Origin of the sequence: Waterburya agarophytonicola KI4 (genome assembly GCF_020640915.1) — a bacterium.
Lineage (GTDB): Bacteria > Cyanobacteriota > Cyanobacteriia > Cyanobacteriales > Xenococcaceae > Waterburya > Waterburya agarophytonicola.
Map to the genome: position 1 here is coordinate 1 of NZ_JADWDC010000039.1, position 45,029 is coordinate 45,029.

Here is a 45,029-nt window from a genome sequence, read left to right on the forward strand (position 1 = left end):
CCGCAAGGGGGTAGTATGTCTATTACCCCTATTTAATGATTAGAGGGAATGTTGAGGATTTGTTTATTGACTTATTATTATATAATTGAAAAATTCTATTGATTTAACTAGAATTTTTCTTTCTAATAATTTACAAAGAAAATATTTACTTATATTAAAGGAATAAGCCAATCCTATTCGGGTGCTTTTATGCCACTATGAGGAATGCTTTAGATCGTCTTTTCATCAAGGATCTATAGGGCTACTGTATGATGACATTTGATAAGCCAAGCGAATATTATCAAGATTTATCAAGGTTAAGAAAAATTCCTCTAGTATTAGTAGTAGATGACGACCCCGATAATTTGTTTTTTATCGCTTGCATAATTGATGCTCTTAACTTGAAATGTATTTGCGCTCAAACAGGCGGGAGTGCCATAGAATTGGCAATAAACCATCAGCCAGATCTTATTTTGTTGGATATGGTAATGCCTGAAATCGATGGTATGGAAATTACTCGTCGGCTCAAAAACAACTCATTTAGCTATAATATTCCCATTTTGGCAGTGACAGGGTTGACCTTTCCCAAACACAAAGAGGCCATGAAAAAAGCAGGATGCGATGACTACATTTCTAAACCTTGCTCCATTGACGAACTAGAACTCAAGATTAGCTATTTTTTGAATCTTTGTTTGATTTGAATTCTAAAATGGCGATCGCTCCTGAGATATTGTTTTCAATCGTAGTATCACTCAGAAAATCGGTCACTTCAACATTCATTACTTCCTCAATAATATTTTTAATTTGAGGATTAATCGCTTCATCAATTACCCTTCTAACTTGTTGAGCTAGATGCAAGCGATCGTTATTTTTAAGCAGTTTTTCTGGGGGAGTTATCGCCCCTTCTAAAATTACGATCAAAGTGCGATCAAATAGCTTATAAGAAATATTATCTAGTTGATGTTCTAACCGATCTCGATATATATTTTTGATTTCCTCAGACAGTAGATATTCAACTTTATTAAATTTATTTTTATTGCTCATTTTTATTGTAAAAGACTAAGAGAAGAAATTAACTTATCCAAAAAATAACTAGGAAGCAGCAATTGAGCCTTTCAAGCTCATTCATTTTTTTTGATTATAGTTAAGCCCTACTCATTTATTTTTTTGAGTTTTGAAGTTTTTTCTGGACTGAGTATTTCTGGATCTTTGTTTAAGATCAGAATCATTCCAGTGCGTCCTGTTTCTAATGTTGCATCGCTTAGTATATCTATCACCTCAACTTTAACAATTTCTTCAATTAATTGTTTCAATTCTGGCTGAATAGCATTATCTAAATTAGAGCGAACTTTTTGAGCTAGATCTTCTTTCCCCTTATCTAGCAATATTTGCTCGGCACTAGTAATTGAATCTTCAATAATTATTGCCACTTTACCACTAAAAAGTTGGCAAGTAACCTTAGAAGGTTGATGCCCCAAATGGGAACGATAAAATGCTTGAACTTTTTGAGAAAGTTCTCTTTCTAATTGTCCGCGAGTAACTAAATTATCTGTCATTGTTGCTATGCTAAAAATCTAAACTATTATTCATAAGCTGAGTTAAACCTTTGACTTTTCTCTCACGGGCGGACTCAAGTCACAAAGCAAGGGTGTAAATTTTCTAGTTTGATTCGATAAAGTTTTGCTAAAGTATATCGAGATACATCGATCGCCAGTACGATCAAAGCAATTAATAAATCTCTTCAATTTTTTAAAACAAACATCTTGCAAAAAAGAAAATATCAACTGTTATTTATTATCTGCTAACCATACCGATAAAATTAGTTTATTTGTCTCTGTCAAAAGGTATAAGTACTTGACTTATCTATCTTTAGATTGAGTTCTCAATCTATACAGAGAATGATGCGTAACTAAAGTTGATCGCGATAGTGTTGTAAATAAGCTAAAAGAAAAGGAAAAAAAATTTATGAATACTTTATTACAAGTCGCCACTAACGAACCCCACTTCCCTTTCGCAGCAACAGCAGTCCTTGGTTTGGGTTTTGTCGCCGCAGTTACTATTGGTTCGATCGCCTGGTATAATTCCAAACGCCCTGCGGGTTGGGAAGGAAAAGAGCGTCCTGATATTGTTCCCAATGTTGATAAGTAAGAATTACATTTTACTTTAGATTGGAATCGCTAACTTATTAATATATTAAAGGTAAAAACATGGAAAACAAAAATCCCAATGATGCTAACTACGATCGCGGTATAACTTCAGCCGAAACTGCTGCCAGAATGGAAAGAGAAGGGGAAAATTTCAAGGAAAATCTTGAAGATGGTCAAACAGTAGACAGAGAAGGATTGGCAAATAACTACGCAGTCGAGCCTGAAATGTATTATGAAGAGCCAGGCGATCGACAAGAAATTAAGGAAGCAGAAAAAGCCGAACGTGCCGAAGAATTGAAAGATGTCAATACTCCTGGTGGTAAAGGTGTAGGCATAATTTAGAGTCTGATTAGTTTGCGATCTACTAAATAGATCGAGACTTTCTAAAAATTAAAGAAAATACTTGAGCTTCAAAATATTGGATTTTGAAGCTATATTTTTTTTTATTTATAGTTTCAAAGCTGCCTAAATAACTCCAAACATTCATCAGCTAAAATGCCACCAATGACTTCTATATTTTGAAAGCCTTTTTCTACCACAGTTTTACAAGGTATGTCTATTTGTTTTGTTCCCAAATCAATCAATTGTTTGGTAGATGCACCAAAAACTATCTGAGATACTCCTGCCCAGACACAAGCAGCAGCGCACATAGGACAAGGTTCGCAGGTAGTATATAGGGTATAACCTTTTAAAGTTTCTAACGAATAACCATATTTTTTCGTAAACTGTCGCAAAACATTTATTTCTCCATGTGCTGCAACATCGTTATTCGTCTGGGTGGTATTGTACCCACGAATTATAACTTCATTATCTTTGACAATTACAGCACCGTAGGGTAGATCGCCTTTTTGGGCTTCCAACAATGCTTCTTTCATAAAGTATTGGTGATTCATCATTTTTACAAGTTATTAGTTGTTAGTTACAAAATTTTTTTATTTCTGGAAGATTTTCTTTTTCTTTTGATTATCCAATAGATAGCAATAGAAATAATACTTATTAATACCATAATAGAAATTGGTTTGAGATATATTCCCACTCGTTCGTAGTTAGCACCAAATATATAACCAGCCCCAGTCAGTAAGCTAACCCAAAAAACGCTACCTATAGTTGAATAAAATAAGAAAGGACCTAAAGGCATTTTACTAATACCTGCGGGTAAAGAAATATAAGTACGAATACCAGGTACTAGACGACCAATTCCTGTAGCTATGTAGCCTCGGCGATCAAACCAATCTCTGGCTTTTTCAACATCTTCCCCAGAAAGAGTTAGCCATTTCCCATAGCGTTCTGCAATTCTTTTAGTTCGTTTTAAACCCCAAAATTTACCTAAAAAATACCAGGGAATTGCTCCTACAACAGAGCCTATAGTTCCAGCAATAACTACTAGAAAAAAATTCATTTTTCCTTGAGTTACAGTAAAGCCCGCTAGAGGCATAATCAACTCAGAAGGAATGGGAGGAATTATATTTTCTAATGCCATCAACAAGGCAATGCCAATATAGCCGAGAGAATTAATAGTATTAACAATAGATTCCAGCATTATTATTTATTGATAGTTATTTAATTATTCATTTGACCGATCAAAAACCAGTCAAACTATGGTCGCCAGGAGCATTATAAACATTCCAATTATCGATTTGATTATTCAATAAAATAGCTTTTGCACCATTGATTTCTGCTTCTGTACCTTCAACTAAAACTACATAACTACCTTTCGATAAAAGCTCGTGATAATATACTGCTTGTTCTTCGGGTATTCCCCAACCAATCAAAGCACCAATTAAACTACCCCCCGCAGCACCAATACCACTGCCCAAAAGAGCATTTCCCAGCAACACGGCAGCTTCTGTGGCGATGCCAACACCAGGAATAGCCAGAACGCTTAGACTACCAATCAAACCGAGTATACCACCTGTCGTTCCACCCAAAACTGCTCCTGTGGACAAACCCTCCTTGGCTCTTGATTCGCTAGATTGAACTTCAACATCAGCTAGATCATCGCTTTCTGGATTTTGAGCGATCGCAGATATTCTGTCCATATCAAATCCAGCGTCTTTAAGCTCTATTAATGCCATTTCTGCATCCTGGCGAGTAGGAAATGTACCAACAGCGCGTCTAAGATTATTATCTGTCATGGAAAATATCGATTTTTTGATTGCACCTTTTATTTTCCGACAGTTTATTTAAAAATACATCCCACTATGGATGTAAAAAGGATCTAAAAAGCAATCATCAATATTTTCTTGGAGTCATTCAGCCTCCTTGTCTGTCTTCCCCCCAATCATCTTTTTCGATCTTTTTATTTAACAAAGAAATACCTAAAGCGATCGCCGTAACTCTCAAAAATCACCCTGTAGTTAACGCTAGCTATACTGCTGATGCAATTAGCTATAATTCGGAAATTAACGTTGCTGTGGCTGTAGCAATGCCCGATTTACAAGAAAAACTAAGCAAAGATATTGCAGACATCTCTTGGCAAGAATTATTACCCCATGCAAAACGAGATGCAATAATAATAGTAGAACCAGGGTTGGATTTATCTGAGGTAGCAGTAGCGATCGCCCAAGACAATACTGCTTCCGTTCAAAATTGGATTGCCAACAAATCCATCGCCAAACCAACAGCAGATCGATTGAGTCAGTGGAATGATAATCCGCAAACACAATTTATAGCCTTAATCGTACAACCCTTTGTCGTAGTGCAAGAGTCTCACTAAATATTAGTTAAATCTTTAGTGAGACTCTTAAATCTGGTTGCGTTGCAATCCCATCTTAATCCAGTCGATACAATTGTCCGCACTATCAAATACCTTTGGTGCTGCGATATTGACTAGCTTTCGGGGAGAATAATGATCGTAAAAACATTTACCTGCTTCTTCATGAAGGATAATCAGGTTGTTGCGATAAGTATAACGGCGATCGAAATAGCCCGATCCTTCTAGGGTGAACTGACGATCTAAATGTTGTTTGGCGATCGCAATAATCTTAGGTAACTTAGAAGAATAAGATTGGGCAGGATTTTTGGCTTGATGTAGGTGGCTAGTGTAGCCTTGTTCTGATAGCAGAGAATAAGAATAGATATCATCGCCATCAATGCAGCCAGAAACAAAAGGAATAATCAAACATTCCTGGTAAGTTACAGATTTTTCGTATAGAAACCGATTCATGCCCTGCTATCGCTTGTGTGAGAGATGGTCATAGTTTGTCGGTAGTTAGTTTGCCGACATCTAGAAAATATCCTACCACTGTAAGGCAAAGTATTGGATTACCTCGCCTTACATAACTTAAAAAAATCGACCAATTCCTTCGATAAAGCAGGTATTAATTAGAGTGTTAAAGATTGAGCGTTAGTTTCAATCAAAAGTGCCAAATCTTTGAGGAAAGCAGCAGCTTGTGCGCCATAAATAATCCGATGATCGGAAGTAATATTAACCTTCATTTGACGTTTAACTCCCATCATGCCAGAATCATCGGCAACTAATTGAGGCTTAGAGCCACCCACTGCCAAGATAGAGCCTTGTCCTTGGGGTAAAATAGCATCAAAATTATCTACACCAAACATACCCAAGTTAGAAAGAGTAAAAGTACCAGTGCTGTATTCTTCAGGCTTGAGTTGCTTCGATCTAGAGCGATTGACCAAATCTTTCCAACTGCGAGATAGAGAATAAATATCCATGCTATCGGCATTACGCAATACAGGGGTAATTAAGCCTCCATCGGGCATTGCTACAGCCACAGCAACGTTAATTTCCGAATTATAGCTAATTGCATCAGCAGTATAGCTAGCGTTAACTACAGGGTGATTTTTGAGAGTTACGGCGATCGCTTTAGCTAACAAAGCTGTCATCGTCACGCCTTTGGGCTTAATTTGCTTGTAGAGTTTGTCTAAGGAATCAGTAGTAATGGTATAAGCTACGTGGAAAGTTGGCACTTGCAAACTTGCCATCATGTTTTGTACCACTGCTTTTTGCAGAGTATTGAGGGGTACAGTTTCTCCAGGAGTAACACTGATAGGTGCGGTTGCAGGGGTAGCAATAGGAGTAATTGTGGGTGTAGGAGTAGAAGCAATTGAAGCAGTCATGGGAGTGGCGACAGGAGCAGTTACTGCCTTACCCGATGCTTGTTCTACGTCTCCCGCAGTAATACGTCCATAAGGGCCACTTCCTTGAAGAGATTTCAAGTCAACACCTAATTGTTTGGCTAGTTTTTTCGCTCTGGGAGAAGCAATAGTTCTACCCGATCCGTTACTGCTAGCCTTAGTAGTGCTTGCTGTGGTTGCTGCCACTGCTGCGGGGGCAGTAACTGCTACGGGGGCTACTTCTTGAGGTTTGCTTGCACCTCCTTTAAGAGATTCTGCTTGTTTTTTCGCTTCGTCAATTTCTGCTTCGGTTTCTGCTATCAAGGCGATCGCACTACCCACAGGAGCTTCTTCTCCCGCTTCGACCATAATAACTGCCAGATACCCTTCGTTAAATGATTCTACATCCATGTCGGCTTTGTCCGACTCTACCACTAAAACCGTTTCCCCTTTCTCTACTTTGTCCCCAGGAGATTTAGTCCACTCTACAATCTTACCTTCGGTCATGGTGGAACTGAGGGCGGGCATAAAAATATCGTGAATCATGGTATGCGATCTTTTCTCTTGTAGTTAGTTACGTATAATTAGGGCGTGTCATCAATTAGATAAAAAGTACTTTTTTCGACCTTTCAACGACCTAGTTCGTCAAAAAATAACCTCCGTAGCTCTGCTATGCAGAACATTTTTTTCCTTCTATATCGTTAAAATGCCTTCAAAAGCATCATTCTCTCCAATTGATGATACGCCCTAGAATTCAAGGAAATTTTAGAGTAGCATTTCCTCTCTCAGAGCCATATTTTTGCCCCGATTACAATCTAAGATGATAGCATTTATCGGTCTTGGATGATTTAAGTAGGCGATCGCTTTTCTCGACTCGGTTCTATCGTTGTGCTAGTTTAGGAGTTCTACCTAGCAATCCTGTCATTAGTTTGAGGGCGAATATTTTGAGTGGTTTGAGATAGCTCATCATCCACAATCCCAGACGACGCAGGGCAACTACAGGCAACCAATTATTAGAAAAAATTCGGTCTAACAAATCAGTAAACCCTAAAATGGCTAGATTTTCAATTTTGCGCCAGGCTTCATAACCCTTGAGTACTTTAAGGGAGCCGATATCTTGCCCTTTTTGTTGGGCGGTTTGCAATATTTGAGCCAGACTAGCTGCATCGCGAATACCTAAGTTCAACCCTTGTCCCCCAACGGGGTGGCAACAATGGGCTGCGTCACCAATTAGAGCCAAACGGGGTTTAATATAGCGATCGCACTGCATTAATTGCACAGGAAATACCATTCTTTGGCTGACTAATTCTAAATCTCCCAGGCTTCCTCCCGTATAGGTTTGTAGTTTAGCTAAAAATTCAGATTCATCCAATTCAGCCAGGGCTTTTGCTTCTGCGTGGGGGTGAGTCCAAACAATCTGACAGCGATTTCCTGGTAAGGGTAAAACTCCCATGGGGCCGCTAGGCCAAAAACGTTCAAAAGCAGTATCATTCTCCAAAGCAGTATGTTTGATGGTAAAAGCCACGCAAGACTGCCAATACTTCCAACCCCTTGTCTTAATCCCAGCAAGATGGCGAATGTGCGATCGCGCTCCATCTGCGCCAATTACTAATTTGGTCTTAATTAACCGCTGTTGCCCATTAACCTTTACTTCCACCGTAGAGCTAGCTTTTTCTGTAGTTACATTAGTGACTTCGACTGGGCAAAGCCAATTAATATTGTCACAATCTGTCAAGTGGTTCTGTAAAATAGTTAAGACTATGTTGTGTTGTGCCACATAGCCTAAATGTTCTCCTGGCAAGTCTTGATTGTCGAACTTTACCTGCTGAGAATAATCCGCATCGGACAAGCTAATATTACTGTATTTACCAATATGGGGAAATATCCGATCCCAGATGCCGATACCCTCGTAAATACGGCTGGATAAAGGAGAAAAAGCATAAGCTTGAGTTTTAGCTGCTGCTACTTCTAGGGGGCGGGCTTCAATAATGATAATGTTTAAATCAGAATTTTTTAGTGCTGCTGCTAAAGTCGCACCGACAATACCACCACCAACTATTACTAAATCACAATCAAGATTCAAAGATTGGCTGGAATTAACTTCTGGTTGCTGCTTAACTAACATTAGAGAGATTTTATAACAGGAATTATATATGGGTATATATACTATCTCTATCATTGTGACGCGATCGACATTTTCGAGCAAGGTTTGGGTTCGATAAGTAGCTCAACTTTTATTTTTAATCAAAACAAAATGAATTCATCTTTAACACCAAAATCTTTGTTTCGCCGTTTTATTAGTATTCTGGCTAATTTAAAGTTAGCGATCGCTTTATTACTGGCGATCGCTGTGATTAGTATTACAGGTACGGTAATCGAACAGGCAGAAACTCTAACTTTTTATCAACAAAACTATCCCGAATCTCCTGCTCTCTACGGTTTTTTAACTTGGAAAGTTATTGTCGCCTGGGGGTTCAACCATGTCTATAGTACTTGGTGGTATCTTTCGCTCTTGATTCTCTTTGGATCGAGTTTGACAGCCTGCACTTTTACTCGTCAACTACCAGCATTAAAAGCTGCTCGTAAATGGAAATACTATCAAAAACCCAAACAGTTTGAAAAGCTAGCTCTCAGTGCAGAATTAGAACGAGGTTCGATAAAATCTCTGGTCGATTTATTAAAACAGAAAAAATATAAAGTATGGCAACAGGATAACGCTTTATATGCCCGCAAGGGAATTATCGGTAGAATTGGGCCAATTGTCGTTCATCTTGGGATGCTAATTGTCTTAGTCGGGGGAATGTGGGGCATTTTTACAGGATTTTTTGCCCAAGAAATGATTGCTAGTGGCAACACTTTCAAAATTCAAAACATTATCGAATCAGGCCCTTTCTCAAGCCCTCAAATACCCGATGATTGGTCGGTTAAGGTCAATCGCTTTTGGATTGATTACACCAATAATGGCGATATCGATCAGTTTTATTCCGATCTTTCCGTAATAGATGATGGAGGTGCAGAATTAAAACGAGAAACTATTTATGTCAATCATCCCCTGCGTTATGATGGCGTAACTCTCTATCAAACCAACTGGAGTATTGCTGCGGTGCGGGTACAGTTAAACAATAGTCCTGTATTTCAAATCCCCGTAGCCAAATTAGATACTTTGAATGCAGGAAATATTTGGGGTACTTGGATTCCCACTAAGCCCGACATGAGTTCTGGGGTGTCGATGTTGATCAAGGATTTACAGGGTACGGCTTTAATATATAACCAACAGGGTGAATTGACTAGTGCGATTCGGATCTCTCAAAGCGTAGAAATTGATGGCATCAAGATTAAATTACTAGATATCATTGGTAGTACGGGTTTGCAAATCAAAGCCGATCCTGGCGTACCCATTGTGTACACGGGTTTTGCTTTATTAATGATTGGAGTGGTGATGAGCTATTTTTCCCATTCTCAAGTATGGGCATTAGAACAAAATAACAGTTTCTATTTTGGTGCAAAAACCAATCGCGCCCAAGTAAGCTTTGAAAGAGAAATGCTAGGAGTTATTGAAGATTTATCAGCCAGAGAATCTACCAATATCGCCGAACCCAGTACCTCTTTAGTATAAAAATAGTGTTAGATTTACTGCTAATTGTAGCTTTGGGATTTTTGGGCAGCTTTGGTCATTGTATTGGGATGTGTAGCCCTTTGACCATCGCTTTTGCCCTATCTCAACAAGACAAAAACCCAGAAGAATTTAATGGGTGGCGGTTTCATCTATTGCTCAATCTCGGCAGAATTATTAGTTATGGCTTAGTCGGGGCTGCTTTGGGGGGCTTAGGCTCTGCTTTTGTCGCTAGCGGTCAATTAGCTGGCATAGGTAGCAGTTTGAGGCAATTTATGGCAATTTTTACTGGAATATTGCTAATCTGGTTTGGTATCGGACAAATTAAACCCAACTGGCTACCTCGCTTGCCTTTCCTCAATCCTTTACAAGGTATGGTTCACAATCGATTGAGTTCGGGTATGAATCGACTGGCATCGAAGCAACAATGGTGGACGCCAGCATTACTAGGGAGCATTTGGGGCTTGATTCCCTGTGGCTTTTTATACGCAGCACAATTGAAAGCAGTAGAAACAGGGGAATTATTTGGCGGTGCGATAACTATGCTTGGTTTTGGTTTGGGGACAGCACCAATGATGCTAGGGGTAGGAGTGTCTGCTTCTAAGATTAGTGCGGACAGACGGGGTCAATTATTTCGTTTGGGAGGATGGGTAACATTAACCATTGGTATCCTAACCCTGTGGCGAACAGATGCGATGGTGGACTATACAGGACATGGTGGATTGATTCTGTTGATGTTGGCTTTAATTGCTCGCCCGTTAAGTATCGTATGGGCTGCACCCTTGCAATATCGCCGTGCCATTGGAGTAGGTGCGTTTGCTCTATCTTTGGCTCATACCGCTCATATGCTAGACCATTCCTTAAACTGGAATCTAGACGCGATCGCCTTTATGTTACCCCAGCATCGTTTGGGGATCTCAGGGGGTATTTTAAGCTTATTTTTGCTGTTTCCTGCTGCCCTCACCAGTAGCGATCGCGCGATGAAAAATCTCGGTCAACGCTGGCGCAAAATCCATCTTTTAACTGTACCTGCTTTAATTTTTGGGATTGGTCATGTCGTTCTTTCTGGAACTCACTATTTAGGAGATTTGGAGTTGAGTTTTGAAAGTAAATTGAGGACGGGTTTAATTATTTTATTGGGTGTTATTGTTTTGGCAATGCGATCGTTCAATACTTCTAAAATTAAGCATGGTGGGCATAAGTAAAGATTCTTATTTCTTAAGATGCCCACCCTACTGTTTAATCTATATTAATCCTATCGGGATTTTAAGAAGCCATTGCCACTTCTACCATTTGTTGCAATTCACCACTTTGATAGAGTTCGATCGCAATATCCGAACCACCGACAAACTCTCCATCAATATAGATTTGGGGTATTGTTGGCCAATTGGAATATTCTTTAATGCCTTGACGAATTTCAGGATCGGCTAAAATATCTAGGGTTTCAAAGGGTACGCCAAGAGTGTTGAGAATTTGTACCACATTGTTAGAAAAACCACATTGGGGCATTAATTTTGACCCTTTCATGAATACCATGATTTTGTTTTCTTGGAGTAAGCTTTCGATTCTTGCTTTTACTTCGGGTGTCATAATCTTTGTTTGCCTAATTTTGCTAAATTTACTTAGGAATATAATCAATCTAAATTTTACTAAACATCAAATGTTTAATGTTCGATCGCAAATCTCATGCAGTTTGACCAGTAGCTTGCCATGCTTCGGGGGTAAAAGTCTTGAGAGATAGAGCGTGGATGGTTTCTGATGCCAGCTCATCTTGCAATACACCATAGACCATTTGATGCTGCTTGACTTTGTTTTTTCCCGCAAAATCTGGAGAAACGATTATTGCTTCAAAATGCTGTCCGTCGCCAACAACCTTGACTTCCGCATTGGCTAAACGCTCTTGAATTATTGTTTGTACTTGTTCGGGACTAATCACGATCTGTTCTGTTTGACTGACTAAAAGTTAATAATGAGTATGAATTACTATTGTTACTCAAATCCTAACTGCTTTGAACAACAAAATACCTTATGGTTGAGAATCTCCAGGAATAGGTGCAGAATCTGGCACTTGTGGGATGGGAGTTACGGGAGCATTAGGATCTGTTGGTGGCGTTTGGGGTGCAGGATTATTAGACGGCTCATTAGAAGCTGGGGGTAAATTAACAGGAGGATTATCACCTTTACCTGGAGGAGTAAAGGGAACATCGACAAAGCCGATCTCTAATAGCTGCTCGTAAGCTTTTTTACCCAAACCACTACCAGGACTTTGAGAGGTAACAATTTGTACCAGTAGAGGAATAGATAGTTCGGGTTTATCTTGAGCGCGATGGACTAATGCTAGTTGATAAGTTGCATTATCTCTTTCGATACCTGTTTCCAGAGCTTTTTTACGGTGAGATTCCGCAGCACCATTATCTAAACCCGTAAAACTGTTAAATAGTTGGAGATAAAAATTAGATAGTTGATTATATACTTGTCGCGCGCTTTGCAATTTCTCCGCTGCAAGATCGTATTGTTGATTGTCAACAGCTTTATCTGCTTCGTCCATCAATCTCTTACCTCCTTCAATACTAAAAATACTACTTGTTGAAGGTTGGGCTGTTGTCGAAGCTTCTGATTCGGTTGTTTCTTGGGCATTGATCGAAATAACAGGGAAGCTGAATAAAAATAAACTCAGGAATAATAAGTAACGCACAGTAGAGTTAAAAATATTTAGTTTGGGCATAAGCTCTATTTGATTGAGTTGTTTTGCTATTTATACAACAAAACTATTAAGCTTCGGGTATCTTATCACTAGGATTATTACTTGACTAGCTTGGGCATAGATAGGGTAAACGTTGTACCGTGATTTAACTTTGATTTGACCCTGATTTCACCCTGATGGGCGTTAATAATTTGCTGACAGAGATATAATCCTAAGCCTTTCCCCGCTCGTCTATGATTGCCTTGATGATATCTTTGAAAGATTGCCTGGCGATCTTGTTCGGATATACCGATACCCGAATCTTCAACGGTAACTAATACTCGATCTTCAGTTTGAGTTAGAGAAATCTTCACCGTACCTTGATCGGTGAATTTAATGGCATTGCTGAGTAAATTAGTAATCACTCGACGCAATTCCAAGTGATCGCCTTTTATCGATACATTGTCTGATAAAATGGCTAATTCTAGACTAATTTTCTTATCTATTGCCAAACCTTGAAGCTCAGTAACTACATCTTCGATCAGTTTTTGCAGATCCACGGCAATAAAACTGAGAGCTTTTTCTCCTAGTTCGTATTGATGGGTTTCTAAGAGGGTGTTGAGCATTTCCAACATATTGTCGTTGCTACTGATGATATTAGAAATTGCTTCTTTTTGTTCTAAATTAATCTCGCCAAAAACTTCCTGGTTCATTAAATCTAGCATTCTGTTGGCAGCTACCAAAGGAGTACGCAGATCGTGAGTCAGGCAAGATACAAAGTTTTCTCTTTGGTCGATGGTTTCCTTGAGACGTAACATTGATCGCACTCTAGCTTGTAATTCCTCTAGTTGAAATGGTTTGCGGACAAATTCATCTGCTCCTGCATCTAAACCTTCTACTACGCTAGATTCTTCTCTGGCGGTAACTAAAAGAATTGGAATAAAGGGAATGTTGCGGTCGTTTCTAACACGGCGAGTAACTTCATAACCGTCCATCCCAGGCATCATCACGTCCAACAAAATTAGGTTGGGGGGACTTTGCTTGATATATCTTAAAGCTGTTGCTCCATTATCGGCTAGAACGACCTCGTGACCTTCTTGTTCTAGTGCTAATTGAACTAGCAACAAATTGTCGGGAATGTCATCTACTACGAGAATATAATCTTTTTTTACTTGGAGGGAAACAGACATTATTTAAGACAAAAAAATTTGTATAGTATATTTGTATGTTAAATAACTAATCATACGCTACTATTTTGGAGTCTCACATCTTTCCTGCGAGGGATTTGTATCGTAAAAATCGAACCGTGATTCAAACGACTCTCTACTGAGATTGTTCCCCCCATTATTTTGACCAAAGAGTCTGTAATTGCCAAACCCAAACCCGTACCTGAATGCTGGCGAGTGAAACTTTGATCTACCTGTCGGAATGCTTGAAAAATTTTACTCAGATCTTCGGTAGCAATTCCAATTCCAGTATCCTCGATCGCGATCGCAATTTGGTTGGCATCTAGTTCCCAAGCTTGAAGTTTTACTGTTCCTTTATCGGTGAATTTAATCCCATTAGAAATCAAATTAATTAAGCTTCGCTTTAGTAAATTAGAGTCTTGAATTATGAAATGCTCTGTTAAATTGATTTCCGCAGTTAAATTAATTTCTTTTTGTATTGCCAAAGATTTTAATTCTTCTACAGTAGTAGCAATGAGATAGTTTAGATTGAATGGTTGAGGATTATAATCTAGTTTCCCCGCTTCGATTTTAGAAAAATCTAACATTTCGTTAATCATATCCAACAGGTTTTTACTGTTATTTAAAATCCGCTGAATCAAATTTTCTTGCTGACTCGAAAGAGGATCGGGATATTGACGCAATAGCAGTTGAGAAAAGCCCATAATTGCATTCATGGGAGTCCGTAATTCGTGGGACATGGTGGCTAAGAACTCGGACTTAAGTTTATAAGATTCTTGCAGTTTGATATTTTGGGTTTTGATGTGCGCCTGTTGTTTTTCTAATTCTTGGTTTTTTAAGAAAAGCAATTCATTACTAGCGCGGAGTCTTTTATTGGCTAACTTTACCGCTTCTTCTGCTTGATGTATGCGAATAGCACTATCGATCGCTTTGACTAAAATACTAGGTTCGATCTTAGCTTTCGATAAGTAATCTGCTGCTCCCGCTTTCATAATTTCTACGGCGATCTCTTCGTCTCCTTGTCCCGTGAGAACTATCAACGGTACATTGAAATTGAGAGCTTTGATTCTGGCAATTAAACTCAAACCATCAATATCTGGCAAACGATAATCGAGCAGTGCTAAATCAAAAGTAGTGGAATCAAGACCGACATTGGAATGCTTAGTCGATAAATTATCAATTAGGGGTTTGGTCTTGGTTTGAATTATAGCAAGAGCTTCTTCCCCGTTGCTGGCTTCCGTCAACTGAACGGGAAAACGCACTTTTCGAAAGGCGCGTTTGACAGTCATGCGATCGACTTCATCATCATCGACTAATAATATAGAAAACTGCTTTGGACTACTCATTATTTAATATTCGTTCTCTAAGGCATTTCGCATAAAGTCCAGTACTTGTTAAGAGCGACCATCACTTCGGCAAAGTTCATGAAAGTTACAGGTTTGAGTATATATCCTGCCACGTTTAAATTGTAAGCTTCAATTCGATCTTTGTCTTCATCAGAAGTGGTCAGGACAATTACAGGAGTACGCTTTAACTCATCATCGTCCCTAAGTTTGCTAAGAAATTCTAAGCCATTCATTTTAGGCATATTTAGATCCAGCAAAACTAGCCGACGACATTCGGGTACTTGGGGGGGGCGTCCGTCTGACGATCGCAACATATTTAAGGCTTCGATGCCGTTTCCCGCCACAAACAGAGGATTGCCGATCTTATATTTTTTGAATGCTCGTTTGACATTCATCACGTCAACTTCATCGTCTTCGACCAACAAAATATTAATCACTTTTTCTGCCATAGTTAAAAACTTAGATCGATGAGTTCAATCAATAAAAATAAGGTTAAACATATTTGGACTCACTAAGATCATTTTAACTTGCCCTTATCTTGGGTTTATCCGCTAAAAGTTAGACAAAATCCGCAGAAATAGTTAAATAAGTTAATCTATATAGTCATTATGTTCAACTCCAGATATGGCGATCTTACCTTGCTCGCGATCGCTATACTTAAAACATTAGTACCAAAAAATATCTCAATAGTAGAAGCGATCGCATTTCCATGATTGATCAACAATTAGTATCAGAAGTAATCGAATCTCAACCTTTCCCACTATTATTTTTAACTATTAGTGGCGCGCACTTATATGGTTTTCCTTCCCACGACTCTGATTATGATTTGCGGGGAATTCATGTATTACCCCCACAAAAAATACTGGGTTTGTATCCAGTACGAGAAACTATTGAAATATCGGAAGTTGAAGCAGGTTTAGAAATAGATTTGGTGACTCACGATATTAAAAAGTTTTTTACCTTGTTACTCACAAGAAATGGCTATGTTTTAGAGCAATTATATTCTCCATTAATTATCAAAACTACTCCAGAACATCGTCAACTAAGAGCGATCGCTTCTAACTGCATTACTCGCAATCATTACTATCACTATCAAGGATTTGCTAAAAATCAATGGCAATTATTTACTAAAAAAAATGTATATGAAGTTAAACCTCTGCTTTATATTTATCGAGTATTGTTAACAGGTATTAATTTAATGAATACGGGAAGAATTGAAGCTAATCTCGTTGATTTAAACCAAGAATTTAATTTATCTCATATCAACGATCTGATCGAGCTAAAAAAAGCAGAATCAGAAAAAGCAATTTTTCAAAATACCGATTTAACATTTCATCAGCAAGAATATCAGAGATTGCAAGGCGAATTAGAAACAGCATTTAACAATAGCCATCTACCAGAAACCTCGTCAGCTAAACCAGAATTGAATAATTTATTATTAGAGATTAGAAAATATTCTCGATAAAACTTCTTGTTCTGAAAAAACAAATAATCGAACTTAATTTGTGGTGAAATCACCCAATTCTGCCACTAATATAGTCTTCAGTTTGTTGATTTAGTGGTTTGTTAAAAACATCTTTAGTCCTGCCAAACTCAATCAACTCTCCCAGATACATAAATGCGGTGTGGTCGGAAATACGAGCAGCCTGTTGCATACTGTGAGTTACTATCAAAATAGTCACCCTGTCTTTGAGAGTAGACATAAGTTCCTCGATGCTAGCTGTGGCAATGGGATCTAGTGCCGAGGTAGGTTCGTCAAACAAAACAATTTCAGGATCGGCAACCAAAGCACGGGCAATACATAAACGCTGCTGTTGTCCCCCTGAAAGGTTGTAAGCAGATTCATTTAAACGATCTTTTACCTCGTCCCATAATGCCGAAACCCTCAAGGCATCTTCTATTTTTTCATCCATCAAACGACGATTATTTTCACCCCGTACTCGCAAACCATAGGCTACATTTTCGTAGATAGATTTAGGAAAAGGATTTGGTCGTTGAAACACCATGCTAATCCTCATCCGAACCTCAATGGGATCGACCTTGCGTCCGAGAATATTGGTATCTTTATCTAACCAAATAGAACCTTCGTAACGATTTCCTGGGTAGAGATCGTGCATCCGATTAAAACAGCGCAAGAAGGTCGTTTTACCACAGCCAGAAGGTCCAATTAAAGCCGTAACGCTGTGTTCGGGGAGGGTCATATTAATCCCTTTGAGGGCATGGAAAGAACCATAATAAAAATCTAGATCTGCGACTTCCGCTTTAGGAATGGAAGTAATTTGTTCGTGTGAATTGTTGATTACCATTTGATATCTTTACGTAGTTGATAGCGGAGAAAAATTGCGATCGCATTAATGCCCAGAGTCATACCAATCAATACCGTACCCGCAGCAGCAGCATTGATTTCAAAAGCAGCTTGGGGGCGAGATACCCAGTTAAACATCTGAATGGGCATCACTGTGAAAGGGGCTTGCAACCATTCAAAAGAAAGAAAGGGAAATTCGCTTTTAAAAGGAGATTTGGGTAGAAAGGCAATAAAAGTCAAAGCACCAATTGTGATAATTGGTGCAGTTTCGCCAATTGCTCTAGATAAACCAATAATTACCCCAGTAAGGATACTACCGAAAGAATAGGGCAGAATATGATCCCAGATTGTTTGCCATTTACTCGCACCCAAGGCATAAGAAGCCTCTCGCAAGCTATTGGGAATAGCACGAATTGATTCTCTAGTAGTGACAATAACCACAGGAAGAATCAGCAATGCCAAAGTTAAGCCAGCAGACAAAATACTTTGTCCCAAACGTAATTCGTAAACAAACAAGCCTAATGCTAGCAAACCATAAATAATTGAGGGTACGCCAGCTAAGTTAGTGACGTTAATTTCAATTAGATCTGCTAACCAGTTTTTCTTGGCATATTCCTCCAGATAAATTCCCGAAGCCACTCCTAAAGGAATTGCAGCCATTGCAGTTACTAGCATTACCAGACAAGTCCCGACCCATGCGGAGAGAATTCCCGCCCTAGAAGCACGACGACTAGGAAAAGAAGTAAAAAATTCAGGAGTGATTCTTTCTGCACCTTGAAACGCCATTTTAAGAGTCAATCCCAGCAAAATAATTATGGCGATCGCAATGATTGTCGCTCCCAAAAAGGCAAATCCAGAGTTGATTAGTTTACGGCGATTAAGATTTGTCCGTAGTTTTCTAAGATTAGTTGTGGGCATTAATAATAAATAATAAAGAAGAAGAAAAAAACTAATAGCTACGAAACGAGTAACTTACAACGTGCTAATTCATACCCGACAATTTAATATATTTCGCGGTATGTCTTGGCTAAAAAGTGACCGATGATATTGAGTAACAAAGTCATCAAAACCAATGTTAAACCCGCAGCAAAAATAGTTTGATAGGCAATAGTGCCGTGGGGTAAGTCTCCCAAACTCACCTGAACGATAAACGCGGTGATAGTTGCAGCTTGGTCAAAAGGATTCCAGGTCAAATTAGGTCGCAACCCTGCTGCGATCGCTACGATCATTGTCTCACCCACTGCGCGAGATGTACCCAATATATAAGAGGAACTAATCCCCGAAATTGCAGCGGAGAAAACCACTTTTAAAGCAGTTTGTAATTTGGTCGCACCCATGGCATAAGAACCTTCCCGCAAGCCTACAGGTACGGCACTCATAGCATCTTCACTAATAGAACTTATAAAAGGAATAATCATCAATCCCATCACCAAACCCGCAGCTAAAATATTAAATCCTGGTAGTTTGGGAAAAAAGTTTTGTAAAAAAGGAGTTACATATAAAAGAGCAAAATAACCGTATACCACTGTAGGAATGGCAGCCAATAACTCTAGGGCTGGCTTGGCTATTTCTCGCACTCTTTTGGTAGCAAATTCGCTGAGATAGATAGCTGCAATTGTTCCCATCGGAATGGCTACCGCCAAAGCAACCCCCGCACTCATCAAAGTCCCTGACAGTAGGGGGAGAATACCGTATTGAGGATTGACAAACAAAGGAGTCCATTTTGTTCCTGTCAAGAAATCAACGATCGGAACTTCTTGGAAAAATAAAAATGACTCTTTAATAAGAATATATAAAATAGCTACCGTCGTGGCTACCGACGAAAAAGCAGCTAAAAATAAAATAAATTCAATAACCTTTTCTTTAACTTGTCGCGCTAACTTAGGTTTATATATCTGCCTCGATCTAGATTTTAAAGTTGTTTGAGCCATAAAGTTTGAGCTATAAAACAGTAGATGGGCATAGCAGTGCTACGCCCTTTTTAGGTGCTAAATTTTTGAGAAAATTACTTCTTATTTAGCAGCAGTCGTACCAGTTTCTCCATTTTGGAAACGAGCAATTCCCTCTTGATATTCTTCAGGAGTTAAAGGCACAGAACCAACTTCAGGTACTAGACCTTCAGCGTTAGTTAAATAAAATTCAACAAATTCGGCAACTTCAGGTTTCTCGGCTGCTTGGGCGTTAACGTAGATGTAGATAGGACGAGATAAAGGTGCATAAGAACCATCGCGCACGGTTTCTACAGAAGGAACTACGGCACCTTCTCCAGCATCAATTGCGATCGCTTTTAACTTGTCTTGATTTTCTTCGTAGTAAGAATAACCAAAGTATCCTAAGGCATTAGGGTCGCTCGATACACCTTGTACCAATACGTTATCGTCTTCGCTAGGAGTATAGTCAGTACGAGAAGCACCTTCATCTCCATTGATTTTGTCAGTGAAACCATCAAAAGTACCAGAGTCAGCACCAGGACCATACAAAACAAACTCTGCATCGGGCCATTCGGGGTTTACTTGACTCCAGTTAGTGATTTCTCCCTCTGATTCAGGGTCCCAGATTTGAGCTAGCTCTTCTACAGTCATGCTTTCGATCGGATTTTCAGGGTTAGCCACAACTGTAATTGCATCATAAGCTACGGGAATCTCAATGTATTCCACACCAGCAGCTTCGCACATTGCCATTTCTTCTTCCTTGATCGGACGAGAAGCATCAGAAATATCTGTACGGACGGCTTCGTCTTCGGAACAGAATTTTTTGAATCCGCCACCAGTACCAGATACACCAACAGTTACCTGAGTTGCACCTTTGTTTTCGATTTGATATTCTTCGGCTACAGCTTCAGTAATGGGATATACGGTACTAGAACCGTCAATTTTAATAATAGAACCACTTTGAGATTTAACGGCGGGTACTACTAAAGCTACAGAAGCAGCAGCAATAGCCAATATACCTGCTGTTTTAAATCCTTTTTGCTTATAATTCATTGATTTCAATACTTAATTAATTTTGAATTATGTGTAATCTTTATTCGGAAGCTAAATGCCACCTCCGAAATATTACTGGTATACAATTAGCACTAAGTAAAAACACGGTTAAGTTCTGGTTATGTAAATGTAAATTTTTTGACAATGCTCATCCCAACAGTTAGAGCAATTGGGACAAGTAGGCAGATTATTTTTTTTAAAAATTTCTTAAATTCAGTCTGCTAAGTAGAATATTTGTTCTATATTTAAGCTGTAAGAATGCAAAGTGGCGCATGGCAGAAATTAACAACCTACCTCCAGCAAGTATCGAAGCGGAGGAAGCAATCTTGGGCGGTATCTTATTCGACCCCGAAGCAATCACCAGAGTAGCGGAATTAGTGGTTAAAGATGGCTTTTATGTCAAAGCGCATCAAGAGATATATCAGGCTGCATTAGCTCTTAACACTAAAGGAAAACCCACAGATTTTATTTCGATCAGCACTTATTTGAGCGATCGCGATTTACTCGAACGGGTAGGCGGTACAGCAAAGTTGGCCCAGTTACTCAATCGTACTGTGTCGGCGGTCAACATCGATCGCTATGCCAAGCTGATTATGGAAAAGTATATCCGTCGTCAGTTAATTGTATCGGGTAATGAAATTGTCGATCTCGGCTACGATAACGCTACGGAATTGGAACTAGTCCTAGATTCTGCCGAACAAAAGATTTTTCGCCTCACTCAAGAACGCCCTCAAGAGGGTTTAGTTCCGATTGCAGAAACTTTGGTTAATACTTTTAATACTATTGAAGAACTGCATCAAGAGACGGCTTTACCAGGTATTCCTACGGGATACTACGATCTAGATGCTATGACTAGCGGTTTTAGTCGTTCTGATTTAATTATTATCGCTGGCAGACCATCAATGGGAAAATGCCTAGCTGCTGATTCTCAATTAGTTTGTCAAGACGGAAGTGTTAAAACGATTGAGGAGATTTATCATACTCAGCAAGATTCTCTTTTGACTCTGCAATCTGATTGGAAGTTTGACTGGACAAAACCATCGGCTTTTATTGATGATGGTATTAAGCCTGTCTATCGAGTAACTACCCGTTTGGGTAGGAAAATTGAGACTACCTTAACTCATCCGTTTTTAACTATTGAAGGTTGGCGTAGTTTGGGAATGTTACGAGTAGGTAATAGAATTGCTGTTCCCCGTAGGATTGAAGTATTTGGGGATGGGGTTATTTCTGAGGCGGAAGTAGAGTCAATTGCCGATGTTGTGGGGAATGGCAAAGCGATCGCCAATGTCGCGCAGAGACGCCAAGACGCAGAGGAGGAAGCAGAGGTTGGGGTTATTCCTCGGCGGGTTTTTAGTCTTAAGCTCAATCTTATTGCTTTATTTCTTAATCGTTTATTTGCTACTGATGGTTGGGGGACTGTTTTGGAAAGCGGACAATGGCAGTTAGGTTATGCCACTGTTAGCGAAAAGCTAGCCAGACAGATACAGCATCTATTATTGAGGTTTGGAGTAATTACGGCTTTAAAAGATCGTGGGGTTAAATATGAAAATGAAAGTAGGCAGGTTTGGCAATTAGATATTATTGATGTTAAGTCGATTAAGAATTTTATTGATCGCATTGGTATTTTTGGCAAAGAAGATGCCATCGAAGCTGTTAAAGAAGCAATTTCAAGCAAAAGAGATCCAGCAAATAAAGAATTGAATCTAGCTAATGAAGTTTACTGGGATGAAATAGTCAGCATCGAATATATTGGCAAACAGCAGGTTTACGACTTAACTATTCCTGAAACTCATAACTTTGTGGCTAATGATATCTGCGTCCACAATACCGCTTTTTCTTTGTGTGTGGCTTCCAATATTGCCAGAGATTCTAAGTTGCCCGTGGCTGTGTTTAGTTTGGAGATGTCGCGAGAACAATTGACTCAAAGACTTCTATCTAGCGAGGCGAAAATACCCAGTAATAGATTGCGATCGGGTAGAATTGCTCAAAATGAGTTCGGACAGTTGATTAGTGGAGTAGAAAGCTTGTCAGCATTGCCCATCTATATCGACGATACTGCTAACTTGACCGTCATGCAAATGCGATCGCAAGTACGTCGACTACAAGCACAAACTAAAGATCCTTTAGGTTTAGTGATGATCGATTATCTGCAACTAATGGAAGGAGGAGACAATGACAACCGCGTGCAGCAGTTATCTAAAATGACGCGCAGTTTAAAAGGTTTAGCTAGGGAATTAAATGTTCCTATAGTAGCTTTGTCTCAGTTGAGTCGAGGAGTAGAACAAAGAACCAATAAACGCCCTATGCTGTCAGATTTAAGAGAAAGTGGCAGTATAGAACAAGATGCGGATTTAGTAATGATGATTTATCGAGACGAATACTATAACCCCGATACACCAGATCGAGGGATTACCGAGGTTAGTATTGTTAAACACCGTAATGGTCCTGTAGGGACAATTAAATTATTATTTAATGCGGAATTAACTAAGTTTGAAAGTTTGGCAAAACCTGGTGGATATTAAAAATTTAAATATTTAGGCGATCGCAATATTATTTTCCACAAACTCCTTCCCTACCTGTGGTCTACCCCAGATAACCGTTTCCTTCTTATAAATAACCATTCCTGGTTTTGCACCTTTGGGTTTATAAACATCTTTTGGTTTGGTGTAGGTTACGGGGACTTGTTCGCTTTCGCGAGCTTGGCTGTAGTATGCCGTTAGATCCGCAGTGAACTGTAAGTCGGCTTCGCTAGCCACTGCACCAGGATCGAGGCGCAACAATACATGACTTCCTGGTATTTCTTGGGTATGAAACCAAAGGTCGTATTCTACCGCAGTGCGAAAGGTTAAGATATCGTTTTGACGATTATTGCGACCAACCCAGATTTCACATCCCGAAGGGGCAAGATAGCGATAGGGTTGAGAGTCTTTATCTATTTTTCGATTATCCCCCTGGCGTTCGGAGGTAAGATAGTTTTGTTGAATTAATTCATCTTTAATTTCGGCTAACGCCTGTAAATCATCGGCAGTCTGCTTTTCATTTTGCAATTGATTGAGAGAGGTTTGGACTTGAGATAGGTAATTTATTTCTGCATCTACTTCTGCCAATAAGGGGATGACTGCATCTTTGGCTCTTTTTAATTTTTGACTGGTTTTATAAATAGCTTGGGCATTTTGGGCGGGGTTTTTCTCGACATTCAGCTTAATCTTGACTGGTTTACCTGTTTCAAAGTCTTCGATCACGATCGATTTCATTCCTGGCTGTATTTCGTGGAGATGTGCCATTAATAAATCCCCCTGGTGGCGATAACTTTCCGCATCCGCAGATTGTGATAGGCGATCGCGAAATGTTTTGGCTTTAATATTGAGCTTTTTGAGTAAGTTGTTTAACTTTTGATTGAGTTGGTGATGTAGTTGTTGAAACTGTTGATGATTAAATTCTTGAGTATAGTATTCATTCAACAATGTTTGTACTTGCTTTACAGATTCGGTTTTATTCCAACCCAGCACTGTATAACCATTCTTCAACCAACCAGGATCGAATTGCTTTTGATCTAATGCTGTTAACCACTTTTGCCAATACTTAAATAATTCCTGCCAATCTCGCGCCTCTAGAGTGTTAGTTTGAACTACAGGAGATAAATTTGCAGCGATCGCAATTTCTTCTGCTACCCTCGGACTCAAACCCCGATAAGACTTTAATAATTGACCCTTGAGTTGACCTGGGATTAAACTTACTCGTTCGTGCCATCTGGAAAAGGATTCTTCTAGTTTAGGAGTAGTACCAGTCAAAACAGGAGGGACTTCGTAACGCTGTCCCGTCTGGATCGGGCGGACACTCGATTGTGCGGAACTTATTTGACGGGCGGGGGTAATAATTTGCAGGTCGGCATCGGTTAAAATAACATTGCTATATTTGCCCATAATCTCCACATACAAGTGCCATAAGGGATCTTCCCCTGGGCGGTTGGCAAACTGCAAATCCAATACTCTTTCCCACGGTGCGATCGCTTTAATCCCAGTCAATGCCAATCCCTTAAACTGATGACGTAACTGATCGCTAAAGGTGAAAGTATCTTTAATACGAGGTGGGGGATCGCCAAGATTAATTCTGGCTGCTTCGGGATGCCAACAGATAGTCAACCAAGGTTTTGCTTTTAAGGTGCGCAGTGCCAAAGAAATCGTAAAGCGATCGCGCTGATATATTTGTTCGATACGGGCGGGAATCCAATCTCGATTTAGTTCGGTGCAAGCTGCCATTAGGGTTGTGTAATCAACTGGTTGCATAATAATAAAGAATAGAAATATAAGTTATTAATTAAATTTCTGTGTTTTAGGCTACAGAATGTTTATATTTGGTAGTAAAAGCTAAAATTTCCTTAAATAACACCTATAGATCCTTAATTTTGCTTGTAAATCAAAGTTTTTAACTATAGTATTAAAACTATATTTCTAAACTTGGCGATAATCGCTCTAAAAATCGCAATTCACCAGATAAATAATTATGGATATTCAATTAATAAATATCGGTTTTGGTAATATTGTTTCCGCTAATCGTATTATTGCTATTGTTAGCCCCGAGTCCGCACCTATCAAAAGGATCATTACTGAAGCCAGAGAAAAAAGCCTGCTCATAGATGCAACCTATGGTCGTCGCACGAGGGCAGTAATTATTACAGATTCCTCCCACGTGGTACTCTCAGCAATACAGCCAGAAACAGTAGCTCATCGCTTTGTGGTTAACAAAGATAGCAAAGATTCTTAGCCTAACTAGAGTATCATTAATGCCAGCAAATCAACTAGGTAAGCTCATCGTCATTACAGGACCAAGTGGTGTGGGGAAGGGGACACTGGTAAATTTTCTGTTGCAACGCCATCCCCAGCTAAAACTATCTATTTCAGCTACCACTCGACAACCCCGCCCAGGAGAAGTGGAGGGGGTTAATTATTTCTTTTTAAACAAAAAAGACTTCGAGACAGCAATTCTCAACCAAGAACTTTTGGAATGGGCAGAATATGCTGGCAATTATTACGGTACGCCGAAAGCTGGAGTAATTGAAGAAATCAAGCAAGGTAATTATATTATTCTAGAAATAGAATTGGCAGGGGCTAGATCTGTTGCGGATCTCTTTCCCGAAGCCCTGCGAATTTTTATATTACCTCCCTCCATCGAAGAATTAGAACAAAGAATTAGAAACAGAGGCACAAATACAGAAGAATCCATCGCCAACAGGTTAGAAATTGCTCAAAAAGAAATTGCTGCTAGGGATGAATTCGATTTGCAGATAGTTAACGATGATTTGGAACAAGCGATCGCTCTTTTAGAAGCAGCAATATTCCCCTCAAGCTAATTAATAAGTATCGACTAGGGCTTTTAGCGATCCTGGGTGAAGCTACTGAAGTAAGTGACTAATTTGCTTTAACAAATACTTCATCGCACCAGCTACCGTGTAATCCATAAGGAATATGATGTTTTAAATGGAGTAGGGCGACAGCATCTCCTGCTAAATTCTCACCATCCAAAATTGCTAGGGTGGAACGATGTTCTTTTCCGTCATAAACTAGAGTAAGAATCCACCCAGAATCTTCCCTTTCACTATTAGGTTTGGAAACAAAAATTGGTTCGCTGACAAAACCACGAGGGGCAAAAGAATGTATTTGACCCTCGTTTGTTTCGAGATCCAATTTTAAGATTGCTTGGAGTGGTGCATTACTTTGAGTGTCTGCTGCTGCGCCAAGATATAAATAGCGATAATCCCTACCTACCTTGTTGGGGTTGTGAGTAGGAAATTCACAACAACGACCTTCTAACATTTCTCTTTCAACCCTACCATCTTCTAAATTTAAAGTGAATCGCCATAGTTGACCAGGATCGAGGGGATCAAAATCAACTTCTTTGTAGTCTGAATTGGGCTGTACTTGGGGTAAAGTTTGATAGGCGATTGAATCAATACAAATTTCTTTCTCTCTTTCAAAAGCATTCGCGTGGTGGAAAACGAAACCAGATTCGACGCTAAAAGTTTTGATTTCTCGGTTATTAGAATCGCGAGGAATCAAAATTACATTGGTTGGTTTTTCTGGCTGAAACTGCACGCATTCCCCCGCACCGCGCATTCCGAATAAGAAGGGTAAAGGGTTGAAATTTACAGGATTCTGGAAAAAGATGGCGTACTGGGGAGTAATGATGAAGTCGTGAATAAAAGAAAACCCAGGAATACTATGAGAATGACGGCGGAGTAATTTGCCATCAGGAGCAAATTCAAACAAGGTGATTTTGCTCGAAAGCCCTGGATCTACTCGGAAGTTAACCAAGCAAGGTGCGCCATCATCCATAACGCAGCTAGGATCTACCCAAGGGTGAGCAGAAAAGGCATCTCCAGGTTGTAAAACGCCGTCAAGATAGTCTATACCCAAAGTATCTAAAGTCTCTGGATCTAGGCGGTGGGGTTCGGCTGCTTCCCAAAGAGCGAGCAATTTACCTCCCCAATAAATTACTCCCGTGTTGGCAATATTTTTGAGCTTGAGATCGAAAACATTCTTAAAAAATCCTCCAGGCTTTTGGGTGCCAAATACTCCCCTGTAGAGGATTTTTCCCGCTTCTTGTTCTTGGAGATAAGCCTCGGTTTGTACAAAACGATTGCGATAGAATGCCTTGCCATCTTGGAAAGAAAAAGCACTAATCATACCGTCGCCATCAAAGGGATGATGAATCGCAGAACCACCAATATCTAGCAAACCAGGCCCATTACGAAATAGCGTACCAGATAATTCGGTCGGGATTGCACCTTCTATTTCGGTAATTTCATATTCATATTCGTTGGGTTGGGAATCGTAACCCCGTTTCCATTCTGCGATACTATATGATGTCTGGCTGTCGGCTGGCTGATTGATGGTATTGGTCATTATTGATAGTTGCTTGATGGAATATAGAAGATCTATGTCTTCCCTCTCAGTGGGCGTAACTTATCATAAATTACACCATTTTTTAACTGAAGCAACGTAGTCAGCCCAACAAATAAATGAACGTCGTTTACAAGTGATGAATAAAAGATTTAGTCTCGTTTATCGCTAAAGTTTACAAAGTTGGGGATAATTTAAGATAAATTAGGGGATTCTTTTCTCGTCAAAAAGCGTCACAATAATAAGTTAAGTAATGTAAAGATACTCTATTTAGGATCTAAATTTTTTATGCGTGTAATTTTAATGACTGGTAAGGGTGGTGTCGGTAAAACTTCCGTCGCTGCTGCAACTGGTTTGCGCTGTGCGGAGTTGGGTTATAAAACTTTGGTACTCAGTACCGATCCCGCACACTCTCTAGCAGATAGTTTTGACCTAGAATTAGGACACGATCCCGTACAGGTACGTCCCAATCTTTGGGGTGCAGAACTCGATGCTTTGAGGGAATTGGAAGGTAATTGGGGTGCGGTAAAGCGTTATATAACTCAGGTTTTACAGGCTAGAGGTTTAGATGGAGTACAAGCTGAAGAATTAGCAATTTTACCAGGAATGGACGAAATCTTTGGTTTAGTGCGTATGAAACGTCACTACGATGAAGGTGATTTTGATATTTTGATTATTGACTCTGCACCTACAGGTACAGCTTTAAGACTATTGAGTCTACCTGAAGTTGGAGGTTGGTATATGAGACGTTTTTATAAGCCCTTGCAGGGTATGTCTGCTGCATTGCGCCCCTTAGTCGAGCCATTTTTTAAACCCATTGCTGGTTTTTCCCTACCTGACAATGAAGTAATGGATGCTCCTTATGAGTTTTACGAGCAAATTGAAGCTTTGGAAAAAGTTTTGACTGATAATACCAAAACTTCGGTACGTTTGGTGATGAATCCCGAAAAAATGGTGATCAAGGAATCTCTGCGCGCCCATGCTTACTTGAGTTTGTATAATGTGGCTACAGATATGGTGGTAGCTAATCGAGTCATTCCTGACGAAGTTCAAGATCCTTTTTTTAAGCGTTGGAAAGAAAATCAAGACATTTATAAAAAGGAAATCTATGATAATTTCCATCCTTTACCTATAAAAGAAGCTCCCTTATTTCCGACAGAAATGTGTGGCATGGAAGCATTGGAGAGGTTAAAAGAAATTTTGTATAAAGATGAAGATCCCACCCAGGTTTACTATAAAGAAAATACGATTAAGATAATTCAAGAACAAGGCAATTACAGTTTGCATTTATATCTGCCAGGAATTCCTAAAGAGCAAATTCAGCTTAATAAAACTGGTGACGAACTAAATGTTAGAATTGGCAATCATCGTCGTAATTTAGTTTTACCACAAGCTTTGGCTGCACTTCAACCATCAGGGGCAAAGATGGAGGATGATTATTTGAAAATTAGTTTTAAAGATATAGCTAAAGTTTAAAGGTTTTCTCTTTATTTAGTAGATCGATAATATTTTTAAGGAAAAAAGAGATCTCTTTTTTCCTTTATATTTAACCCTTTTGAAAATTTATATGAGGGCGTGCGATCGATTGAAGCTAAAAGTAATTTTGCTTGTTGGGTAATTTTATATCAAATGTTAAAATTTTAGCCATATCGGGCAGCTTTCTGATAGTTCCAAACTATTTAGGAATTTGAGAAACAATATACTTACCAATTTCAACTGAAGCAGTAGCAGCGGGAGATGGGGCATTACAGACGTGCAGTGCTTTGTCTCCATTGACGATTAAAAAGTCGTCTACCATCGAACCATCAATTTTTAGTGCTTGCGCTCTCACTCCTGCGGGAGTTGGTACTATGTCTTTGGCTTCAACTTCGGGAATTAATCTTTGCAGACTACGAACAAAAACTGTTTTACTGTAGGAGCGAATCATCTCGGCTATGCCATCCTTGGGATATTTCGAGGCTAGTTTCCAAAAACCAGGATAGGTTATAGTTTCCATAAATTCTTTTAGATCGAAGTCGAATTTATTGTAGGCTTCTCGTTTAAAGCCGAGTACTGCATTTGGACCCGCATGAACTCTTCCATCTATACTGGGGTGGAAATGTACTCCTAAAAAGGGAAAATTAGGATTGGGTACGGGATAAATTGCACCATTAACTAAATAATTTTTTTCGGGAGTTAATTGGTAGTATTCTCCTCGAAAAGGTACTATTTTTGCTGGTGCTTTTGATTTAGCCAGTTCTGTCAGGCGATCGCTATATAATCCCCCACAGTTGATTAAAAAGTCTGTTTTGTATTCCAGATCGTTTGTCTCAATTACATGACCTTCAGACGTGGATTTAATGTCTGTAACGCAAGTATTGAGATGCAAATCCACCCCTTGTCCAATTGCGATCGCAGCATACTTTTCACAAACCTGTTTGTAGTTAACTATTCCCGTTGATTTAACTTTAATTCCCGCCAAGCAACTTACGTAGGGTTCAATTTCTTTGACTTGCTCTGATTCGATCTTGGTAATATCGAGATTATTTTCTAATCCTCTTTGATAGAGATTATCTAGCAAAGGTAATTCATGTTCTTCCGTCGCTACGATGACTTTGCCACATATTTTGTAATCAATATTATGTTCTTCACAAAAAGCCACCATCGACTGATTACCATCGCGACATAGTTTTGCTTTATAACTACCAGGCTTGTAGTAAATTCCAGAATGAATAATACCGCTATTATGTCCTGTCTGATGAGCAGCCCAAGACGCTTCTTTTTCTAACACAGCAATCTTAGCCTTCGGGAAACGCTGACTAAGGGTCATTGCTGTAGATAGCCCCACAATTCCCCCGCCGATAATAATATAGTTATACATTTTTCAATAATAGTTATAAGTTATAGGTTCGATCAAAAAGAGGAGGAAGACAGATTAAATTTTCCGATCCTCACTCCTCTTTCCTTATTTCTTAATTCTTTGTTCTTTAGTTAAAGTGCTACAACCTCCGTTGTAACTCCCATATTATTCAACATTTGGCTAATCTCTTCGGTGTAGATAGCATTCATCACAATTACTTTATCTGGTTGATAGGATTTAAGAAATTCAGGGGACATAATTTCTTTACCCACTCCAGGAATATACTTGCCATGACGATGGGGGTTAATATCCACAGCGTATTCGATTTTATCAACGGTTTTTAGGGTGGTTAAAAATGCTACGCACTTAGATCCAGAACCCCAGACAACTACTTTTTCTTGTTTTGCCTGGGCATCTTCAAGATACTTTTTCCAGTAATCCAGCTTCCCTGCAATTTTCTCTTTAAATAGCTCGACATCTTGAGCGACATTTTCTACGCTTTCTTCAAAAAGATGAACTTTCTCTGAAGGCATAGCAACGGGTTTTGCTTCGATTAAAAGATACTGATCTCCATAGTCGCAATATAGATCGGTAACTTCAAAACCACTATCGCGGAACAAACGGGCTAATGTTCCAGGACTAAAATAAGAACAGTGTTCGTAGTAAATATCTTCAAAAGCCTGTTCTTTCAATACTCTAGTATTGTCAGGGATTTCAAAAACTACTACAGTATCGCGATCGCCAATTGATTTGCGGACGGTTTTAATAAATTCAGATGTGGGTTGAATATGTTCTAGGGTATGGCGACAGCAGATAAAGTCACCGACGTATTCTGAGTGTTTTTCTGAATAGTAATCTTGAATAAAGGTAACGCGATCGGCTGCTTCGCTTTCTACCCTACCTGGCACTACACTAGGATCGATTCCAACACCCCGATTATTGCCCAATTCGCACAGTAATAGTAGAAAATCACCTTTACTACAACCAATTTCAATAATATCTTTGTTGTGTAAATCGTATTTATCAATTAAATGATTGGCTAGTTTGAGAGAAAATTTATTAAAAGTAGGGGAATAACTCTGCTGATCTTCATAGTTAGGAGCATAAGCCGACCACTTAGGATCGAATTCTGTATTAGTAATAAAGCCACAGCGATCGCAAAAACCTAAGACGACATCTCCACAAGGGAAATCAACCGCTTGTTGTTGGCTAGACATCATCAAGCAACTGTGTACGGGAACATCTCTAACTTCATAAAAAACAGCAAGCTCATGATGACCGCAATTGGGACACGAATGCTCGATTCTGTTCGAGTCTATTGAATACTCACTGGTGTTGGAAATCAAATTTTGTACCATGACTCAGCAATTCTCCAGAAATTTCTAAAATAAGTTTTTTATTAATATTAAGCAATATTAAATAATAAGTTTCCTTAAATAAGCTAAATAATTTTAGGTTCGGGGATAGGAATAATAAATTTACCTCCAGACATTTTATACTCTTGTTGTTGTTGCATAATTTCTTCGGCAAAATTCCAAGCAAGAATTAAAACATAGTCTGGTTTATCCTCCAATAACTTGGAGGGAGGAAAAATCGGTAGGTGATTAATACCCATATAGCGACCGTGTTTAAACGAATTGAGATCTACTACATAATCAAGTAAAGTCTTATCAATTCCTAAATAGTTCAACATAGTTGTTGCTTTAGCAGCAGCACCATAGCCAGCAATTTTTTTGCCTTGTTTTTTAAGATCCCACAAAATATCTAACAAAGAATATTTGAATGCCATGACGCGATCGGCAAAATCGCGATAATAGCTTAAGTTATCTACTTGGGATTCTCTTTCCGATTTTAGTAAAGATGTTACCGATTCTTGTACCGCTTCTTTCGGCTCGATATATAAGCGCAAAGAGCCACCATGTATTTTAGTGCGTTCGATATTGTTCAAATATAAAGAGTGTCTTCTAAATAGCTTGTCTAAAGCTGTAACAGAATAATAACAGAGATGTTGATGATAAATTGTATCAAATTCACAATGTTCTACTAGATCAACTACATAAGGTGCTTCAATTACTGCTACCCCAGTATTTTTTAATAAGATAGATATTCCTGCAACAAAACCATTTACGTCGGGAACATGAGCCAAAACATTATTAGCTAGAAAGACATCAGCCTGTTTTCCTTCATCTCTTAGTTTTTGCGCTAATTCTCGACCAAAAAAGGTACAAATAGAATTTACTCCAGATGCGATCGCAGCCTCTACTGGTCCTGAAGCGGGGTCTATGCCCAATACAGGAATATCCTGTTCGACAAAATTTTTCAGCAGATAGCCATCATTACTAGCTGCTTCAATCACCAAGCTATTGCTATTTAGATTTCTAGTTTTAATAATATTTTTAGCACTGTCTCCAAAATGCTTTAATAGAGATGCCGAGACTGAAGAAAAATAGGGATAATCTTGGCAGAATAATATTTCAGGAGGAACTATTTCCGTAATCTGTACCAAAGCACATTCAGTGCAAAAAGCCAGATCTAAAGGAGCAGTATATTCGGGTAAATCTATCTGCTCTTTAGTAAGAAGATTATCAGCTAAAGCGGTATATCCAAAAGATATTATTCCCTCTAAAGCAGATCCTCCACAAGAGAGACAAGTTGATCTATGACTATTCATACTACGAACTTCTTATATATAAATAAGTTAATTGTTGATTATATCAACAGGGGCAATCAGTATTGATTGCCCTCATTTTTTTTCCAATAAACTAGAAATAAATTTATTTCTGGTTTATTAGCTAGCAAATTAATTAAACATTTTTACTGCTGAGTTTATTCAACAACTTTTAATTCTTCAGTCTGCCAACGTAGCTCTCCATTTAATAGATCGTTACTTATTAAATATTTGATATGAGCTATTCTCTGATATTTACTTCCTTCAAACTCTTCTAAAGTCAAGCCAACTTTCTGATATATCTCATATAGTTCGACTGCGCCTTTTTTAGCATTCCACTTAGGTTTAAAGTTGGGCAATACATTAGCAATTTTGCTACAGTCAACCCGATAACAACGTTTATCTGGTCCAGCACCAGGGGCATATTCAATACGACAGTTAGGGACGGTATCCTTAACAATTTCCGCTAAATCGCGAATCTGGTAGTTGTCTTCATTGCGACCAACATTGAAAGCTTCGTTGTGAATCGATTCTCTAGGAGCTTCTAATACAGCAATAAAAGCCCTAGAAATATCTTCAATATGGACAATCGGTCGCCAAGGAGTACCATCGCTTTTGATATATACTAAACCCTTAGTGTATGCCCAAGCAACCAAGTTATTTAAAACTAAATCAAATCGCAGTCTTGGTGAAACACCGTAGGCAGTGGCATTCCTCAAGAAAGTAGGACTAAAATTATCATCAGCCAACTGACTTACATCTTGTTCTACTTTGACTTTAGAAACACCATAAGGAGTAACAGGATTAAATGCAGACTTTTCATTTAGCCAATCTTCTCCTCCTGCTCCATAATTACTACAAGAAGAAGAAAAGATAAATCTTTCGACACCCGCTTGTTTGGCAAGTTTGGCAATTTCAACAGAGGCTTGATAGTTTATTTCTTCTGTCAGCTTAGGGTTCAAATTACCTAAAGGATCGTTAGAAAGACCTGCTAAGTGTAATACTGCATTAAATCCCTCTACATCTGACAATTCTACGTCGCGAATATCTTTTTTGAGTTCAGGAATTTCAACAATGCCTTCTCCAAAAGTACTCCTGGCATATAAATCCGTATCTAAACCGACAACATCATACCCTTTGTCGAGCAGCATCGGCACCATTAAGGTTCCGATGTAACCCTTGTGACCAGTCACCAGTATTTTCATTTTTTTGAGTCTCCCAAGTTTTCCAAGGTGCATTTCCGCTAGCCCACAGAGCTTCTAGACGGTTTTTATCTCTTAAAGTATCCATACACTGCCAGAAGCCATCATGCTTATATGCCATTAGTTGACCATCTCTAGCTAGTTTCTCTAAAGGAGCTTTTTCCCACTGAGTTTGATCGCCATCTATATAATCGAAAATTTCTGGTTCTAGAACAAAGAAAGCACCATTGATCCAACCTTCTTTAGTTTGAGGTTTTTCAGAAAACTCGGATATTTGATCTCCATCCAAGTCTAAATGACCAAAACGTGCTGGAGGACGGACGGCAGTAAGAGTGGCTAATTTTCCATGAGAACGATGGAAAGCAAGTAAATCGTGTAGGTTTACATCAGAAACGCCATCCCCCCAAGTTAGCATGAATGTTTCCCGACCAACATAAGGAGCAAGACGCTTAATACGCCCTCCAGTATTAGTCATTAAGCCAGTATCAATCAAATCTACATTCCAATCTAATTGATAACCTCCGTGAGTTTTCACTCCACCATTGCGTAAATCTACAGTTAGATTACTATTAAGAGCGCAGTAGTCTACCATATATTTCTTGATTACTGCACCTTTATAACCCAAGGCGATAGTAAAATCTTTAAAGCCATATTGATGATAGTGCATCATAATATGCCATAAAATTGGTTGTCCTCCAATTTCTACCATCGGTTTCGGTTTATTTTCTGTTTCTTCCGAAATTCTAGTACCTAGACCACCAGCAAGAAAGGCTACTTTCATATTTTTTTCCCACTTTAAGCGTATGAGGCTTAAACAAAATTATCTGATTTGATTGATAAGCTAAGTAATTAATTTAATCAAAGATTAGCTTTTTGATTAGATTAATTGTAAATATAAAAAGAGTGTTTTGATTTAAAGTTTTGGTAAAGTCTAGAGTGTTCTATCTCACACAATAAAAATAGAACAATTTTAAAAAACTTCAAAAAGCCGACATTGGGTTCAACCAAGTCAAAAGTTCTCGCTTTAACTGGTTGACATTTTGAGACATTCCTTGATTGAACCATTGTCCAATCGCATCAAGTGGAGTATAAAATTCTCCCGTTTTCCACTGAATTGTTTGGTTTAGAGGCGTTAAGTGGTTTCCAACTAACTTTCTTACCGTTGTCAGATCTGGGAAGCGATTTTGTAGAAGATGATTGAGCATATTGGTTTGATCTAAATTATCTTGATCGAATTTGATTAAAAGATTACGACGGGTATTATAATTGTCCACAATTATTTTTTCTGTTTCCAGTGGAGAAGGAGCGAATTCAACACCAAATACAGGAGAAATATTAAATTGTTCTAAAAAGGGTACTGCCTGGCTAGCGGGAAAGTTGTTGAAAGAAATTAAAATATTTCCAGCTCGTTCTACTTCGTACAAACTTCCTATCAAAAGATGTAATTTACAGCCCATGCTGTGACCAAGACCATAGATTGGTAGATATCCTTGAGTCAACATATTAGTTCTTTTTAATCTTTCTACAACTGTTTCAAAACCATTTAAAACTTCACGAGCGATCGTAAAATGATTAAAAGTATTGACAAAAGGGGTGGCAATGACGGCATAACCCTCTCTTGTAATTTGTTCTAATATGTCACGATAAGATATTTGAGGTACAGTAGCAACAAATGCCCCTCCTAAAAAGTGTATAATTCCAATTATTTTTTTACGAGGTAGATAAACCCAATTACCCGATATTTCTTGACAATTCATTTTTTACTGCTATGGTGTTACTTGGTTTTATATTTAATAAGTTAGATTAATAGTAATTTTAATAGTAATTTATATGCAGCTGTTTGGATATCAATGTGAGACAATGACTCTCAGATATTAAAAATGCGATCGCGCTTTACGACCATCAAGTGAAATCCTAATACCAAAGAAGAAGCTACCGCTACGATGATTGATGCCCATGGAGAATTGGAACTGGTCGCTTTGACTCCTTTATTGACTCATCGTTGGATTGGGTCTAGTTGCTCAAATTAACCGTAAACTGTGGAAATTTCACCGAAGTCTCGTGATAGTTTTCCTTGACAAATGGGCAATCTAAGCACAAGTAGTTTGTGTTTTTAAATTCAGCCGTATCTATGCGTAACTCTATTTTAGCTATCTGTCTTGGATTAGGGATTGTTATTGCTCCTGTAAAAATTGCCCTTAGTGTTTCAGTCACAGTCCAAAAAGAAATTGATCGCGGTAGAGAAGCCATGATACAAGGGGATTATGCAACGGCGATCGCAAGTTGGGAACAAGCTAAACAAGGTTTGACTAGTCGTCGCAACACCGAAACAGTAGATTTAGAAACAGCAATCTTAATCGATAATTTTCTTTCCCTTGGTTATCAAGAAATAGGGGATTTAGAAAAGGCAGAAACAGCGATCGCCTCAGCGACTAAACTATTAGAAAAACAAGAATTAAATAGGGATTTAGTAGCGAAGGTTCACAATACCCAAGCAAATCTCAACCTCAAGCAAGATAATCCTCAAGCAGCAGCCTTGAATTTTCGCGCAGCCAAGGAACTATACATCAAAAATAAAGATCCAGAAGGAGAAGTAGGGGCAGCAATTAACGAAGCGATCGCTTTTCAACAACTCGGTCAATATCGCACTGCCCAAAAAATCCTCGAAAAAGCCGAACTCAAATTAACCTCTCTGCCCAAAAACCTCCAAGCAGCAGGATATAAAGCTTTGGGAACTACCTATGCAACTATCGGTGACTTTAAGGCAGCTAAAGAAAAACTAGAGGCTAGTATTGCCTTAACTCAAGATAAAGACTTGGAAGCAACGGCAAAAACTAAAATTGACTTGGCTGCTGCAATCGGGTTTTCCGAACCTGAAACCGCGATCAAATTACTGCAAAAAGTAGGATCAAGTTCTCAAAATGGCGAAACAAAAGCGATCGCTTTACTAAACTCCATCAAGATTTATATTGAGGCTGAAGACTGGACAAAAGCAAAGGAAATTGCCCTTAATAGCCAAGATTTAATTCTCAATTTACCCCACCACGATTTTGCCAAAATCGATCTAATCGAGAAAATGGCACTGATAGAATCTCATTTAGTTTCTGTATCATCTGTCCCTCCTCATCAATCTTGGCTGAGTTCTCTGAAGCTTCTCGCTAGTAAACCAGATACTTTAATCAACCAGAGTCACAAGCAGCTATTAGAACAAATTGCTCAATCTGCCCAGTCTAAAGGTATAGTTCGGACAGAATCCTATGCAATGGGAACTTTAGCCTATCTCGAAGAACAACAGGGAAATCTAACCAAAGCGATCGCTCTCAATCAATATGCCTTGGATTTAGCCGAAAAAATTGTCGCGGAAGATATAGCTTATCAATGGCAGTGGCAGTTAGGCAGAATTTTTAAAACTCAGGGAGAAACTACTAGAGCGATCGCCTCTTATGAGCAAGCAGTAAATAACTTAGGTCAAATTCGTGAAGATTTAGTGGCTTTCAATCCAGAATCTCAATACTCTTTCCGAGAAAGTGTCGAACCCGTCTATCGACAGTTAGTAGAATTACTGATTTCTCAGCCTACCCAAGATAATTTAATTCAAGCCAGAGATACTATTGAATCTTTACAGATGGCTGAACTAGAAAACTATTTCCGCCAAGCCTGTCTCCAAGCCACGCCAGAAAAAATAGATAATATAGATCCTGCTGCTGCCACAATTTACCCGATCGTTACTCCAGAAAAATTGGCAGTCTTGACTTCTATTCCTGGTCAATCCATTAAGTTACATACTCAAGACATCAATTCTGATGAAATTGAAAGCCAAATTAAAGAGTTAGTCGGGCAATTTAATCCCGCAGCCTCTAATAAAAGAAGAAAAGCTAATTCCCAAAAATTTTATAGCTGGTTAGTTGAACCTAGTCTTAAGGATTTCCAAACAGCAAAAATTGAAACTTTAGTCTTTGTCCTTGATAGTAGTTTGCGCAATCTTCCTGTCTCCGCTCTTTATGATGGCGAACAATATCTAATCGAAAATTATGCGATCGCTTTAACTCCAGGGCTACAATTACTACCTTCTAGTACTTTGGAAAATAAAAAACTGGAAGCAGTAGTGGCAGGTTTAAGTGAAGCTAACCAAGGATTTGTTGCTCTGCCAGGAGTTAAAACAGAAGTACAAGAGATTGCTGCCAATATTGACTCCAAACTACTACTCGATCAAGAATTTACTAACGATCGCCTCCGTCAAACATTAAAAGCCACTACCGAAGCACCAATCTTACATTTAGCAACCCACGGTCAATTTAGCTCCAAAGCAGAAGAGACTTTTATCTTAACTTGGGACGATCGCATTGATATTAACGAACTCGAACAACTATTAAAAGTGCGAGAAGAAACACCCAAACTAATCCCTATTGAACTATTAGTATTAAGTGCCTGTCAAACTGCCCAAGGTGATGATAAAGCAGCATTAGGTATTGCTGGAATTGCCCTTAAATCAGGTGCCAGAAGTACAATTGGTACATTGTGGTCAGTTGCCGATGAATCTACCGCTTTATTGATAGATCGGGTATACAAGCAAATCGCTTTAGCGAAGCCTAACGAAGTTATCGCTCCTCAAAATAAAGCCCAAATCCTTAGACAAGCACAATTAGAGTTAATTCAATCAGAACAATTCAATCATCCTTACTATTGGGCTCCCTTTGTTTTAGTTGGAAATTGGATTTAATGTCCTAATGGCTTTAGTTAATTAAGTTATAGAAGCAAGGTAAATCTAATTTTTTGCATATTTCTATCCTATGTATTTCTACTTATAAAAATATTATAATTCAAACTTTATTGCGTGTATTTAATGAGTTAAAAATATTGTTTCTTGAATTTAAAAAAATTAGATGAATATTATTTTGCTTATAAAAATATTTGATGAAAAATCCAATACTAGATAGACTTTAAAATTATAATAATTGAGATAATAAATTAAATTATTTTCCAAGCAAATCATGTTTTATAAAGTATTATTAATCGCATTTGGTTTTATTACTATTCTTTCTTCTGACATTGTCCATGCTTCTCCCCAAAAGAAGTCTCCACAAAACTCAAATTCACAACCAGAACAAAAAACTAAAACAACCAATAATTCTTTTACTAGTTTTAAACCTCCTAATAAAAGTCAACCTCAATATACAGTCGGAGGAGCAACAAGAGGAGATACCTGTGCTGTCGATCGAAAAGATAGAAATGAAATTACAGCACTAGTTCCTGAAAAAGAGCAAAGTTTGACTTTACAATCTCATCCCAGCTTTTTTGCTTATGTTTCTCCTATGAATGGAGATAAATTAGCTACATTTATTGTTAAAGATCGAACAGAAGATTATTACTATTCCCAGCAATTAAGTCTTCCAGCATCGGGTGGTATTGTCAAAATGACCCTTGCTGAAGATGCACCTCCATTAGAAATAGGTCAAGACTATACTTGGTTTTTGCGAATTCAATGTAATGCTGATTTAAAACCTGAAGATCCTCTCATTAGTGCCAGCATAACTAGGGTCAAAGAGATTATTTCTGAGATGAGTCACAATGACTTCCGATCTAATTCTCACATTTGGTACGACTCTTTAAATGATGCTTTTGAGCTTTACCAGTCTGGAGAAGATATTTATTGGTCTCAACTACTTACTGATATTAGTATGAATAGATTTGTTGCTCAATAATTTAGGTTTCAAGATTCTAGAGCTAAAGATCGATTAGGATTTTAACATCCAAATTCAAATGTTGTACATTAGGCATCGCGCAGAAATAAATTCCCCTTATTAGTTTAAATTAGGCAGAATTGAATAATTCCAACTTTCTTGAAACCGATCTCGCTGAAGATTTACTTTCTCTAGCTCTTCATCACTAATTTTTTGTCCAATAATTCCATAGGGGATAACTTTTCCTAGTTCTTGATTGGGAAAATCATGGGTCTTAAGCACAATTGGCTCTTTTTTCCGCTGCCATTCTTGTCCTTTATTATAATATTTTCCTATCAATTCTTTTTTCTTCGTATCTACTGAAATTACTGGCTGTCTTTATCAGTATGAGTTTTCAGGTGATCGAGTTTGGTTTTTGACAGTTTAATTTGCGATCGCAAATCCTAAAACATTAGATTTAAAATCTTGAAATCAACTATTTACGTTAACTCACATAATAGTTGATTTGTACAGTGCGTAACTTCTATGTTTAGATTTTTTTGACTTTAGAGTTGATAGCTTTTCCAAGCCTGCCATAAATTTAATACTGCCATAGATGCCAAAAATAAAACAAAAATTCTACTGACTAGAGAATCTGGTAATTTGGGTAATACTCTCGTTCCCAATTGAGAACCAATCATTCCACCAATACCTAAGATTAAACCTTCAAAGTAAAGAACGTTTCCTTGAGTTGCATGGACTATACAAGAAGAAATAGTTGCAGCAACAATGACCCCCAGACTGGTTCGAATGGCTACCTTGATATCTTCGTTGAGTAGGAGCATTTGTAAAGGTACCATAATCGCACCACCACCTACACCTAACAAACCCGCAAGAAAACCAGCAATACTACCAGTAGTAATTTTAGAGATAACAGGATTTAAAAAACTATTAGACTGCTTATTTTGAGTTACTATTTTTTTTCGTAACTGAATTAAAAATATATTTGTGATTAAGAAAAGACTGAAAATACCTAATAAAAGATAGTCGGGTATTTTTACCGCTAAGTACACCCCTAATTGCGCTGCAATAATAGCTGGAATAGCAATATACATAACTCGCTTTAGATCGAGATAGCCATTGCGCCAATTATAGAAACTGCCAGTACTAGAACTCAAAACGATTACTAAGCTACTGGTAGCTACAGCTTGAATAGGAGTATAGCCCAATGCTACTAATAAGGAAACGATAATAAATCCGCCCCCAATACCTAATAATCCCGATAATACTCCCGAAAATATACCAGCGATCGCTAAAATCAACCAGTCCATAATTATTAATTTAGCGATTTCCTAATCGAATTTATTCTACAGAGGCAAACCATTCTTTTATTCCTTGGGCGATCGCTTTACTCAACTTTCTTTGCTCGACACTATTAGTAATCCATTCAAATTCTTGAGGATTAATCATAAAGCCTAACTCTAATAATATAGATGGTGCTGTATGGGGACGAGTCAAAGCTAAATTATTCCAGAAAGTGCCAGCATCAGGACGATTTAATTTATTAACTAAATAATCGTGTAAGAATATAGCAGGAGCATGAGCTTGAGTGTTATACCAAAAAGTACTTATTCCTTGAGTATTCTCCGCATCTCCACTATCGGGTAAAGCATTGTAATGAATGGAAATAGCCAGATCTGGTTTAACTTGATCGATCGCCTTTACTCTGTCTTCTAGAGAAACATCAACATCTTCTTCTCTGGTTAAATAAACTTTTGCACCCAATTTAATTAATTCTTGTTCGACTAATTTAGCCATCAATAAATTAACATCTTTCTCAGGATAACCTGTATGTCCTTTTGAACCCGACTCTTTCCCTCCATGTCCTGGATCTAGCAATATAAAAATATTATTTAAGGGTTGCTGAATTAGAGGTGCATCTGTTGGATCTTTAACCGAGCGATCCATATTCAACAATGGTTCTATTTTAGGTGGATGACGTAAAGAAAAAATCAAACTAGTCCCTTCATAATGGAGATCGTAACCCCATTGGCGATCGCTATTCAGTTCAAAAGTATAGTCAATCTGAGTCGGCGATACCTGTTGCCAATCAAGACGTTTAATTAGTGGATCTGAATCTAAAAGAATCGTATCGGTTTGAGCGATAGTGTTATGTAGAGATAAAGTTATACTATCTTCTTTTTGTTCTATTTCTACGGGTACGGGTAGTTGCAAGGGAAATATAATTTCTGTCGCTGATTCTTTTTGTCTAGCAATAATACCTCTGATCGTTGACTGCGGGGGAATATTTCCAGGTACGGGTTCGGTTTCTGCTGCTTTAATCCAAGCACCATAATCGAGTCTCAACCATTCTCCTTCTTTTCCTGTCACCCTAGCTCTACTGCCTTTGGGTAAGGGCGTTAAGCGAGAATAATTATTACTTGCCCCTGTTCTAGATACTCCCGCGTCAGCAATAACTTCTACTACTTTGATATCTTTGGGGGAAAGTATCTGGATCTTTCCTCTACCCTTCTGAGTTACAATTTCTCCGTCTTGTTCTAATTCAAATATAGGCTTGCCATAATTGTAAGGAAAATCTAAGGTAGTACATCCTTGGTATCTGCTTATACTAGAGTTATTTATCGGTTGATTCTCCATAGTCAATACCGCAGAGTTGGGAGGCAATTCAATAGAATTTACCTGAGGCAATAATACTATTTTGCTTTTACCTATCCTGGCAGAAACCTTGGCATCCTTCGGAGCTACTGCGCTCAAACAAATTGGCTCGTTGGGCAAACGAGCTATATCTACATCGGGTATTAAAGAATCTTGACCGAAAGCCAAATCTTCAGGAATTTCTGGCTGACTACTATTACGAGTAACTTTGATTTCTGTTTCTTCGTCTTCGTAACGAATTTTAAAAATATTTTCTCCTATTTTAAGAGGCAAGCTCGGGGCAAAATGTCCTGAAACACTACGATTTTCAATTTTTTTTCCATTAATGAAAACCGATGCTTGAGGTGGTGCTGTACCAATAAAAAATATTTTCTCGGCAACAGTTTGATGTTCTGGAGGTGGATAAACAATCGATAAAGGGGATTTTGCTTGAGCGGGTAAGGAAATTGTGACCATACTAGCGATCGACAAAATATCCGTTAAAACTGTTAAACCGAGCAATTGTTTCATTGATTTATTTGAGCGATGAGATTATTTCCACCCCGAACGATCCATAATCTTAACTGCATCTGCATTATTTTTCCCGTATGCAGAAACATTATTAGTATCTTCTTTAAACTCGCCAAAGCTCTGGAGTACAGAATTGGAAGGAGTTCCCTCTACTACAGGATATTCATTATTCCCCAAGGCAAAAAATTCTTGAGCTTTAGGGGTAGCTAAATATTCCAGAAAAGCGATCGCCTGTTCTTGGTGAGGAGCATTGGCTAGCATTCCCGCACCACTTATATTAACGTGGGTTCCTCGATCTGATTGATTGGGAAATATTACCCCAATTTTGCTAAATACTTCTGGGTTATCTTCGTATCTAGCTAAATAATAGGTATTTGCGATCGTGACATCTCCTAATCCCGCCGCTACCGCTTCAATATTCCCCGTATCGTTGCTTTGTGGGGGACGAGCTAGGTTTGCTATCAATCCTTTAATCCATTCTGCCGTGGCTTCCTCTCCTTTTTCTTCGATCATTCCCGCTACCAAAGATTGATTGTATATATTGCTAGAAGAACGTACTAAAATCTTACCCTTCCATTTAGGATCGGCTAAATCTTCGTAACTAGAGATATCCGTAGGATTAACTTTGTCTTTGTTATACATAATCACTCTTGCTCGCTTACTATAACCAAACCAAAGATTTCCTGGATGATGTAGATGCTCGGGAATTTTTTCCGTCAAAATTGCAGATTTCACAGGAGCAAAGATGCCAGCTTGATCTGCACGCCACAATCTTCCTCCATCTACAGTAATCAAAATATCAGCGGGGCTATTTGTGCCTTCACTTTTGATTCTCTCAATTAGTTCGTCATCTTTCCCTTCAATTAAATTAACTTTGATTCCTGTTTGTTCTGTGAATCCCTCATACAGTTCGTCATCAGTATTGTAATGACGAGCAGAATAAATATTAACTTGTCCGCCTATTTTTCCCCCTGTATCTTGCGTCTGTTGTTCTCCTTGAGTTTGGTTACAGGCAACAACCAAAGCAGCAGTAGTCATACTGATAAAAAAACGGCGAGAAAACTTATTTATATGGTTACTCATAAAAACTCACGCAATAGAATTGTCTGGTTATCAAAACATTTTAAGACTTCTATCATACAGTTTTTGCTATTAATTCTCAATAAGCTACAGCTATTGAACTCTAAACTCTTGAGCTATCAAGGTTATAGAAAAAATAGCAAACTAGAATTACTTAGCCTTTTGCAGAGGAAAACCCAAACTTTCTCTTTGCTCCAAATATAATTGAGCCACTTGTCGAGCCATACTACGAATGCGAGCAATATAACGAGTCCTTTCAGTAACGGCAATTACACCTCTAGCATCCAATAAATTAAAACTATGGGAACATTTGAGGATATAATCCAGGCTAGGAAGAACTAAACCGCGATCGATTAACTGTTTGGCTTCTTGCTCATAAAGACTAAATAAACTAAATAACAAGTCGGGATCGGAAGCTTCAAAATTATAAGTACACTGTTCGATTTCTCCCTGTAAGAAAATATCTCCGTAATTAAGACGATCGTTCCATTGAATCTTAGTAATGGCATCCACATTTTGTAGGTACATCGCTAATCTTTCCAAACCATAGGTAATTTCAATCGACACAGGACGACAATCAATTCCGCCACACTGCTGAAAATAAGTAAATTGTGTTACTTCCATTCCATCCAGCCATACTTCCCAACCAGCACCCCAAGCACCTACTGCAGCATCTTCCCAATTATCTTCCACAAAACGAATGTCATGATCTTCAGGATTAATACTCAAAGCTCTCAACGAATCTAAATATATCTCTTGAATATTGTCGGGAGAAGGTTTGATCAACACTTGATACTGATAATAGTGTTGAAAGCGATTGGGATTTTCTCCATATCTACCATCTGTTGGTCTTCTACAAGGCTCTACATAAGCAACTGACCAAGGTTCTGGTCCTAATGCTCTCAAAAATGTACTGGGATTTTTAGTTCCCGCGCCTTTTTCTGTGTCATAAGGCTGAACAATCAAGCAACCGCGATCGTTCCAAAAACTATTTAAAGTGGCAATGACTTCTTGAAAAGATAAAGACATAGAAAAATCTCAAAAAAAATATCTGCCCAAACACCATATCACGACTGCATTTGAGAAGAAAGAGAAAAACTGTTTTCAAAAACTTGCAAAAAAGGGGTTGACTTTCTGATTCAAGTTCCCTATATTGGTAAATGCGCGGTTGAGA

General features: G+C 38.5%; 43 protein-coding genes and 1 pseudogene. 13 read left to right on the forward strand and 31 right to left on the reverse strand.

Annotated features, from left to right (window positions below):
• Positions 1-248: 248 nt before the first annotated feature.
• Positions 249-680 (forward strand): response regulator, encoded by a 432-nt coding sequence (locus tag I4641_RS14855; RefSeq protein WP_229641325.1) that lies wholly within the window; start codon positions 249-251, stop codon positions 678-680.
• On the opposite strand, the gene I4641_RS14860 is transcribed toward I4641_RS14855, so the two are convergent.
• Together I4641_RS14860 and I4641_RS14865 are read right to left on the reverse strand one after the other, a co-directional pair.
• A complete protein-coding gene (locus I4641_RS14860) occupies positions 649-1,023 on the reverse strand; it encodes a Na-translocating system protein MpsC family protein (protein ID WP_229641326.1) in 375 nt (124 codons plus the stop codon). The two genes, I4641_RS14855 and I4641_RS14860, sit on opposite strands and share 32 nt — an antisense overlap.
• 107 nt (positions 1,024-1,130) lie before the next feature.
• Positions 1,131-1,535: a Na-translocating system protein MpsC family protein gene (locus I4641_RS14865; RefSeq protein WP_229641327.1), complete on the reverse strand. Its 405-nt coding sequence runs from the start codon at positions 1,533-1,535 to the stop codon at positions 1,131-1,133.
• Between the two features lie 409 nt (positions 1,536-1,944).
• Between I4641_RS14865 and psb35 the strand changes: the two genes are divergently transcribed.
• Together psb35 and I4641_RS14875 are read left to right on the forward strand one after the other, a co-directional pair.
• The gene (gene psb35 / locus I4641_RS14870; protein WP_229641328.1) at positions 1,945-2,127 is read left to right on the forward strand and encodes a photosystem II assembly protein Psb35; all 183 of its coding nucleotides are present in this window, start codon (positions 1,945-1,947) and stop codon (positions 2,125-2,127) included.
• Between the two features lie 59 nt (positions 2,128-2,186).
• Entirely contained in the window at positions 2,187-2,468 is a 282-nt protein-coding gene (locus I4641_RS14875; RefSeq protein ID WP_229641329.1) for a hypothetical protein, read from the forward strand.
• Between the two features lie 113 nt (positions 2,469-2,581).
• Here the strand turns inward: I4641_RS14875 and I4641_RS14880 are convergent, their stop codons facing one another.
• Genes I4641_RS14880 through I4641_RS14890 form a run of 3 tightly spaced genes read right to left on the reverse strand, consistent with a single transcriptional unit; the run spans position 2,582 to position 4,261 of the window.
• The gene (locus tag I4641_RS14880) at positions 2,582-3,019 is read right to left on the reverse strand and encodes a nucleoside deaminase (RefSeq protein WP_369426805.1); all 438 of its coding nucleotides are present in this window, start codon (positions 3,017-3,019) and stop codon (positions 2,582-2,584) included.
• 26 nt (positions 3,020-3,045) lie between these two features.
• Positions 3,046-3,666: a DedA family protein gene (locus I4641_RS14885; RefSeq protein ID WP_229641331.1), complete on the reverse strand. Its 621-nt coding sequence runs from the start codon at positions 3,664-3,666 to the stop codon at positions 3,046-3,048.
• A 40-nt stretch (positions 3,667-3,706) separates the two neighbouring features.
• A complete protein-coding gene (locus I4641_RS14890) occupies positions 3,707-4,261 on the reverse strand; it encodes a hypothetical protein (RefSeq protein ID WP_229641332.1) in 555 nt (184 codons plus the stop codon).
• Positions 4,262-4,281: 20 nt separating this feature from the next.
• Here I4641_RS14890 and I4641_RS24435 point away from each other — a divergent pair, with 20 nt between their 5' ends.
• Positions 4,282-4,842, forward strand: coding sequence for a DUF2288 domain-containing protein (locus tag I4641_RS24435; protein ID WP_229641333.1), 561 nt, complete (start codon positions 4,282-4,284; stop codon positions 4,840-4,842).
• 27 nt (positions 4,843-4,869) lie between these two features.
• Here the strand turns inward: I4641_RS24435 and I4641_RS14900 are convergent, their stop codons facing one another.
• From I4641_RS14900 to I4641_RS14910, 3 genes are all read right to left on the reverse strand, one after another.
• Positions 4,870-5,292, reverse strand: coding sequence for a hypothetical protein (locus tag I4641_RS14900; protein WP_229641334.1), 423 nt, complete (start codon positions 5,290-5,292; stop codon positions 4,870-4,872).
• A 158-nt stretch (positions 5,293-5,450) separates the two neighbouring features.
• Entirely contained in the window at positions 5,451-6,749 is a 1,299-nt protein-coding gene (locus tag I4641_RS14905; protein WP_229641335.1) for a dihydrolipoamide acetyltransferase family protein, read from the reverse strand.
• A 334-nt stretch (positions 6,750-7,083) separates the two neighbouring features.
• Positions 7,084-8,328 (reverse strand): FAD-dependent hydroxylase, encoded by a 1,245-nt coding sequence (locus tag I4641_RS14910; protein ID WP_229641336.1) that lies wholly within the window; start codon positions 8,326-8,328, stop codon positions 7,084-7,086.
• A 129-nt stretch (positions 8,329-8,457) separates the two neighbouring features.
• On the opposite strand from I4641_RS14910, the gene I4641_RS14915 reads away from it, so the two are divergent.
• Positions 8,458-9,819 (forward strand): cytochrome c biogenesis protein, encoded by a 1,362-nt coding sequence (locus I4641_RS14915; protein ID WP_229641337.1) that lies wholly within the window; start codon positions 8,458-8,460, stop codon positions 9,817-9,819.
• 5 nt (positions 9,820-9,824) lie between these two features.
• Positions 9,825-11,021, forward strand: a complete 1,197-nt coding sequence (locus I4641_RS14920; protein WP_229641338.1) for an urease accessory protein UreH domain-containing protein — start codon at positions 9,825-9,827, stop codon at positions 11,019-11,021.
• A 61-nt stretch (positions 11,022-11,082) separates the two neighbouring features.
• Here the strand turns inward: I4641_RS14920 and grxD are convergent, their stop codons facing one another.
• The 6 genes from grxD to I4641_RS14950 form a co-directional block, all read right to left on the reverse strand.
• Entirely contained in the window at positions 11,083-11,406 is a 324-nt protein-coding gene (grxD, locus tag I4641_RS14925) for a Grx4 family monothiol glutaredoxin (RefSeq protein WP_229641339.1), read from the reverse strand.
• A 94-nt stretch (positions 11,407-11,500) separates the two neighbouring features.
• The gene (locus I4641_RS14930) at positions 11,501-11,752 is read right to left on the reverse strand and encodes a BolA family protein (RefSeq protein ID WP_369426804.1); all 252 of its coding nucleotides are present in this window, start codon (positions 11,750-11,752) and stop codon (positions 11,501-11,503) included.
• A 90-nt stretch (positions 11,753-11,842) separates the two neighbouring features.
• Positions 11,843-12,541: a tetratricopeptide repeat protein gene (locus tag I4641_RS14935; protein WP_229641340.1), complete on the reverse strand. Its 699-nt coding sequence runs from the start codon at positions 12,539-12,541 to the stop codon at positions 11,843-11,845.
• 77 nt (positions 12,542-12,618) lie between these two features.
• On the reverse strand, positions 12,619-13,689 hold the full coding sequence (locus tag I4641_RS14940; RefSeq protein WP_229641341.1) for a hybrid sensor histidine kinase/response regulator: 1,071 nt from the start codon (positions 13,687-13,689) through the stop codon (positions 12,619-12,621).
• A 50-nt stretch (positions 13,690-13,739) separates the two neighbouring features.
• Positions 13,740-15,032, reverse strand: coding sequence for an ATP-binding response regulator (locus I4641_RS14945; protein WP_229641342.1), 1,293 nt, complete (start codon positions 15,030-15,032; stop codon positions 13,740-13,742).
• Positions 15,033-15,049: 17 nt separating this feature from the next.
• Positions 15,050-15,481 (reverse strand): response regulator, encoded by a 432-nt coding sequence (locus I4641_RS14950; RefSeq protein WP_229641343.1) that lies wholly within the window; start codon positions 15,479-15,481, stop codon positions 15,050-15,052.
• A gap of 260 nt (positions 15,482-15,741) precedes the next feature.
• Here I4641_RS14950 and I4641_RS14955 point away from each other — a divergent pair, with 260 nt between their 5' ends.
• Complete coding sequence (locus I4641_RS14955) at positions 15,742-16,497, forward strand: nucleotidyltransferase domain-containing protein (protein WP_229641344.1); 756 nt, start codon at positions 15,742-15,744, stop codon at positions 16,495-16,497.
• A 49-nt stretch (positions 16,498-16,546) separates the two neighbouring features.
• On the opposite strand, the gene pstB is transcribed toward I4641_RS14955, so the two are convergent.
• From pstB to I4641_RS14975, 4 genes are all read right to left on the reverse strand, one after another.
• Positions 16,547-17,338 (reverse strand): phosphate ABC transporter ATP-binding protein PstB, encoded by a 792-nt coding sequence (gene pstB, locus I4641_RS14960; protein WP_229641345.1) that lies wholly within the window; start codon positions 17,336-17,338, stop codon positions 16,547-16,549.
• Positions 17,332-18,255, reverse strand: a complete 924-nt coding sequence (pstA, locus tag I4641_RS14965; RefSeq protein WP_229641346.1) for a phosphate ABC transporter permease PstA — start codon at positions 18,253-18,255, stop codon at positions 17,332-17,334. The genes pstB and pstA overlap by 7 nt, the downstream gene beginning before the upstream one ends.
• 83 nt (positions 18,256-18,338) lie before the next feature.
• Entirely contained in the window at positions 18,339-19,268 is a 930-nt protein-coding gene (gene pstC / locus I4641_RS14970; protein WP_229641347.1) for a phosphate ABC transporter permease subunit PstC, read from the reverse strand.
• An 81-nt stretch (positions 19,269-19,349) separates the two neighbouring features.
• Positions 19,350-20,321 carry a PstS family phosphate ABC transporter substrate-binding protein gene (locus I4641_RS14975; RefSeq protein ID WP_229641348.1) on the reverse strand — a complete coding sequence of 324 codons (972 nt, stop codon included), beginning with the start codon at positions 20,319-20,321 and terminating at the stop codon, positions 19,350-19,352.
• A gap of 272 nt (positions 20,322-20,593) precedes the next feature.
• Here I4641_RS14975 and dnaB point away from each other — a divergent pair, with 272 nt between their 5' ends.
• On the forward strand, positions 20,594-22,843 hold the full coding sequence (gene dnaB, locus I4641_RS14980; protein WP_229641349.1) for a replicative DNA helicase: 2,250 nt from the start codon (positions 20,594-20,596) through the stop codon (positions 22,841-22,843).
• 12 nt (positions 22,844-22,855) lie between these two features.
• Here the strand turns inward: dnaB and I4641_RS14985 are convergent, their stop codons facing one another.
• Entirely contained in the window at positions 22,856-24,607 is a 1,752-nt protein-coding gene (locus I4641_RS14985; protein ID WP_229641350.1) for an Rqc2 family fibronectin-binding protein, read from the reverse strand.
• Between the two features lie 217 nt (positions 24,608-24,824).
• Between I4641_RS14985 and remA the strand changes: the two genes are divergently transcribed.
• Together remA and gmk are read left to right on the forward strand one after the other, a co-directional pair.
• Positions 24,825-25,085, forward strand: coding sequence for an extracellular matrix/biofilm regulator RemA (gene remA, locus I4641_RS14990; protein WP_229641351.1), 261 nt, complete (start codon positions 24,825-24,827; stop codon positions 25,083-25,085).
• A 19-nt stretch (positions 25,086-25,104) separates the two neighbouring features.
• Positions 25,105-25,671, forward strand: coding sequence for a guanylate kinase (gene gmk / locus I4641_RS14995; protein WP_229641352.1), 567 nt, complete (start codon positions 25,105-25,107; stop codon positions 25,669-25,671).
• A gap of 58 nt (positions 25,672-25,729) precedes the next feature.
• Here the strand turns inward: gmk and I4641_RS15000 are convergent, their stop codons facing one another.
• Entirely contained in the window at positions 25,730-27,223 is a 1,494-nt protein-coding gene (locus I4641_RS15000) for a carotenoid oxygenase family protein (RefSeq protein WP_229641353.1), read from the reverse strand.
• A gap of 285 nt (positions 27,224-27,508) precedes the next feature.
• Here I4641_RS15000 and I4641_RS15005 point away from each other — a divergent pair, with 285 nt between their 5' ends.
• The gene (locus I4641_RS15005; RefSeq protein WP_229641354.1) at positions 27,509-28,696 is read left to right on the forward strand and encodes a TRC40/GET3/ArsA family transport-energizing ATPase; all 1,188 of its coding nucleotides are present in this window, start codon (positions 27,509-27,511) and stop codon (positions 28,694-28,696) included.
• Between the two features lie 199 nt (positions 28,697-28,895).
• On the opposite strand, the gene lhgD is transcribed toward I4641_RS15005, so the two are convergent.
• The 6 genes from lhgD to I4641_RS15035 form a co-directional block, all read right to left on the reverse strand.
• Positions 28,896-30,080: an L-2-hydroxyglutarate dehydrogenase gene (gene lhgD / locus I4641_RS15010; protein ID WP_229641355.1), complete on the reverse strand. Its 1,185-nt coding sequence runs from the start codon at positions 30,078-30,080 to the stop codon at positions 28,896-28,898.
• Between the two features lie 110 nt (positions 30,081-30,190).
• Positions 30,191-31,417, reverse strand: a complete 1,227-nt coding sequence (locus I4641_RS15015; protein ID WP_229641356.1) for a class I SAM-dependent methyltransferase — start codon at positions 31,415-31,417, stop codon at positions 30,191-30,193.
• A gap of 83 nt (positions 31,418-31,500) precedes the next feature.
• Complete coding sequence (locus I4641_RS15020) at positions 31,501-32,730, reverse strand: class I SAM-dependent methyltransferase (RefSeq protein WP_229641357.1); 1,230 nt, start codon at positions 32,728-32,730, stop codon at positions 31,501-31,503.
• A 155-nt stretch (positions 32,731-32,885) separates the two neighbouring features.
• Positions 32,886-33,878, reverse strand: a complete 993-nt coding sequence (locus I4641_RS15025; protein ID WP_229641358.1) for an NAD-dependent epimerase/dehydratase family protein — start codon at positions 33,876-33,878, stop codon at positions 32,886-32,888.
• Positions 33,856-34,710 carry a glucose-1-phosphate cytidylyltransferase gene (gene rfbF, locus I4641_RS15030; protein ID WP_229641359.1) on the reverse strand — a complete coding sequence of 285 codons (855 nt, stop codon included), beginning with the start codon at positions 34,708-34,710 and terminating at the stop codon, positions 33,856-33,858. Before rfbF ends, I4641_RS15025 begins: the two co-directional genes overlap by 23 nt.
• 199 nt (positions 34,711-34,909) lie before the next feature.
• The gene (locus I4641_RS15035; protein ID WP_229641360.1) at positions 34,910-35,686 is read right to left on the reverse strand and encodes a DUF1350 family protein; all 777 of its coding nucleotides are present in this window, start codon (positions 35,684-35,686) and stop codon (positions 34,910-34,912) included.
• Positions 35,687-36,060: 374 nt separating this feature from the next.
• Here I4641_RS15035 and I4641_RS15040 point away from each other — a divergent pair, with 374 nt between their 5' ends.
• The gene (locus I4641_RS15040) at positions 36,061-38,649 is read left to right on the forward strand and encodes a CHAT domain-containing protein (protein ID WP_229641361.1); all 2,589 of its coding nucleotides are present in this window, start codon (positions 36,061-36,063) and stop codon (positions 38,647-38,649) included.
• 271 nt (positions 38,650-38,920) lie between these two features.
• On the forward strand, positions 38,921-39,631 hold the full coding sequence (locus I4641_RS15045) for a DUF928 domain-containing protein (protein WP_229641362.1): 711 nt from the start codon (positions 38,921-38,923) through the stop codon (positions 39,629-39,631).
• 201 nt (positions 39,632-39,832) lie between these two features.
• On the opposite strand, the pseudogene I4641_RS15050 reads toward I4641_RS15045, so the two are convergent.
• The 5 genes and pseudogenes from I4641_RS15050 to glyQ all read right to left on the reverse strand — a co-directional run.
• Positions 39,833-39,985 (reverse strand): annotated as a pseudogene (locus tag I4641_RS15050) (ISAzo13-like element transposase-related protein); the annotation flags it as partial.
• A 170-nt stretch (positions 39,986-40,155) separates the two neighbouring features.
• Positions 40,156-40,920: a sulfite exporter TauE/SafE family protein gene (locus I4641_RS15055; protein ID WP_229641363.1), complete on the reverse strand. Its 765-nt coding sequence runs from the start codon at positions 40,918-40,920 to the stop codon at positions 40,156-40,158.
• A gap of 31 nt (positions 40,921-40,951) precedes the next feature.
• Positions 40,952-42,775 carry an N-acetylmuramoyl-L-alanine amidase gene (locus I4641_RS15060; RefSeq protein WP_229641364.1) on the reverse strand — a complete coding sequence of 608 codons (1,824 nt, stop codon included), beginning with the start codon at positions 42,773-42,775 and terminating at the stop codon, positions 40,952-40,954.
• A 21-nt stretch (positions 42,776-42,796) separates the two neighbouring features.
• Positions 42,797-43,858 (reverse strand): Fe(3+) ABC transporter substrate-binding protein, encoded by a 1,062-nt coding sequence (locus I4641_RS15065; protein ID WP_229641365.1) that lies wholly within the window; start codon positions 43,856-43,858, stop codon positions 42,797-42,799.
• 147 nt (positions 43,859-44,005) lie between these two features.
• Positions 44,006-44,884: a glycine--tRNA ligase subunit alpha gene (gene glyQ / locus I4641_RS15070; protein WP_229641366.1), complete on the reverse strand. Its 879-nt coding sequence runs from the start codon at positions 44,882-44,884 to the stop codon at positions 44,006-44,008.
• Between the last annotated feature and the right edge of the window lie 145 nt (positions 44,885-45,029).

Coding starts and splice junctions, on each gene's coding strand:
- I4641_RS14855 (WP_229641325.1), top strand. CDS start 249: ATGATGACATTTGATAAGCCAAGCGAATATTATCAAGATTTATCAAGG.
- I4641_RS14860 (WP_229641326.1), bottom strand. CDS start 1,023: ATGAGCAATAAAAATAAATTTAATAAAGTTGAATATCTACTGTCTGAG.
- I4641_RS14865 (WP_229641327.1), bottom strand. CDS start 1,535: ATGACAGATAATTTAGTTACTCGCGGACAATTAGAAAGAGAACTTTCT.
- psb35 (WP_229641328.1), top strand. CDS start 1,945: ATGAATACTTTATTACAAGTCGCCACTAACGAACCCCACTTCCCTTTC.
- I4641_RS14875 (WP_229641329.1), top strand. CDS start 2,187: ATGGAAAACAAAAATCCCAATGATGCTAACTACGATCGCGGTATAACT.
- I4641_RS14880 (WP_369426805.1), bottom strand. CDS start 3,019: ATGAATCACCAATACTTTATGAAAGAAGCATTGTTGGAAGCCCAAAAA.
- I4641_RS14885 (WP_229641331.1), bottom strand. CDS start 3,666: ATGCTGGAATCTATTGTTAATACTATTAATTCTCTCGGCTATATTGGC.
- I4641_RS14890 (WP_229641332.1), bottom strand. CDS start 4,261: ATGACAGATAATAATCTTAGACGCGCTGTTGGTACATTTCCTACTCGC.
- I4641_RS14900 (WP_229641334.1), bottom strand. CDS start 5,292: ATGAATCGGTTTCTATACGAAAAATCTGTAACTTACCAGGAATGTTTG.
- I4641_RS14905 (WP_229641335.1), bottom strand. CDS start 6,749: ATGATTCACGATATTTTTATGCCCGCCCTCAGTTCCACCATGACCGAA.
- I4641_RS14910 (WP_229641336.1), bottom strand. CDS start 8,328: ATGTTAGTTAAGCAGCAACCAGAAGTTAATTCCAGCCAATCTTTGAAT.
- I4641_RS14915 (WP_229641337.1), top strand. CDS start 8,458: ATGAATTCATCTTTAACACCAAAATCTTTGTTTCGCCGTTTTATTAGT.
- grxD (WP_229641339.1), bottom strand. CDS start 11,406: ATGACACCCGAAGTAAAAGCAAGAATCGAAAGCTTACTCCAAGAAAAC.
- I4641_RS14935 (WP_229641340.1), bottom strand. CDS start 12,541: ATGCCCAAACTAAATATTTTTAACTCTACTGTGCGTTACTTATTATTC.
- I4641_RS14940 (WP_229641341.1), bottom strand. CDS start 13,689: ATGTCTGTTTCCCTCCAAGTAAAAAAAGATTATATTCTCGTAGTAGAT.
- I4641_RS14945 (WP_229641342.1), bottom strand. CDS start 15,032: ATGAGTAGTCCAAAGCAGTTTTCTATATTATTAGTCGATGATGATGAA.
- I4641_RS14950 (WP_229641343.1), bottom strand. CDS start 15,481: ATGGCAGAAAAAGTGATTAATATTTTGTTGGTCGAAGACGATGAAGTT.
- I4641_RS14955 (WP_229641344.1), top strand. CDS start 15,742: ATGATTGATCAACAATTAGTATCAGAAGTAATCGAATCTCAACCTTTC.
- pstB (WP_229641345.1), bottom strand. CDS start 17,338: ATGGTAATCAACAATTCACACGAACAAATTACTTCCATTCCTAAAGCG.
- pstA (WP_229641346.1), bottom strand. CDS start 18,255: ATGCCCACAACTAATCTTAGAAAACTACGGACAAATCTTAATCGCCGT.
- pstC (WP_229641347.1), bottom strand. CDS start 19,268: ATGGCTCAAACAACTTTAAAATCTAGATCGAGGCAGATATATAAACCT.
- I4641_RS14975 (WP_229641348.1), bottom strand. CDS start 20,321: ATGAATTATAAGCAAAAAGGATTTAAAACAGCAGGTATATTGGCTATT.
- dnaB (WP_229641349.1), top strand. CDS start 20,594: ATGGCAGAAATTAACAACCTACCTCCAGCAAGTATCGAAGCGGAGGAA.
- I4641_RS14985 (WP_229641350.1), bottom strand. CDS start 24,607: ATGCAACCAGTTGATTACACAACCCTAATGGCAGCTTGCACCGAACTA.
- remA (WP_229641351.1), top strand. CDS start 24,825: ATGGATATTCAATTAATAAATATCGGTTTTGGTAATATTGTTTCCGCT.
- gmk (WP_229641352.1), top strand. CDS start 25,105: ATGCCAGCAAATCAACTAGGTAAGCTCATCGTCATTACAGGACCAAGT.
- I4641_RS15000 (WP_229641353.1), bottom strand. CDS start 27,223: ATGACCAATACCATCAATCAGCCAGCCGACAGCCAGACATCATATAGT.
- I4641_RS15005 (WP_229641354.1), top strand. CDS start 27,509: ATGCGTGTAATTTTAATGACTGGTAAGGGTGGTGTCGGTAAAACTTCC.
- lhgD (WP_229641355.1), bottom strand. CDS start 30,080: ATGTATAACTATATTATTATCGGCGGGGGAATTGTGGGGCTATCTACA.
- I4641_RS15015 (WP_229641356.1), bottom strand. CDS start 31,417: ATGGTACAAAATTTGATTTCCAACACCAGTGAGTATTCAATAGACTCG.
- I4641_RS15020 (WP_229641357.1), bottom strand. CDS start 32,730: ATGAATAGTCATAGATCAACTTGTCTCTCTTGTGGAGGATCTGCTTTA.
- I4641_RS15025 (WP_229641358.1), bottom strand. CDS start 33,878: ATGCTGCTCGACAAAGGGTATGATGTTGTCGGTTTAGATACGGATTTA.
- rfbF (WP_229641359.1), bottom strand. CDS start 34,710: ATGAAAGTAGCCTTTCTTGCTGGTGGTCTAGGTACTAGAATTTCGGAA.
- I4641_RS15035 (WP_229641360.1), bottom strand. CDS start 35,686: ATGAATTGTCAAGAAATATCGGGTAATTGGGTTTATCTACCTCGTAAA.
- I4641_RS15040 (WP_229641361.1), top strand. CDS start 36,061: ATGCGTAACTCTATTTTAGCTATCTGTCTTGGATTAGGGATTGTTATT.
- I4641_RS15045 (WP_229641362.1), top strand. CDS start 38,921: ATGTTTTATAAAGTATTATTAATCGCATTTGGTTTTATTACTATTCTT.
- I4641_RS15055 (WP_229641363.1), bottom strand. CDS start 40,920: ATGGACTGGTTGATTTTAGCGATCGCTGGTATATTTTCGGGAGTATTA.
- I4641_RS15060 (WP_229641364.1), bottom strand. CDS start 42,775: ATGAAACAATTGCTCGGTTTAACAGTTTTAACGGATATTTTGTCGATC.
- I4641_RS15065 (WP_229641365.1), bottom strand. CDS start 43,858: ATGAGTAACCATATAAATAAGTTTTCTCGCCGTTTTTTTATCAGTATG.
- glyQ (WP_229641366.1), bottom strand. CDS start 44,884: ATGTCTTTATCTTTTCAAGAAGTCATTGCCACTTTAAATAGTTTTTGG.